Origin of the sequence: Allobacillus sp. SKP2-8, assembly GCF_007559355.1 — a bacterium.
GTDB lineage: Bacteria > Bacillota > Bacilli > Bacillales > Alkalibacillaceae > Allobacillus > Allobacillus halotolerans.
Map to the genome: position 1 here is coordinate 16,361 of NZ_VMHF01000001.1, position 57,671 is coordinate 74,031.

The following is a 57,671-nucleotide window of genomic DNA, read 5'->3' on the forward strand; positions in this document are numbered from 1 at the left end:
CATTAAATACTTAGGACCCTTAGCTCAGCTGGTTAGAGCTATCGGCTCATAACCGATCGGTCGCAGGTTCGAGTCCTGCAGGGTCCACCATTTACTCTTTGGAGGAGTACCCAAGTTCGGCTGAAGGGAGCGGTCTTGAAAACCGCCAGGGGCTTTGCGGCCCGCGGGGGTTCGAATCCCTCCTCCTCCGCCATACATAAAACAAAAACTCTAAAAGTCAGATGACTTTTAGAGTTTTTGTTTTTTAACATGAATATGAGCTATTATGCGAGGAAATTTTATAAATAATATTATTAATCATATCTATTTATTTCGGGTTACTAAGTTGTTATACTAATATTTAATTTGTGAAGATAGAAGGAAGGTCCACCATGACAGATGAAGAAAGAAGTAAAATAAAAAAAGTTCCTTTGATGATCGCATTATTATCTGGAGCTTTTGTAGCAATTTTAAATCAAACGTTACTAGGTACGGCGTTACCCTATATAATGAGGGACTTAGAGATTGAAGCGGATTTAGGTCAATGGCTTCAATCCATTTTCATGCTCGTTAATGGGATTATGATTCCTGTTACTGCTTTTTTGATTGAACGATTTACAACACGCGGACTCTTTTTGTCGGCAATGGGTCTTTTTGCGTTTGGGTCCTTATTATGTGCAATTGCACCGAGTTTTGAAATTCTCCTTGTCGGCCGAGTATTTCAGGCTTCGGGCGCTGGAATTATCATGCCGTTGATGCAAACCATACTCTTTTTAATTTTCCCGATTGATAAACGAGGAAAAGCGATGGGGTATTTTGGTCTAATCATTGCTTTTGCACCAGCAATTGGACCGACATTATCCGGTTACCTTGTTGAAAATCATCATTGGAGTATTTTGTTTTATATTGTCTTACCAATCGCGATCTTCGATATGATTGTTGCTTACTTTATTTTAAAAAACATAACAAAACAAACATACCCATCCGTTCATATACCATCAATTATTTTGTCTACACTTGGATTCGGCGGATTACTTTATGGCTTCAGTGTAGCAGGAGATGCTGGTTGGTTAGCGACAGAAACCATTATTTCAATAGTAGTGGGTTCAATCACTTTATTCTTTTTCATTCGTTTACAATTACGAATGGAAACGCCAATTTTACAGTTTCGAATTTTTAAATTTAAAACCTTTACGATTGCGACAGCGATTGGTATGGTTTCGTTTATGTCAATGATAGGCGGAGCGATCATACTACCAATCTTTATGCAAGATATGCTAGGCTTCTCACCGTTGGAATCAGGCCTCATGTTGATGCCTGGAGCAATTTTAATGGGACTCATGAATCCTGTGACAGGAACGTTATTCGACAAGTTTGGGCCGCGTTGGTTGTTAATCATTGGTTCGCTAGGCCTCTTTCTCACAACGTTGTTGTTTACAAATCTAGATGAGTCCACGTCGTTTTTATATTTAACTGTATCTAACACATTGCGGATGCTTTCCATCGCGATGATTATGATGCCTTCAACAACAGCTGGGCTGAATGTTTTACCTGAAAAATACTTGCCACATGGTACGGCAATGAATAATACGTTCCGCCAAATATCAGGCGCGGTTGGAACAGCTTTGCTCGTTTCTGTCATGACACACCAGATTACACCGAATGCTGGAGTCGCCGGTGAAATTAATGGTGTAGTTGTATCCTTCTACGTAGCAGCCATAATCTCTCTCATTGGTTTTGTTTTGTCGCTATTTATCAATAATCGTCCTGATCATGCAACATTGTAGATATCTAACAGGCCTCTATGAGTATTTCACTCTTAAGAGGTCTGTTTTTGTTTTGTTCATTCAACAAAGGTTTGTTTTAATGTTATTGAGGAAATGTCAAGAATATCAAGACAGTTTCCATCATTTTAATAGATTCAAAATACATAAAATGTAATTATTATTTGTTTCAGCAAAATGAGATTCATTCACAAATAGTACATAATAAAGCCATATAACCTTCATAGATATAAGCTTTAGTCAAGAACAGATAGGGTATAATAGTAATTGATACATGATATTACTTCATGGGGGGAGAAACATGTTATTTGATGATCCGGTATTTGGAAGTCGAATGCTTACCATGTTGACGCTAAGCTTTCATATTATCTTTGCGACGATTGGTGTTGGCGTACCTTTAATGATTATGATTGCACAGTGGATCGGCATAAAACGAAATGACCCTCATTATCTATTAATGGCAAGAAGATGGGCCAAAGGATTTGTTGTAACTGTAGCTGTAGGTGTAGTTACAGGAACGGCGATTGGCTTGCAATTAAGTCTTCTTTGGCCAAGGTTCATGGAATTAGCCGGGCATGTGATTGCCTTACCTTTATTCATGGAAGTATTCGCTTTTTTCTTCGAAGCAATATTCTTAGGTATATATCTATATACTTGGGATCGCTTTGAAAATCCTAAAAAACATTTATTATTACTCGTTCCAGTTGCTATAGGAGCTGCAATGTCGGCATTCTTTATAACAACGGTCAATGCGTTTATGAACATGCCAGAAGGGTTTGAAATTGTTAATGGACAGTTAACAAGCGTGAATCCATTGATGGCAATGTTCAACCTTGCAACTTGGACAAAAGTGACGCACGTTGTCGCTACGGCGTTCATGACTTCAGCATTTATTTTGGCTTCAATCGCTGCCTTTCACTTATTGCGTGGTTCGAAACAAACATATCATAAAAAAGGCTTGCACTTGACGATGAAAGTTGGTTTAGTATTTGCAATTGCATCAGCATTACTCGGAGACTTTTCTGGTAAGTACTTGGCAGAGCACCAACCAGAAAAGTTAGCTGCAGCAGAATGGCACTTTGAAACAGAAACAGAAGCACCACTCATATATATGGGCATATTGGATGACGATCAAAACGTCCGCTATGCGCTTGAAATACCATATGCGCTAAGTATTTTAGCGTTTAATAATCCATCTGCTGAAGTGATAGGGTTAAATGAATTCCCGGAAGAAGAGCAACCACCTTTGTTCATTCACTATTTCTTCGACATTATGATTACGATTGGCTCATTGATGATTTTCTTAGGGTTGATTTATGTAATAGGAACACGTTACAACTGGAATTGGATCCGACAAAAATGGTTTCGATTTTGTATTTTGCTAGGTGGCCCTTTATCTATGATAGCGATCGAATCAGGATGGTGGCTAGCTGAATTTGGAAGACAGCCATGGATCTTAAGAGGTTTTATGACGGTAGACCAAGCGGCAACACAAAGTGATCATGTCGGATTGATGTTCGTATTGTTTGCGATTCTGTACCTAGTACTAGGTATCGGTGTCGTCGTTGTGCTCACGCGTATGTTTAAACAAAACCCAGTAGAAAAAGATCTAGCATCATTACAAGGTGGTGAGGGTCGATGAGCTATGAGATTTTAGGAATGGCTGTTTTATGGACATTTTTATTTGGATATGTGATGATCGCCTCCATAGATTTCGGTGCAGGGTTCTTTAATGCTTACAGTAAATTAACCGGAAAAGAGCATATTTTAACAAAAGTTATTCAGCGATATCTCTCGCCTGTGTGGGAAATCACGAATGTTTTTCTAGTGTTTTTCTTCGTAGGCATTGTCGGGTTTTTCCCATCAACTGCCTATTATTATGGAAGTGTTTTGTTAGTTCCAGTCAGTATCGCATTGATCTTACTAGCAATACGCGGTTCTTATTATGCTTTTGAAACCTATGGACCGACAGGACATAATGGATATGCATTTATGTACGGCGTGTCAGGTTTACTTTTTCCGGCATCTCTTTCTGTCGTATTCGCTATTTCAGAAGGAGGATTTATTGAAATAACTGAATCTGGACCTGTCTTAGACTATTGGTCATTATTTACGAGTCCGTTGACGTGGAGTATCGTCGTTTTGGCCGTAGTTGCTGTATTGTATATTTCAGCCGTCTTCCTAACGTGGTATGCAGATAAAGCAGGAGACGCCAATGCAACCAACTTAATGCGAAAATACGCTTTAATTTGGGCTGTGCCTTTGATTGTTACTGCTGGTGGGATTATATACGAATTACGCTGGCATAATCCAGATCATTTAGAATTGATCATTGACTTATGGTGGATGTTTGCCATTTCGTTTATATTCTTTATAGGTTCTGTATATTTTCTTATCAAAAAGAAAAATTATGGCTGGTCAGTAACGCTGTTATTCGGACAGTTCGCGTTTGCTTTTTACGCATACGGCATCTCGAAGTATCCGTATTTGCTTTATCCTCATTTAACAGTAAATGACGGATTTACGAACGATACGATGGCGATCGCATTGATCACAGTATTCATTCTAGGCTTTGTAATGCTCGTGCCGTCATTGTATTTAGTTTTCAGGTTATTCTTATTCGACAAGAGATATGTTCAAGGCGATAAATAGTTGAGGTGAATGATATGGAAGAACTACTAATTATCTATGCACCACCAATTGTGTTGATCGGATCGATTTTCTTAGCCTTTTGGGTCGCATCAAAAGAGAGTCCTTCTTTATATGAGGATGAATAATGATCATATATAACAGATGAATAAGATAAAGGAAAATGCAAACACCCCAGTCAGGTTGGCAGCGCGACAATCCTAACTGGGGTGTTTGTCTATTCGGGGGTAGCATACTTTCTTCTTGCTCTACCCTCGATTTGAGTGCGTTTATTCGGGGGTAGCGCACTTTTTTTATGCTCTACCCCCGATTTGAGTGTGTCTATTCGGGGGTAGCGCACTTTTTTTATGGTCTATCCCGGATTTGAGTGCGTCTATTCGATGACGTACAATAGTTTGTGTAAAACTCTTGAAGACAAAAAAAGAGGTAGGGTATCCTCAGAGTAAACAACGAAATCAACTCATGAAAGGAGAGGCCCTACCTCATGTCTACAAGTATAGGACAAAACAACCTCGAAAATCAATTGGACGAATTAGTCCGCTCTTTCGTCCAGGAGAAGCTGGAAACAATCATGAAGGAAGAAATGAATCAATTCTTCGAAGAGAATCCAGAGCTAAAAAACTATAAGAACGGCAGTTACGGTCGTCAATTGGACACGAAATACGGGCGCATCGAAAATCTACAGGTACCGCGCGATCGAGAAAATGCATTTCAGACTGAAGTATTCCAACCCTATCAGCGTTATGAACGGTGGCTGGGAGAAACAATCATCACGATGTATCAGAAAGGCATGAGTACGCGTGAAATCGGAAATTTCCTCGAGCGTATTCTCGGTCACGCTTACGCCCCAGGCACCATCAGTAACATCACCGATGTGTTGATGGAAGATATCCGTGCCTGGCAGGAGCGTCCTCTTCAGAAAAGATATGCCGTTCTTTATCTCGATGGCACCTATCTGAAGTTGCGCCGGGATGATGTAGCGAACGAAGTCGTATACGTCGTCATTGGTGTCACGGAAGACGGCTATCGTGAGATTCTCGGCTTCTATGTCGGTGGCCAGGAAAGTTCCCTCGGCTGGGAGGAAGTTCTCTCCGATATCTACCGTCGTGGCTGTGAAGAAGTGCTTCTCGGTATTTTCGACGGTCTTCCAGGCCTGGAAGAAGCGATGAAAGCTATCTATCCGAAAGCTGATGTGCAACGTTGTGTCGTTCACAAAGTACGGAACACGCTGAACAAAGTTCGACAGAAGGATCGTTCAGCGATCAGTGAAGACATGAAAGCTATCTATCAATCTAAAAGTAATGAAGAAGCTGAAAAACAGCTTGGTGCCTTCTGTGAAAACTGGCAGAAGAAATATCCGAAGATCACCAAGTCCTGGAGGGAGGACTTCAACGTCCTGACGACGTTCCTGAACTACCCTTCCTCTATCCGTCCACTGATTTACACGACAAACATCATCGAGCGCACCATGAAGGAATTCAAGAAACGTCTAAAAACGATGAACAGCCTTCCTTCCGAAGAAGCAGTGGAAAAGGTGATTTATATGGTTTCAGATGAATGCAACACCAAATGGTCTACACGCAAACTCAGTGGGTTCAAAATCGCAGGTCCTGAACTGCGCGACATGTTTGAGGACCGTTATGGATCTCAGACCGAAAGTGAGGAGGGAAAATAACCCTCCAAAGGATCACCCTACTTTTTTACACAAACTTATTGACGGTACCGTCTATTCGGGGGTAGCATACTTTTTTCATGCTCTACTCCGGATTTGAGTGCGTCAATTCGGGGGTAGCGCACTTTTTTCATGCTCTACCCCCGATTTGAGCGCGTCTATTTGGGGGTAGAGCACCAAACCGTTTGGCTACCGATTGTACTTATAGCAAGACAGAGTCTTCAATCTGCTTCATTTGGTAAAACTCACCTTTACGCTTCATTAACTCTTCATATGTTCCTGATTCAACAATTTTACCTTCTTGTAAAACGATGATTTGGTCCATGTCTTCTAAGTTAGTTAATTCATGTGTAATCAATAGCATGGTTTTATCTTCTGTTTCATTCCACAGTTGTCGGTAGATATTATCTTTATTTTTCGTATCTAAACTTGAAGTCGGTTCATCTAGCAACCAAAGCTCAGCCTCTGGCTTCAATAGTGTTCTAGCAACTGCTAGTCGTTGTTTTTCTCCTCCGGATAAATTACTGCCCTTTTCTAATACAAGCGAATCGAGATCCAAATAAGATAGGTTCACTCGTTCGAGGACCTTAACCATATCGACATCTGTACGAGTTGAATCAGCAAATAGATTATCACGAACAGTCCCGTAAAAGAAATGGCTTTCTTGTAAGATTACATTTGAATGCTTCCATAATGAGCTAGGTTCAAGCTTGTCAATCGGTTCGTTATTCCATAGTATGCGTCCATCTTGTGTAGATTCGATACCGAGAACTAGATCAATAATCGTTGATTTACCTGAACCACTAGGCCCTACAATAGCTGTTTTACTGCCTCTATTTAAAATAAAGCTTACATCAAGTAGAGCAGGTGATAGGGCATTGGGATAACTGAAAGTCAGCTGTTCCATTTGTAATGAACCAAGAGAGGACACTGTTGTTTTCATATCTTCATGACCTGTTGGTTTCACTTCACTTAAACGTTCACTAACTTCCTGACTGTTTGCTAGATGAATCGGCAAGGCACTTAACACTTCACTGTTTTCAAACAGTGTGATCGATAGCAATAAAAATACAGCTAAATAAATCCCGTTCAAGTCACCATCTGATACAAAATAGGCACCTGCTGCCAACACAAGCCAAATGATAAAATAGCCGACCCATGTGTAAATGGTTTGATTAAGCCTTTCTTTCCTTTTTTGATTGAAAGATGATTGTTCATATTGATCGCTCGCTTTGATCAATGCGTTTTTCTGTGTTTTTTCGCGTTGAAAAATTTTCAACTCTTTGTATCCGAAAAAGTATTCGCCTGCATCGTTAGACAATGTAGTTCTATCCATACGCACCGTTGACTTGGTTTTCATCAGCCACCAATAAAAGAGGGTGGGCAAGACTAGAATTTGTAGTATAAACCCAATAAACAAAATCGCAGCAACCCAAAATGAAAAAAAGGATGCAAAGAAAATCGTCGTCAAGAAAATAAAAAAGAGTAATATCGGTGGATATAAGACCCGTAAGAAATAGGTTTGTAACGATTCAATATCACCCACCATGCGCGAGAGCAAGTCACCGGATTGATATTTTTGCATGAGGGTTGAGAATGACTGATCCAGCCTTCGATAAAATGTTTTGCGGATATGACCGAGAACAGTAAAACTTGCACGGTGTGAATAATAACGTTCGCCATAGCGACTAAACGCTCTTGTCACTCCGAGCAATTTGACAATTGCAATTACTACAGTTAATGCTGTAAGCGGTACGCCAATTGCGGCTTTGGATAGTAAATAACCACTCGCTGAAAACAAACCAATCGCTGCCATACCAGCAATGAATCCAAACAATACAGAAAGAAGAACATCTTTTTTTTCTTTCAAAATTTCGTTAATTACAACACGTAGATTTGTCATTCCATGTTCTCCTTTCTTATTGGTGTAATTAAGCTCTGATAGAACTCATTGGAATGTTCCAACTCTTTATGTGTACCATCTGCTGCAATTTTTCCTTCTTCCATAATCCAAATGCGGTCACTGGATTGGATTGTTTTTATTCGATGTGCGATTGTAATGACTGTCATTTTTTCAGTTAACTTCTCCAAGGTATTTTGGATGACTTTTTCCGTTTTCAGATCAAGTCCAGTTGTTGGTTCATCGAATAATAAAATCGAAGGTTGTTTAACTAAAATTCGCGCAAGTGCTAACCGTTGTTTTTCACCGCCCGATAGACCTCGTCCACCTTCACCGATCGTTGTATGGATGCCGTGTTCTAATGTAGATACGAGGGTATCGAGTTTCACTTGATTTAATACGCTCCATATTTCCTGGTCACTGACGAACTTGTCTGTTCCGAGAGAGATATTTTCTGCAATCGTTCCGGCAAATATATAAGGATTCTGCGATAGATATCCCAGTTGACGAAACCAAGAAGATGAATCGACATCAGACTTTGAATAGCCATCTAAATAGATCGTCCCTGACTGTGGTTCCATCAAACCAGCCAACAGATGGAATAAGGTCGTTTTTCCCGATCCACTTTCACCGATCAAAGCTATTTTTTCATACGGATCAATATGAAGATTGATTGGGCCAAGCATGAAACCGTCATTTGGATATTGCATGTCAACATTATTTAATTGGATGGAGGATGGAGAGCTTGTCTGCAACTTATGGGTTCCCCAGCTGACATCATTTGCATCGGTGGAAATCTCTTCATTTATTTTTTTAATAGCAGTTAAACTTTCCCGACCGGAATGGAAAGCGCTGCTTAACTCCTTCAAAAATACATAAAATTCTGGAGCCAACAAAAGAACGAAAAAGGCTGTATGGAATGTAATGGAATCGAATATAATCATACGGAAAGATACTTCCAAAGCAATAAGTCCCATGCTTAACATGGATATTAACTCCATCATAAACGCTGAGGCGAATGCGACTTTTAAAACATCCATCGTGGCATCGCGAAATCCCAACGTGCTCGTTTCGATCTTTGATTCGGATTGTTTAGCCTTACCGAATAACTTTAATGTTTTCAATCCTTGGAGCGTATCGAGAAATTGCGCTGAAAATGCATTCATTTGTTCAATTTGCTCTTCTGACTTATCCCTCGTTTTCATACCAATGATCGCCATAAATAAAGGAATAAAAGGCGCGGTAAATAAAATGATTAATCCAGATGGATAGTTAAAATAGAAAATGACCCCAAGGAGGATGATGGGAATGGTCGATGCTTGAATGACTTTAGGCAAGTATTCACTAAAATAAGGATCGATCTCATCCACTGTATCCAGCATCAGGCCAATTTTTTTGCCAGATTGGTCTTCGTTAGTTGGTGTTAGAGATTTGGTTGAAAAATGGTCCAATAATCGGTTCCTGATTTTTTTCTTAGCCTGAAATCCGAGCTTCAGACTGACTGAACCAATGAAATGAATAAAAAGTGCGCGACCAAGCAGGAGGATGAATAGGAGTGAAAGTAATGTCACGACAGATTCGAATGGTTGGTTTTCCAGAAAAATTGTATGAATGATTTCAACGATTAAATAAGCTTGGAAGACAATGATCGCACCTAGCAGAATACTGAATAATAAAATCCACATCAGTTTATTTTTTTGTTCGCGGATGATTTGTTTTACATTCATTACGGATCGAATCTCCCTAAACGTTTGTTTAATTCTATTTTATCATGAGATAAAGGCTGAATCGCTAATAAAGAATGACAAGGATTTAACATTTTAGGCAATGCATAAAACTTGCAGGAAGCTCTAAGCCTTGATACCCTTAATGGTGGAGGGAAATTCATTGTGATTTCCATGGATTAAATTATTTGAAGGAGGAATTTCATCATGGCTTTTGAATTACCAGAATTACCATACGCATATGATGCACTAGAGCCACACATCGACAAAGAAACAATGAACATTCACCACACGAAGCACCATAACACCTATGTGACGAAATTAAATGCTGCCTTAGAGGGGCATTCTGACCTTCAAGACAAATCATTGGATGAGTTATTAAAAGATCTTAACTCTCTACCAAGTGATATTCAAACAGCAGTAAGAAACAATGGTGGTGGACATGCGAACCACTCACTATTCTGGACAGTTCTATCCCCAAATGGTGGAGGAGAACCAAGTGGCGAATTAGCTGATAAGATCAACGAAAAATTCGGTAGCTTTTCAGCATTCCAAGATGAATTCGCAAATGCTGCAGCAGGTCGTTTCGGTTCTGGCTGGGCATGGTTAATTGTAAATAATGGAGAATTAGAAATTACTTCTACACCAAACCAAGATACACCAGTAATGGAAGGTAAAACACCGATCCTTGGCTTGGATGTTTGGGAGCATGCTTACTACTTGAATTATCAAAACCGTCGTCCAGATTACATTAAAGCATTCTGGAACGTTGTGAACTGGGATGAAGTAAGCAAGCGTTATGAAGACGCTAAATAAAATAAAAAAATGACCATGTTTCATAAGCTCTCTTCAAAGCACTTTGCTGCTTTGGAGAGAGCTTTTTTGATGGAGTAAATATGGTTATACAATTTAATTGTTAGCTTGATGTACCGAATTTTATACAGTTGTAGAACAATATTGAACGTGCATAACTGATTTCCTCTTGTTTAGACTAATGACTGAAAAGAGGGAGCTACATGAAACTTCGACATCGAGATGACGTAACTGAATACGAAAGAAAAAACTTATTTTATCTACTGACGATCTCAGCGTTATACACACTCGGTTTAAACATGTCCAATATCTTCGTAAATATTTTCCTGTGGAAACAATCCCATGACATTCAATTGCTTGCACTGTTTAATATATCCATTTATTTAACGCAACTGCTCATATTTATCATTGCAGGCAAATGGGTAAAACGTTTTGATCGGGTCATTATTCTACGTGTCGGAATAATACTTATCTCACTGTTTTTCATTGGTCTCTTATCCTTAGGAAGTCATGCTTTATCCGTTTATATGCTTCTCGGTGCCGTACTTGGGGCAGGCTATGGTTTTTATTTGTTGGCATTTAGTGTGTTGACATTTGAAGTAACCGAACCACATACACGCGATTATTTTAATAGCACCATGGGGACACTGCAATCAATCGCCTGGATGATCGGACCGTTATTTGCAGGCTATTTAATTACCGTATTGTCAGGTTACAAAGGCTATATAACGATATTCTTCTTATCATTTGTGCTGTTCATCTTGGCTGTAATTACTAGTATATTCCTTGAGCGTAGACGAACGAGTGGGCAATATATTATCAAAAGAGCGTTACAAGAACGGAAAGAAAACCCGGATTGGTATCGATTGATGAATGCACACTTTCTACAAGGTATGCGAGACGGTGTGTTTTTGTTTGCAGTCGGTCTATGGGTATTCATGATCACTGACCGAGAAATGACAATTGGAATCTATAATTTCATTTACGCAGGTGGATCGCTTTTGGTATATCAGTTATTGAATCGCTGGTTGAAACCGTCTAAACGGAAAACATTCATTCTAATTGGTTCTGTAGCGTTATACGGTGCTGTTGTTTGGATTATTTATGCAAATACAGCGGTAGATCTTTATCTGTACGGATTGATCATTGGTTTATCATTTCCGTTATTTTTCGCTCCGTTTATGTCCATTTCTTATGATGTGATCGGTAAGGCGAGGAATGCAAGAGACTACCGGGTTGAATATGTTGTTTTTAAAGAAATTGTTTTAAATTTTGGCAGGGTTATCTCTCTTGTTCTATTTTGGGTCGGACTACAATTTTTCCCTGAGACTCAATGGCTGCGTTATTCGTTGTTGATTTTTGGTTTGGGTTATCTATTTGCTATGCTTCAAATTAGAAAAATCGACTAAGTGTCAGAACTTCTTCATGAAAATGAGCAAATTTGATGATATAATGAAGCATGTCAAATTACTTCGTTTTAAGGGAGAGCTCAAACGATGGGGAAGAATAAGAAGCAAAAATCACATTTGCCTCTTCGATTAAATATATTGTTTTTTATCATTTTTCTATTGTTTTCCGGTTTGATTTTACAACTCGGGGTCGTACAAATCTTATTTGGCATGGATGCACAAGAAGAACTCGACCGAACAGAGCGAGTAACTTCTGCTACCCCAGTGCCTAGAGGGAAGATGTATGATCGTAACGGTGAACTCGTCGTTGACAACAAGGCGGAGTTCGCTATTACATACACTCCAAAAAAGCATGTTCAACCGGAAGACAATGTAGAAATTGCTGAAAAATTAACAGAATATATTCAAATGGATACGGATTCAGTAACCAAGCGAAACAAGCAAGATTACTGGATCATCAAAAATATACAAGAGGCCTATGAACGATTAACAGATGAAGAAAAAGAACTAAGTGATCAAGATCAATATTATGTGATGCTAGAAAATATCACGGATGATGAATTAGAAAGTTTTACTGAAAAAGAACTGGAAGTAATGGCCATTAAGCGTGAATTGGACAAAGCTTATGAGCTGACACCACATATTATTCAATACGATGACATTACTGTCGAAGAGTATATGGTGATTGGCGAAAACTTGCATAATTTACCAGGAATCAATGTCACCACGGATTGGGAACGTGATTATTTATTTGAAGGTACTTTTGCGAATTATCTGGGAAGAATTACGAGTCAACAACAAGGGATTCCGCAAACTGACGAACAATACTTCCTTGCAAGAAACTATAGTCGGAATGACCGTGTAGGCAGAAGTGGAATTGAAAAAGAGTATGAGCTTTATTTAAATGGTAATAAAGAAATCAAAGAACATATTACGGACTCAAGTGGTACTGTGATTGATTCAAATATAATTCGTGAAGGACAAAGAGGAAAAGACCTGATCCTTTCGGTTGATATGGAACTCCAACAGCGATTGGATAAAATTGTACAAGAAGAAGTCAAGACAGCCGTTCAGAAACATCCAGGAAAAAACAGATGGTTTAGACATGCTGTCGCTGTTTTGATGAATCCAAAAACGGGGGAAGTTTTGGCTACATCAGGACAACAATATAATCCTTCTGAAAAAGGAGAAGATGAGTTTACTGATGTATCTCATAAAGTTCTTTATGACACGTATTTACCTGGTTCCACGGTAAAGGGTGCTACAGTGTTGGCAGGTCTTGATTCAGGAGAGATCCGTCCGGGAGAAGTTATTGTTGACCGTCCGCTTGAGATAAAAGGTTCTGATAAGAAAAGTTCTTGGACAAGATTAGGACCTGTAAATGATATCGATGCGATCAAGCGTTCATCCAACGTCTATATGTTCTTCATAGCAATGCAAATGGGTGGGGAAAATAATTACCAACCAGGGAAAGCCATTAACTATAACTCGAAAGCTTATACGGAAATGAGAAATTATTTTCAGCAATTCGGCTTAGGTGCCAAAACAGGAATTGATTTTCCTTATGAAGAAAATATGGAAGCCTCCCCTCCAACCGGTTACGGTAGAGCTGCTCAATTTCTAGATATGGCAATAGGTCAGTATGAGAACTATACAGCTATACAGTTGGCGCAATATATTTCAACCATTGCGAACGACGGCTATCGGATGAAGCCATATCTCGTCAAACAGATTCATAATTCATCAAAAGGGGATCAACTCGGCCCACTTTATAAAGTTAACGAACCGACGATTCTGAATAAGATAGAAATGAAAGACACCTACTTAAACAGAGTCCAAGAAGGGATGCGACAAGCCTTTCAAGAAAGTGGAGGGACAGGGTACAGGTATTTCGCTGATGCTGAGTATAACCCAGCCGGTAAGACGGGAACTGCAGAAGCTTTTTACTGGGACAATGAAACCAAAACCTTGCATACGGATGTCAACAATTACAATCTTGTTGGTTATGCGCCTTTTGATGAACCAGAAGTAGCGTTTGCCGTCATGGCACCTTATTTAGGGACGGGTGATTATCCGGTTCATCATAGAATTGGAAGAAGAGCGTTAGACACTTATTTCGAGTTAAAAGAAGAACGTCTAAAAGGTTCAAGTGAAGACGAATCAGGAGAAGAGTCAGAAGAAGATCAATCTGAAGATGAGTAATAAAATATGTTTCTATGAATATCATCATCATTTAAAAAATCTAAAACGTTAAAAATACGTGCTACCTCTGTTGAACGTTTCAATCAACAGGTAGCACGTTTTTTAAATACGATCTCTCGGTTGTGTTCTTTCATTAAGCGATGATGACTTTTTCTAATGGCATATTCGAGTTTAAGAGCCTTTTTTACGTTCGATTTCGCAGTGAATCATCCGATCTTCAGTGATAATGAAATCAACCGGGATATCATATTCATCAAATGGAACGTACTGGACGAGTTGCTCTTCCATTGCTAAAGAAACAGTTATATTCGGATAATCAACTAAATAACGGTCGTAGTAACCGCCACCGTACCCGACACGATAGCCCTTTGGGTCAAATAGTAAACCAGGAACGATGATGAGATCAATAAAGTCTTTATCAATTAATTTTTCCCGATGATCTTTTGGCTCATATAAGTCCAGATATACATTTTCTAATTCATTTTTATTGGTGTATAAATAAAAATCCATGTGGTTTCCTTGTTTTGGAAAGCATTTTGGAATGGCCACTTGTTTTCCTGATTTCCAAGCTGCTTTAATGATTTCTTCGACATTCAGTTCGATATTTCGAGGTATGGTTAATGCGACTGTATCAGCTTCTTGCCACCAATTCGTTTCCAACAAATGTACCATCATGCTATTGAGACAATCGTCTTTATCTTGGCGAGGAATGTGGTGAAGCAATCGCTTACTGAGTGTACGATAGACATGTTTTGACATCTAGCACCGATCCTTTACTTTATTGTAGAATGTTTATGTTTAGCATATCACGGATAACGGTTGTTACGAATTTATTTTAAGTGTTCCTATAAAGAAAGGATTAAATACTCACAGCAATTTATTTTATATTCATGAATTGAGTGAGTCTATTCGGGGATAGCACACTTTTTTTATGCACTACCCCTGATTTGAGTGCGTCTATTAGGGGATAGCACACTTTTTTTCAGCTCTACCTCCGATTTGATTGCGTCTATTAGGGGATAGCACACTTTTTTTATGCACTACCCCTGATTTGAGTGCGTCTATTCGGGGGTAGCGCACTTTTTTTCAGCTCTACCCCTGATTTGAGCGCGTCTATTCAGGGGGAGCATGCTTTTTTTCAGCTCTACCCCCGATTTGAGCGTGTCTATTAGGGGATAGCACACTTTTTTTCAGCTCTACCCCCGATTTGAGCGCGTCTATTCAGGGATGGCGTACTTTTTTCATGCACTACCCCTGATTTGAGCGCGTCTATTCGGGGGTAGAGCGCTTTTTTTCAGCTCTATCGCCAATTTGAGCTCACATCATCGTAAGGGTGTTGCTTGTTTCTTACCGTATCTTATCTTTTGGTATAAAAAATTAGTCTATTGTTGTTCTTTTTATTAAAGATTTTATAATGAATGCTTTCTACAGTTCCTACAGGGAATTATTCAGGGGCTTGGTAATTCTGACCGATTTCAACGTTCGCGAAATCAATGTATTTCTTTTTTGGCATAATTAATCGCTTCAATAGGAAGTAGACAGAGGAGCCGATTATACATCAAGTATTGACGGGTTGATGAGATTTATTCAAGTAATAAAATATAAAAAAAACAGCAGGCAGGAACCTACTGTTTTACTTTGTTTCACGATGTAGCGTATGTTTTTTCAAACGCGGGCTATATTTTTTCAATTCAAGGCGCTCAGGGTTCGTACGCTTGTTTTTTGTCGTGATATAGTTACGATCACCTGTTTCTGTGCACGCTAGTGTAATTTGTTCACGCATCATGATTCCTCCATTCTGCACTTATCATTTTGACTTCATTATCATACCAAAGAACAATTCGAGTTTCAAGCATTGAAATAGAACTGTTACAATTTTAGTGCCTCGTTAAATGAATTTGTGATAAACTAGAGTTTAGGATTTTTTACAAATGGGGTGAATGTATTGATCATCGCATTAATCAGTGTGAGTACTATAGGAATCGTATTATTTATCTTATCTTTTTTCATGACCGATCAACTTAAAGAAATAGAATACCAAGTCGAACAAATACGAATTTCCTCTTTACAAGATCGTTATTTAATCAATAATAAAATGAAGGTTCTAGAAGAAGAGTTATTGTCAGAGCCGCTTGATGTACGTGATTATCAAAAAGATTCTAACACTAGTCATTGGAAAAGCTAAAGGGTGAAAGCAAATTGAAACGAATCGTAATGGCCTATTCTGTTGGTCTGTTGACTGCAACCTTCATCTTTGCAATTGTTTATTGGTTTCAAGAAGATTCAAGCCAGGCAACAGAGTCTTCGAATGTTCCGGAAGAAGCGATACAGACATATATTGAGGAGCAAGAACTCAAGTTAGTTCCTCAGGTTGAATATACTGAATTGGTGAATCAAAATCAGAAATTAACGGATCGACTGAATGAGTTACAAAAAGAGGATAGCCTAACAGATGAGTCGGCATCTTCAAATGATCAAGGTACTGTTGATTATATTTTGGAAATTGAACAAGGGATGAATTCATCTGACATTGCTGAACTTTTGGAAAAAAATGAAGTGATTGTTGGCACAGAGCCATTGATTGATTATTTGGCTGAGCACGATTTAAGTCAAACGATTCAATTAGGTTCTTATGAAGTTGATTCAACAATGAGCATTGAGGAAATTGCACATTTAATCACACGTTGATGCCTCTTGAGGAGCTGTTAAATTGTATATAACTGAGCGATATACACTTTTAAGAACAGTTGAATATTTAGTAAACCAGGAACAGTTCAATCTAATTCAAATCATGCCTAATCAAAAGGAATATTTGCTGGAAAAGACTGAAAAGGGTTCGACACATATTGTCACTATAAGTCACCAGACATTTGATTGGGCAAAGCAACTTGAGCGGGATATCCAAGGAAAGTCAGAATCATTTTTCAGGCAAAATCCACCACGTGGCCGAAATAAATACTATCTTCATTTCGTTTATATTAGCGACCTTTTACCTGTTGATCATTGGGAACATCTATTGGAAGATCGGAAGTTGAAAAAGAATAAACGATTTTCTTCATCTGTTTATTTATTTAGTGAGGAGTACAAACAACAGGAATTCAACCGATTATTAAGCCGGATGGGAAGAGATCCATCAACTTTGTTTGATAAGCTCCCGACAATCGAGGAACAAGAATCATACACGCACTATATCGAACAACAGCTCTATTCGACCTATAAGCAACAGCAGCGTGAAATTAAAGAAACATTCCACTATGGGAAGCCAAAATGGATATTTATACTAATTGCGCTTAATTTATTTATATTTATGTATATGGAATCCGTTGGAAGCTCCACCAATACAAAAGACCTAATTGACTTTGGAGCGAAATACAACCCCGCAATCGTTGAGGGAGAATGGTGGCGCATATTCACATCCATGTTCCTTCATATAGGTGCAATGCATCTGTTCATGAACATGATGGCTTTATATTTTTTGGGGGAAGCGGTTGAACGTATATTTGGAAGTAAACGATTTTTGTTTATTTATCTCTTTGCAGGACTATTTGGCGGAGTTGCAAGTTTCGCAACGAATGATGCAATAGCGGCAGGTGCCTCTGGTGCAATCTTTGGGTTGTTTGGTGCGTTATTATTTTTTGGTGTACATTATAAACGTTTATTCTTTCAGACGATGGGCTCCAGTTTGTTTATCGTGCTCGGGATAAACTTAGTTTTTGGATTTACGATTCCCCAAATAGATAATGGCGCACATTTGGGTGGTTTAATTGGTGGCTTCATTGCCTCACAAATTGTTCATTTACCGTACAAAAAAGCAATCGTAAAGCAATTCGCTGCAACTTTAATATATGTAGTAATTATTGCAGGTTTGGTTGTATACGGAGTAAACCGAGCAGATAGTCTTGACAATCCACATACATTTTCTGCAACCGCTCAAGAACTAATTTCTGAAGGTTCATATGATGAAACTATAGAGTTAGTGAATGATGAATTAGAACGAGGAAGAGAAGAGGCGTATCTATACTTTTACCGAGGTATCGCTTATTTCGAAAAAAGTGAAATAGATTTAGCAGAAGATGATTTTCATACGGCTGTTGAAATCGATCGAGATTTTGCGGAGGCTTTTTTTAATTTAGCGGTTGTTCACTTACGATTGATGGAGGCAGAGGAAGCACTGAAATACGCTGAGAAGGCCATTGAATTACAACCGGATAACAAAGAATTTGAAGAGTTTTATCAAAAATTAAAACAATAATATAATGTTAAGTTGAATAAAATTGTAGGTGGAAATATGGAGACATTTCTTGATGTACTTCAATTACTAAAAAAATATGGGGTTTTTATTTACATTGGTGATCGATTAGCTGAATTTAATTTGATGGAGCAAGAAATCAATGAATTGTATCAAAATAAACTGATCTCCAATGAGGAATATATGCGTGCGCTTTTGATTATCAAAAAGGAACGTAGGAAATATAGTTAAAAAGCCCCGTTTGTTTAAATCAGATAACGGAAACAATAAATACGATATGATTTGAAACTTTTAATCTAATAACTCGTCTTATTTATATAGGGAGTTATATCGAGATAAAAGTAAGGAGACTTCACATGAGTAAAATAAAACATATACCATTATTTATTATCGCAGCAATACTCTTAGGAGTAAAAACATATATCGTCTACCGCTTTTATTTTAATCTTTCAATTGAATCCATTTTTCAAGAAACTATTCTAATCATAAATGCATTGGCAATCAGTGCGTTCATCCTGTTTCTTGCTGTATGGATGAAACCTAAAAGCCAAAAGCGATACATTAAATATACTGTACTAATCATGAGTTTAATTGTTTTTGCGAATTTGCTGTATTACCGAAATTTCACTGATTTCGTAACGATTCCAACTTTGTTCCAAGTTAACAACGCGGGAGACTTGGGATCAAGTGTATTTTCTTTGTTTCATTTAACGGACATATTATTATTTCTAGATGTATTTCTCATTTTCTATTTTGCTAAACGGGATACCTTCCCTGTAAAGGAATATTCAGGTCTGTTCAAACGAAAGCTAATTGTCGTCTCATTGGCAGCTTTAGCACTTAATTTGACACTCGCTGAAATTGAAAGACCAATGTTATTCAAACGTGGCTTTGACCGAGAATATTTAGTGAAAAACGTAGGGGTCTTTGCTTTTCATGCGTATGATATGGTTCTAACGGCATCCACTCAATCAAAACGATTATTTGCTGATGGATCAGAAATGAACGACATTGAAGAATATGTCGATCAAGAAATCCGTTCAACAAACCAAGTAACCTCAACAGATATGAAAGGGATTGCTGAAGACAAAAATATTATCTACATTGCTGCAGAATCATTACAGTCTTTCGTGATTAATAAGGAATTGAACGGAGAGGAAATCACTCCATTCCTGAACGACTTAGTCGAAGACAGCTATTATTTTGATAATTTTTATCATCAAACATTATTAGGAAAGACATCTGATCATGAATTCATTTTAGATAACAGCTTATATCCTTTGCCAAACAGTGCTGTATATTTTACGCATGCACAAAACGAATTTCATTCCTTACCTAAAATAATCAAAGAAAAAGCATACTCATCTTACTCGATGCATGCGAATAACGGAAGCTTTTGGAATCGTAACACCATGTATGAAACAATGGGTTATGATAAATTTTTCGACCAAGAATCGTATGAAGTTAAAGATGAACATTCCTTCGGATGGGGATTGGAAGATAAAGAGTTCTTCAGACAGTCAGTTGATCTAATGAAAGATTTAGAAGAACCTTATTATTTGAAAATGATCTCATTAACAAATCATTTCCCGTTTGATCTACCTGAAGAAAAAGCAAGCATTGACAAATTTGATTCTAATTCAACGACACTAAACCAGTATTTTCAAACCGTTCGTTATTTCGATGAGTCTCTGGAAGTATTGTTCAATGAGCTTAAGGACGCCGGCATGTATGAAGATTCAATCATCGTTATTATGGGGGATCACTATGGAATCAGTTCATACCATAATAAAGCGATGGCTCAGTTTCTCGGAAAAGAAGAAATTACACCATATGACGAGGTTCAATTAGAGAGAGTACCTTTATTCATTCATATTCCCGGAAATGAAGATAATCAAATCATTTCAAAAGTCACCGGGCAAATCGACTTTAAACCGACTATTTTAAATATGTTGGACATCGAGAACCAAAATGACATTGTTTTTGGTAATGATTTATTTTCTGATGAACGAAAGGGCTTCATCGCTATGCGAGATGGTACAGTGGTCGGTGAAGAGTATATTTATACGAGTGATACATGTTATGAACGTTCTAGCGGTGATATAGCAGACGAAAGCGCATGTACAGATATACAAGAACAAGCCATGCAAGAATTAACGTATTCTGATGAGATTATTTATGGCGATTTATTCCGATTCTACAACTTTGATAAAGGTGAAATTATCGAAGAAGAAGAGGATTAGGTATAAAAGACACTGCAATTTATCGCAGATGTCACCTTATGCCCTGCAGGTTGCAAGCTGAAGTGTATCGTGAAGTACCATTGAAGCAGAAACCCGAGCGATTTATGAACAATTAAATCGCTCGGGTTTTTATTTCTTCTGTAAAACCTTTAATCTGTCTCCTTATGTTAATAATCTTGTTTTAACGCCATTGAATCTCAATCCATATAAAAAGGGACAAATCATTACGATTTGTCCCTTTTGACTTAGATATAAGTACTTGTTTGTCTCTTTAAGTAAAGAGTACCATAATCAACTGAAAATTGATTAGGACACTTTGGATGAGATCTCAGAAATGAGTGTCATAATTGAGAACCAACCAAATAAAAGAGTAGTTGCACCTGCAAAAAATACAGCTAAGAAATTGCGGTTTTTAATTGAGCGTAACGTACCAAAAATACATACAATTGCAACGAGTAGAAATATAATTGCCAATACCATTTTATAGTCCTCCTTGAATGCCATAGTTCCTATTGTTATGATAACATAGTCCATTAAGATAAAAATATACGTATTCACAAGCTAAAACCTATTTTATAAGAAAAAGACTATCCTGTCGAGTATTTTCACCAAAAATACATATATCAAGGAGGAGAAAATATGAATATCCATTTATTTCAACTGGGTTTATTGGGAACCAATTGTTATTTGTTACAAAAAGATGGTGAAGCATTAGTCATCGATCCGGGTGGGGATCCTCAAACAGTCCTACAGAAGATGCAGGAGAACAACTTAAAATTACAAGCCATTCTTTTGACTCATGCCCACTTTGACCATATCGGTGGGGTTGAAACATTACGCGAAAAAACAGAAGCTCCTGTGTACTTACACGAAAAGGAATCTTCATGGTTAACGGATCCCTCTTTGAATGGTTCTGAGTTTTTTCAAGTCGGTACAATTTCCACTTCGCAATCAGCTGACTATTCAATTAAACCAGGGCACCACAAAATTGGAAGCTTTACATTCGAGGTGTTTCATACACCAGGTCATTCACCTGGGAGTGTGTCTTTTTGGTTTGAAGAAAAGGATGTTTTATTTGCCGGAGATACGTTATTCCGACAAGGGATCGGGAGAACAGATTTGCCATTCGGTGATCATGAAACATTAATTCAATCAATCCAAGAACATATACTTTCACTACCGGAAGAAACAACTGTTTATCCGGGTCATGGACCTGCTACACAAGTAGGAGAGGAAAAAAGAACCAATTCATTTTTAATTTAAAGTTTAGTTGGACAAAAAAAGATGGCAAGCAATAAATTATTGCTTGCCATCTTTTTTCATTTAGCAGATTTAATCTGCTTTCGTCCAAGTTAGTCTCTGTTTTCTTTTGATTTAAGAAGCAAATCCAGGTTCTAAAAGGAAGGTTACATAGTATGTGAAACCTATCATAAAGACTGTTAAGTAAGCACCAAAGATATACATATAAAGACGCTCAGATAGGTTTAAGTAACCAATTCCCAAGAAGAAGACCGTTTGTGCTAAGAATAATAGAGACATGTTGATCATGTCACCAACATAGAACATGACGGCGAATATACCCGTCCAAAATGCTATTCCGCGAAAAACGCGATCCATGTCTATTCCTCCTTCTCATAGGAACTCGTCAGACATATTATATACGAAGCAATGTTTATTGTAAATGAATAAATTATGACGGAAAAACAAACTGGGCTGCCAGGATTCGAACCTGGGGGTGACGAGACCAAAACCCGTTGCCTTACCGCTTGGCTACAGCCCAATGGATACAACACTATTGTGACCGGATTCCGTCACTTTTATTCATCAACGTCGTATGTTTATATGTCGTTCCTCGTGATGTTTCTACAATCAATTGTACTTGATAAGTAGATGAAGATTCAAGTGTATAATGAGTAGTAACATGACCATCGTGATACTGAAAATATAAAGTTCCCTCGGATTCTGAAGTAAGATCGAGAATTTCTTGGAGATCATGTTGAGCTATTTGCATGAACTGTTGAATTTTGTGCTGTTCTTGAATCAGCAGTAAATTTTCTGTTTGTATATGCTGTAGACTAAGATGGTGTAAAAGAATGGTAGTAACGATTAACAGGATAGTTAATAAGTATACAAAAACAAATCCTTGTTCATTCTTGCTTAATGGTTTTAATAGGAAATGAATAATATTTCGTATACGCATGGCCACGATCCCTTTCACCTGTCAGTAAGAATAAGTGACTACCTACTCTTTTAGCCGAAAAATCCTTTACATCTTGTAGAATAACTTCATGCCCACTATTGTTCACTCTTCGACGAATGGTATTAAAATATAATTCGTAACGATTTACTGTATCGTCGGCTAAATGAAATTGTATAGCTTGGTCTTCAAGGGAAACGAACTGTGCCTGGCTGAATTCGTTCATCAAATAAAAATGGAATTGTCGCCATTCGTAATCCGTCTTATAAGACGGACTCTCGATCTGTTGCACGGCGATCAATAACGGAAGAATAAGAGATGTGATCAGCATAAGGATCGTCAAAGCAATTAAGGTGGACAGTAATGTGAAACCTTGATTATTCTTTATATATTGGCACATATAGACACATACTTTCTTCGTTGTTCTGTTGGTTCAACCATGTGAAGCATCCGAATTGTTTATTCTCAAGATGTTCCGTGCTCCAATTGAATTCGTACCCTTCGATTGTCACTATTTCTCCTGCGACTTCGCTACCGATTGATTGAGTAACGTACCTTGATAAATGCTCTTCAGCGACCATGGCTTGTTGTAACGATTGATTATGATTCATCGCATGGTATATAACTGGCAATAAAAAAATAATAAACATGACAAGACATCCAAAAGCTAACAAAAAGTCAATTAGAAGAAATCCTTTAGATGATTGAGTTAATTCGTTGCATGCTTGTTTTATTTTTCTCAATTTTAAACTGTCCTTTTCCAAAGCTGAATGTTATTTTGAATCTATAATCCTTAAAAATAATTTGAAAACTCCCGGGATTTGATAAGTTTCCTCGTGAAGTAAACGTAAGAGGATTTTTAAAGTTATTGAGCTTGACTTGAATGTCTTCTCGATATTTTCTCTCAATCAATGGTTGGGCAAAGGAAGCATGACGAATGGAATACATATGATTGGAAGGGTCGAAATACAATTGGGGCATAATTTGTTTGGTCATTGTATATTGTTGTAAATAAAAAAGGTCATTTTCAAATGTTTCCAGAAATTGATCCACTGTGTCTTCAGAAGGTTGTCGATTTTGAACCGAAAGATAGAAATGAGAGAGGATCAAAACAATCGATAATACAACCAGTATTTCAATAAGTGTGAAGCCCTCTTGGTTGGATGGTCGATTGGCTTTAATTTCCACTTGAAGGCTCACTTACTTCTGTTACTTCTCCCGTCGTTTTGTTGATGGATAATGGAGAACCATTCGGACAAGAAGATTGTTCAATGTAAGCACTGTCGACAAGTTGGTCAATCGTCGGAAATTCTTGATTTTCCAGTTTATATAATTGGACTTGTGAAGAAACAATTTTTTTATATGCTTCACACCCTTTCTCATCCACGGTATCATTATGTTTTGTTAAATTGGGTACCGTAATTAAAATCAAAACAGATATAATCAATAATACAATAAGCATTTCGATTAGCGTGAAACCTTTTTGGTTCATTATATTTTTCATCATCAAGCTCCTTATCCTCGTTATAGTTGGTTAATCATTTGAAACATGGGAAACAAAGTGAATGAATAAATCAGTACAATCATCAATCCTAAAACAATGTAGATTGCAGGCTGTATAACCATCATGGCGTTTTTTAATTTTTCTTCCATTGAGTCGATCGCAAGGTTTGTATAGTTTTGAAGGTCTTTTGCTAATGTACCTTGTTCAGTGGAACGTTTGATCATTAACTTAAACTCCGATTCCAGGATGGGGAGGTCTTTAAAAGCGTTATATAGAGACATGCCTGTTTTCAAATTGTCTGCAAGTAATGAAGCGAAGTATTGGATGGAGGGCATATAGTCTTGCTCTTGAATGATCAGGATAGCTTCTTTAATAGTTTTTCCGCTTTGTAACAGTGAGGCTAATTGATAGGAAAGTTGTGCGGTTACGAGCATTTTGAAAATACCATGAAAAAGGGGCGTTTTTTCATATAATGCAATCTTTTTTTCAACATTAGATTGACGATGGAACTTATAAAGCAGCAGAGAAGCAATGATGCCACCAATTAAAAGGCTCAAGAATAGCGTTTGAGTTATTTGCAGAATTAGCTGGTATGTCGGTAATGAACCAACTGCCCCCATGCTCCGAAATGACCTTTCAAACATGGGGAGTAAAAACATATTCAGTGCGAATAACAAAATAATACAAACAGTCAACAAAAAAAGAGGATATCTAAGTAATTTTTTGAGTTTTGTTTGAAATTCTAATCTCATGGTCAGCAATCGATTCAAGTGGATGAGATGCTCACTTAAATTTCCAGATTCATTGGAGAAAAATAAAAAAGATACAACGATTGGCTGGAAGTCATGTTGTTTGAAACAATCTTTTAATGATGTTCCTTTTTCTAATGAACGAACAAACTGTTTTGCTAGGTGGCCGAGTTGGGGATCATAGGTCAAAAATTCCAGCGCTTGCTTCATGGAGTGATCTCGTTCTAGTAATTTAGCCATCCGATTTAAAAATGTCACTTGTGTGCTGAGATTTAGCTTTTTTGTTTGAACTGTATTGAACAATCCCTTCCGCATGAGCTCTCCTCCTTATTCGATCGAGGGAAAGGAAATCTTCATGGTTGATAGGAGAAATTCCTTCGATTGCCCGCTCTAAGGCTTGGCCCGAAAGCAATTCGGCAATCGCTGACCTTGAAGTAAGACCGTTCCCTTTATGTGTTGGTGATAGCTCAACAAGCTGCTGTGCAACAATGCCAATAATTGATTCACGTAAATCACTTGGAGGAATGCCCATCTGTTTTAATCTTGATAATGTGCCAAACGTGTCTCTTGCATGTAATGTAGATAAAACAAGATGACCAGTAAGAGCTGCTCTTATCGCAAATTTCGCTGTTTTTTCATCACGGATCTCACCGACCATAATAATGTCTGGGTCATGACGCAAGGCTGCTTTTAGTCCTACATCGTAATCAAATCCGGACTTTTCATTCACTTGAACTTGTAAAATTTTATCAACGGATTGTTCGATTGGATCTTCTAACGTGATCGATTGAAAGCCATATTCCTTTGTAGCTTGTTTTAGGAGTGCATACATTGTTGAGGATTTACCGCTTCCTGTAGGGCCTGTAAATAAAATGATTCCAGAAGAGACTTTCAACCATTTCATTAGTTGTTTAGCCTGTGATGGAAAAACGAACAACTCTTCAATATTCGGTTCGTATTGCTCCGGCAAAACACGAATTGCAAGGCTTTCTGTATCCTTTAAAGGAAGGGTGGATAATCGCAAAAAGTAAGTGTTCTCTTCTACCTGTAAAGAAAGGGTTCCATCTTGAGGTAAGCGATTTTCAGCAATGTCCATACCTGAACGAAACTTATAGTAACTTAATAATGATTGATATTGATTTCGAGGGATTTTTTTATAGAACCAGCGATAGCCATTGATTCTAAAATAGATATGACATTCATTTGAACCTGGGGAGAAGTGAATGTCCGTTGCTAAATAAATAGTAGCGTCCGTTAATAAAGCATTCGATATTACTTCTGGTTGCTTCACTAATGATAACCTCCTTATGAAAGGATGATAAACATGAAGCCGATCGCACTCATTGGTTTTATGGGATCGGGTAAGACATCAATCGGTCAGCTTCTTGGAAAGAAATTAGCGTACCCGGTGATTGACTTAGATGAACAGATTGAGAAAAACACAAATATGACGATTGGAGCCATATTTGACACAAAAGGAGAAGAATGGTTTCGAAATAAAGAGGAAGAAGAGTTAAATAAATGGACTGGGAAGAATGTGATTGTTAGCACGGGAGGAGGAATTATAAGTAGAAAACAAAGCCGAATTCGATTAAAGCAACACTTCCATACATTTTGGTTACATGCAAGTTTTGAAGAAATCATGAAGCGGTTAGTTGAGGAAGATGGAACGAGACCACTTTGGCAAAAGTCTAAAGAAGAAAGAAAAGAGCTATATTTAAAACGAGAGAGCATGTACAAACAAGCTGCACATTATATGATTTCTACGGACGGACGCAAAAAACATGAAATTGCTGAAGAAATTATCCACCTAATGTAGTTATACGTAACCGGTCTTTAAAAGTCAAAAGGAGATAATTTATTTATCTCCTTTAGAACTTTTTATTATTAAGCTTACCAAAAAGTATTTCAACAACAAATTGAAAATAATGTCATATTCCCTATTAAGAAATTAATTCTTTCGACATTTGCTCGGATACATAAAAGCAACCTAAATTGATCCATTCCAAGTCTACTTGTGGATATAAACGCTCAAATATTTGGTCCTTTGCTCGTTGGTGATCTGCATCGTCTTTGTCATCATCGATAATCAACTTATTCAACATATTCATTTCACGCTCATAAAGTTTGTGAGATTTATTGACAAAGTCCGATGATTTTTGTTTAATTCGTTGTTTGAGCTCTTCGGTTACTCGCTCAACAGCTCGTTCGTCAGAAATGATTTTCGGCAAGGTGAAACAAAAATTCGGCACAGCTGAAACAAAGTTTTTGTGTTCCATTTCATCCATCATCTGAAAGCGCATTGTTCCATCAATTAAGCGAATGCCAACACTTACAAGCTCATCTTTTGACTGGTATCCACGATACTTCACACGTATATTGCACACTAACCAAGGGTGTAGGGCTGTTTTCATTGTTTCGTTAGACTGGCAATCCTCGTAAAGGACGGTATACGCACCCTCTTGTTGGATGATTTTGAAGATCTGATCCAGTCGAGGAGAACCGAAGTGAATCCACTCTCCTTTAACCTGTTCTCTTTTTTCTTCTGCTGTAATGAAAGTTACGCTCATCGTTTCGCCGACCTTACCTAGCTTCTTCACATACTGCCAATAAAAAGGCCTATTCATCAACTGTTCATCCAGTTGTTCAGTTAACTTAATCGTTAAAATACCATCGGATTTTTCCACGATGGATGCTTGTCTCGATTCAAAGAAGTCGATTAAGAATGGTTGTATTTCAACTTGTTTCATTAAAAGCCTTCCTTTCTGATTGGTGCGATTTAGCCACTTCTATTAAATTATCCAATTTGATGGATGCTTCCTTGTCACTAGCGGATTCAGAGAGTATTTCCTTCATTTCATCCTCAAATTTTCCGACACCGATATCACTTAGAATTTGATCGAGCTCACCGACGACACCTTCGAATAGATCGAGCTTTTCATATAGGAGATGAAGTATTTTCTCATCAACGGTATTTTTAAGGATCATATAAAAAATTCGAACATTGCGCGTTTGACCATATCGATGAATTCTACCGATTCGTTGTTCCAACTTCATCGGATTCCAAGGTAAGTCATAGTGAATCATGTTTCTACAATGCTGTAAGTTAAGGCCTTCTGCACCTGCGTCCGTTGTAATTAACACGTCTGCTTTAGTCTCAAATAGGTGAAGCATCCATTGTTTTTTGCTTTTTCGAAAATCTCCATTATAGGTTACAGCTAGCAATCCATGTTGATGAAGTAACCACTGTAAATAAATTTGAGTCGCTTTATATTCAGTGAAAATAATGCATTTCTCACCAAGTTCTTTAATAAAATTCATTGTTTGTATCGCCTTCGCATGGTGAGGAAGCTCTTTTAATTCATTGATTCGATCAATGGCATGCTCGGTTTGGTTTTTAGTCAACATTTGAAAACAAGCTTCTCTACTTGAACAGATTCCTCGTTTAAAGGTTAATTGTGTCAATGGATGGTTGTGCTGTTCGTCATTGATTGAATCGTAGAATGCCTGTTCTTCCTCGGAAAACTCAGCATAGATGGTTTCAATATTCCGTTCGGTCCACTGATTTTGAGTCTCTTTGCGTAAGTTTCTCACCATCGATGTTTGAATCAATTGCTTCATTGCTTCTTGTGTTTCTGGATCTTTTTTCAATTGTTGTTTAAAAGCCTTTTTCTCACCTAAAAGGCCAGGTCTTACAATTTGCACTAAATTATAGATTTCATCCAGCTTATTTTGAATCGGTGTAGCTGTAAGCAACAAACAATAGGTTGCTTTGATGTTTTTAACGAATTGGTAATTTTTCGTTTGACTATTTTTTAATCGATGTGCTTCATCAACAATCAGCATGTCGTACTCTTGTTGAAGAATCTCTTCCTGATGCGGTGACTTTTTCGCCAAATCAATAGAAGTCACCACAACTTCATATAACGTCCAATCATAGGAACGGTGCTTGGCTCTGGCAGGAATGAAAAATTTTTGGTTCAATTCTTGTTCCCATTGACGAATTAATGAGGAGGGAGTTAAGATCAATACTTTTTTGACAAGCCCTTTGATCATTAATTCTTTCAAGACCAACCCTGCTTCAATTGTTTTGCCAAGGCCGACTTCATCAGCTAAGATTGCACGTCCATGCATTTCGTGAAGCACTTTTTCAGCTGCTTCTTTTTGATGCGGCATTGGTTCTAGTTCAGGTAAAAAAGAAAGACATGCGAGTCGTTCACCCTGGGTGCTTTTCATTTTTGTAATATCATAGGCTTGCTTGAATGTTCGCCAATCACAATTTGTTTGTTTCTGTAGTTCTTGACACTCTGATACTAATTGTTGATTGATTTGAACGTTCATACCAGACAATTCCTCCTTTTCTGACGAGTTGTTAAAACCGCTTACAGTCGACTGATACTTATGGTATAATATAAATAAAGATTCATTAGAGTAGTATGTGCAAAAAATAGAATATCAACACGCGAATGATTACAAGGGGAGAGACTGGGGAACCAGCGCCGACGGAGCAAGTAGGAATACGAATCTCTCAGGCAAAAGAACCCTTGTAGGACGCACCTCTGGAGAGAGTCTAAATTTATAGACCACCAAAGATGTAAGCAGTGATTGATTTCTGTGAAACTTTCAGGTGACAGGACAGAGAGAATTCCGAATGTTTTTATTTGGTATTCTCTTTTTTTATGTTCAATGGAGGAGGGGACTTATGAGCGAGTTAAAGCAAACACCTCTATATCCGGTTTATAAGGAATATGGAGGGAAAACAATTGATTTTGGCGGTTGGGCATTACCCGTTCAATTCGCTGGAATTAAAGAAGAACATCACACAACTCGAGAGAAGGCAGGATTATTTGATGTTTCACACATGGGGGAGATCGCTGTAAAGGGAGAAAACAGCGAAGACTTCTTACAAAAGATGGTCACCAATAATGTGTCTAAGATCAAAATTGGTCAAGCACAATATACATTCATGTGCAATGAACAAGGTGGCGTCATTGATGACTTTCTCATTTATAAACTCGATGAGAATGACTACTTACTTGTAGTGAATGCTGCCAATACCGAAAAAGATTTTAATTGGTTAAAGCAGCACCAAATAAACGGAGTTGAAGTGGATAACGTCTCTCACGAATATGCACAGCTTGCACTCCAAGGACCAAAGGCTGAACAAATTTTACAAAAACTCACCGAAACAAATCTGAAAGAAATTAAATTTTTCCGGTTTGATGATTCCGTTGAATTCCACGGAATTGATGGCAAGACAATCGTTTCTAGAACCGGATATACCGGCGAAGATGGCTTTGAGATTTACTTGCCAACGACTTCTGTCATCGATCTTTGGAAAGCGATTCTCGAAGCTGGTCAGGAAGAAGGGATCCAACCTGTTGGATTGGGAGCTCGTGATACACTTCGTTTTGAAGCGGGGCTTGCGCTTTATGGACAGGATCTCTCAGAAGAAATTTCACCTATTGAAGCAGGTTTAGGCTTTGCTGTAAAGACAGACAAAGAGACCGATTTTATCGGGAAAGAAGCATTAACCGAACAAAAGAATAAAGGTGCTTCTCGAAAACTAGTCGGATTTGAAATGCTTGATAAAGGAATCCCTAGACACGGTTATGATGTTTTGAAAAACGAAGAAACCATCGGCCATGTGACATCGGGTACCCAGTCACCGACACTTGGTAAAAATTTAGGTACAGCACTCATTCCGAGCGAATTTGCGCACGAAGGTGAAGAGATTGACATTCAAGTCCGGAAAAAGACATTGAAGGCAAAAATTATCCCGACACCATTTTATAAACGAAAGTAAGAGGTGATTGTTCTATGCAACATCGATATATTCCGATGACAGAAACAGATAAAAAAGAAATGTTAGATACAATCGGTATTTCATCTACCGATGATTTATTCGCTGATATTCCTGAAAAGGTTCGATTTCAAGGGGAGCTGGATGTAAAACCAGCCAAAGATGAACATGAATTAACTAAGGAATTGACGCAGCTTGCGGCTAAAAACGTTCATACAAAATCCCATGTCTCGTTCTTGGGCGCAGGTGTATACGATCATTACATGCCGTCTGTTGTTGACCATATGATCTCTCGTTCTGAGTTTTATACAGCTTATACACCTTATCAGCCGGAAATTTCACAAGGTGAACTTCAGGCTATCTTTGAATTTCAGACGATGATCTGTGAATTGACTGGTATGGACGTAGCCAACTCATCCATGTATGACGGAGGAACAGCACTTGCTGAAGCGGTAAATTTGAGTGCGGCTCAAACAAAAAAGAGTAAAGTATTGGTCTCTAAAGCCATACATCCGGAATCCATGGACGTCATAAAAACATATACAGCAGGCCCGAACGTTGAAGTTGTCGAAATTGACATCAAAGATGGATTGACCGATTTGGACCATTTGAAAGCTGAATTGGATGAAAATACGGCGAGTGTTGTCGTTCAATATCCAAACTTTTACGGTCAAATGGAGCCGTTAAAAGACGTACAAGAAATAGTAGGACAACAAAAAAAGACGATGTCCATTGTATCAAGTAATCCACTAGCGTTAGGTTACTTAACGCCACCTGGTGAATTTGGGGTTGACATTGTCGTTGGCGATACGCAGGTCTTTGGAATTCCAGCACAGTTTGGTGGACCACATTGTGGATATTTTGCAACGAACAAAAAGTTAATGCGAAAAGTACCTGGTCGCCTAGTCGGTCAAACCGTTGATGAAGAGGGACGTCGTGGCTTTGTTTTGACATTACAAGCGCGAGAGCAACATATTCGCCGTGATAAAGCCACATCGAATATTTGCTCGAACCAGGCATTAAATGCACTGGCGACATCTGTCTTTCTCAGTGTGATCGGTAAACGTGGAATTAAAGAAATGGCGACAAAAAATATGAAAAAAGCACGTTATGCTAAAAAAGCATTGGAAAATGCAGGATTTGAAGTGTTATACAGTAATCGTTTCTTCAACGAATTTGTTGTGAAACTAGACCAAGACATAAAAAATGTGAACAATCAATTGAACGACAGAGGATTTATCGGAGGCTTTGATTTAGGAAAAGTAGATGAATCTTTTAAGAATCACATGTTGGTTGCTGTCACAGAGATTCGATCCAAAGAAGAGATTGATCAATTTGTTAAAGAATTGGGTGATATCCATGGCTAAAGAAAAAGACTTTCCATTGATTTTCGAAATGAGCAAAGAAGGAAGAAAAGGATATCAGTTACCTGAATTAGATGTTCCTGACATAGACTTAGATGCGGACTTTGAAGAAGATTACATCCGAAAAGAAGCACCAGAATTACCTGAAGTCAGTGAACTTCAAATCGTGCGACACTATACAGCATTATCTAAGCGAAACCACGGAATTGATTCAGGTTTTTATCCACTGGGTTCGTGTACGATGAAATACAATCCAAAGATCAATGAAGAAATTGTTCGCTTGCCTGGTTTCAGTTTTGTACATCCTTATCAAGATGAGGAAACAGTGCAAGGAGCAATGGAATTGATGTACGACTTGCAAACTTCCTTGGAAAATATTACAGGCATGCACAAATTCACACTCCAATCAGCAGCAGGTGCTCAAGGTGAATGGGCTGGGTTGATGATGATCCGTGCTTATCATGAGGCCAATGGGGACACAGAACGCACCGAAGTCATCGTACCCGACTCTGCACATGGTACAAATCCAGCATCTGCAGCGGTAGCCGGTTTTGATGCTGTCACAGTAAAAACGAATGATCGTGGTCTTGTTGACTTAGAAGATTTAAAACGTGTGGTCAGTGAAAAAACAGCTGCATTGATGCTGACGAATCCAAATACACTTGGCCTTTTTGAAGAAGAAATCCTTGAAATGGCTGAAGTTGTTCATGGAGCTGGCGGACGTTTATACTATGACGGAGCGAACTTGAATGCCATTATGGGGTATGCAAGACCTGGTGACATGGGCTTTGATGTTGTTCATTTAAACTTACACAAAACATTTACTGGTCCTCACGGCGGTGGTGGTCCTGGTTCAGGTCCTGTCGGTGTTAGCGAAGAAATGGCGAAATTTTTACCGAAACCTGTACTGACGAAAGAGGACGATCAATTTACGTTTGACTACGATCGACCAGACTCAATCGGTCGGATTAAGCCGTACTACGGAAACTTCGGCATTAACGTGCGTGCCTATACGTATATCCGTTCAATGGGACCAGACGGATTGAAGCAGGTCAGCGAAAATGCGGTCTTGAATGCGAATTATATGATGCGTCGTTTACAAGGAGAGTTTGAATTACCATTCGATCAACATTGTAAGCACGAATTCGTTATATCTGGAAAAAAACAAAAAAAGCTTGGTGTACGTACATTAGATATGGCGAAACGCCTGCTTGATTTCGGATTCCATCCACCAACCATCTACTTCCCGCTTAATGTGGAAGAAGCTATGATGGCCGAACCGACGGAAACGGAATCAAAAGAAACGTTGGATGAGTTCATCGATGCATTAATTTCGATTTCTAATGAAGCAAAAGAAGATCCTGAAATCGTCCAAGAAGCACCACATACGACGGTAGTTAGCCGAATGGATGAGACATTGGCAGCTAGAAAACCTGTTTTAAGATATGAAAAAGAATAACTATTTCTTGATAACCCGAACGAAGCAATTTTATTGCACGTTCGGGTTTTTTCTTGTCGATTATAGGCAGGTGATCCGGCTAGTGTCGTTCCACCATTCGTTTATGACCATGTGAAAAGGGAAGAAAGTTATAGAAGAAACGTAAAAAAGGAGGCTTTGCTATTAGCAAAACGATATTCATTACAGGTGCAGGAAGCGGACTAGGTAGAGGCACCGCAATTGGTTTAGCAAAAAAAGGCCACCATGTGATTGCAACGACAGAAACGACTTCACAAAAAACGGACCTAATGCGTGAAGCCAACGATAAAAATTTATCAATGGAAGTTTTCAAATTGGATATTACAAATGAAATTGATTTAGATCAGATAAATCGATATGATTTTGATGTTTTTCTTGCGAATGCAGCCATCAATGAGCGCGGTCCGTTGGCTGAAATACCCATGGAGCGCTTTCGTCAAATTTTTGAAATAAACGTCTTTGCAACATTAAAATCAGTCCAACACGCAGCAAAACAGTTTGCTGAGAAAAAAAGAGGTAAAATTTTGTTTATGAGTTCGATTGCCGGAATTCTCGGAGCTCCATATGGCGGCCCATATGCTGCGACAAAGCATGCGATTGAAGCAATGGCATCTAGCTTGGCAAAGGAATTAAAGCCTTTTAACGTACAAGTAGGCACGATTAACCCAGGCCCATTCAACACAGGGTTTAATGATCGAGCGGCAGAGGAACAGTGGAAATGGTTTGACCCAGATACCAATTTCAGTGATGCAGAGGATATGAAGGAAAAAGAAAAAGGTTTAAACAATCAATATGATCCTAAAGAAATGATTGATAAGATGATTGATGTTATCCCTCAGGATCATCATAACTACCGTACAGCTTTTCCACAGGAAACAGAAGACAAAATGAAAGAGATGCAACAAGAGAGATGGGAAGCGGAAATTTAATTAAAAAGATGTCAGCCAGGAAATCAATCCTAGCTGACATCTTTTTAATTAATATCCTTTTTTCTTTGCTTTTACCTTACCTGTCCACTTACTGAATCCGCCTTTTAGCTGATTCAAATCTTCATAGCCTCGTTTATGCAGTAAGCTTGCTGCACGATTTGAACGTGAACTTCTTTGACAATATAGATAGACTGGCTTATCCTTACGAATTTCATTCAATCGTTGTTTCATCTGTGTCATCGGAATATTACGAGCTCCCAGAATATGTCCTCTTTCAAATTCTTGTGGCTCACGGACATCAATCAGTTGTGCTTTACGATAACCCTCGATAAATTGATCTTCCGTTAACGTTTTCAAGTAACGTTGGCGCCGTATATTTTGAATGACAACGAATATAATCAAGACCGCTGCGATGACTAAAATTGTAAATAAAATATCCAATTGAATTCCCCTCTTTTCTTTTCTCTACTGTATATTATAAATAGATTTTATATAAGATTCAAAGGTATATCATGAATTTATTAAATTGCTTAAAAAATGATGGACGGCCAATTTTTGAATAAATCTAATTATAATGTTTCGGACACCATATATAGTGGTAGTATTGATAACAAAGAACTATATATGGAGAATTTTGTTGCTTTTTTGATGCTGATTTGGTATGGTGAAAACAATATTATAATAGCAGAAGTCGATGCGTTTTGTCGAATTCTTAGGACCAGCTAGAGCCACAAGATGCGATGAGACAAATTGATTTTTGGATGAAGGAGTGTAACGGATGCAGAGTTTGAAAGATAAAACCGCTACATTGGACATTGAACAATTAAATGAGGATATTAAACAGTTTACACAGGTACATCCAATTACATCAGATATGAAAACGACACATAAAGGTGTATCTCGCCTAGTTATGTTAGATCGGTATGCCTTTAAAGACACAGAGAAAAAAACATTAAAGGCTGGAGATTTTGTCGTCTTAACGATTAAAGAAGATCCGAAATTCCCTGCGCGAGGAACCGGATTCATTACAGAGATTAATAAAAATACCAACCAAGCTACCGTACAGGTTGAGAGTGAATTTTTACATGTGCTTGAAAAAGAAGAGGAGCGAGAAAGTGGTAAAATTGTTCGCCCATTAAGTACGATTGATAAGCCGCTTGAAGTTTATTATGAACAAATTGCATTGCGAAACGCAACGGGACTTTCTGAGGTAGAAACCGATCCTGAAAAAAGACAAGTTTGGTTTGAAAAATTCTATCATGAACTTTCAAATCTGAATTTTATACCTGCAGGCCGTGTTTTGTATGGAGCGGGTTCGAATACAGATGTAACTTACTTTAATTGTTACGTAATGCCATTTGTAAAAGACTCACGCGAAGGAATTAGCGACCACCGTAAACAAGTGATGGAGATTATGTCACGTGGTGGTGGTGTCGGAACAAATGGTTCTACACTCCGACCACGTAACGCACTAGCAAGAGGTGTTAATGGGAAATCTTCAGGTTCTGTTTCTTGGCTGGATGATATCGCCAAACTAACACATTTGGTTGAGCAAGGCGGTTCAAGACGCGGTGCACAAATGATTATGTTAAATGATTGGCATCCAGACATTATTGAATTCATCATCTCTAAAATGCAAAACCCGAGAATCTTAAGATATCTGATTGAAAATATTGAAGATGAGACAATTCAGCAAATGGCCAAAGACAAGCTCAAATTCACACCGCTGAATGAAACAGAAGCACAAATGTATCAAGGTGTAGTAAATTATAAGCATATTCCCGGCCAGGGAGGCTTTTCTGACCAAAACATAAGAGATGCCGAAGAAAAACTTCGTGATGGTGGAACGTACAGTGTACATCATCCTGAATTTTTGACTGGCGCCAATATCTCAGTTTGTATAACGGATGAATTTATGGAGGCCGTTGAGCAGGATAAGATGTATGAGTTAAGGTTCCCGGATGTTGAAAATTATACGGACGAAGAAATGGACTATTACAATGCTAATTGGCATGAGGTTGGAGATGTTCGCGAATGGGAAAAAGAAGGTTTCGGGATTCGCACATATAAGACCATTAAAGCAAAAGACTTATGGAATCTAATTAATATTTGTGCCACATACTCAGCCGAACCAGGGATCTTTTTCATCGATAATGCGAATAAAGAAACGAATGCTACTGCTTATGGTCAAAAAGTCGTCGCGACGAATCCGTGTTTCCATCCATCTACAAGAATATCAACAGAGTTCGGATTAATGACGATTGAAGAATTATACAAAAAAGTCGGCAACAAATCCTTCTTAACGGCAACTGATAACCGTTTGACTGAGCAAGCTAAGGTGGTCAACGGAAGAGATCAAGAAGTGCCTGGGATTACGCACCGTGAAGCGATTGTATTTCCAACAGGAGAAAAACAAACATTGGATATACAATTGAAAAACGGTATGAAGCTAAATGTTACACCAGACCATCGTGTTTATACGGATAAAGGTTGGAAAGAAGCACAAGAATTGACGAAAGAAGACCTCGTTTATATTCAATCCGGCGAAGGACAATTTGCTGATCACGACGAGATCGGAGAGAGAGCTGGATTGTTCCTAGGTTGGTTAACAGGCGATGGCTGGCTTTCAAAAGATCGCCGTGTTGGACTTGTGTTTGGTAAAGATGACCAAGAGATCATCCCTGAAATTCTCGAAATTGGCCATGAATTAAGTGGTATGACACCAAAAGTCATGGAAAGAGAAAATGGTACGTTCCAAGCAAGTTATAACCGTAAAGCATTTACGGAGCAGATGAATGCATGGGGCGTTACATCGTGTCGTGCGCATGAAAAGAGAGTTCCTGAATCTATTTTCACAGCTAAGAAGTCAACGGTAACCAATTTCTTGCGTGGCCTCTTCTGTGCTGATGGTACGGTATATACGAAAGATAAGAATCATCGTACGGTCCGTTTAACATCTGCATCTAAAGAGTTACTCCAGGACACACAGCTACTCTTATTGAACTATGGGATTCATGGAAAAATCTATCCACGCGAAAAGCGTAATCAAATGAATTTCCGTTATGTAACAAAAGAGGGTGAAGAAAGCGTTTATGAAAGTAAACCATTCTATGAACTAGTCATTTCAGGAAATAACTTGTCATTGTTTAAAACAGAAATTGGATTCAAGCACATTCAACGAAAAGAAGATTTGTTATCGGTCGTTCCAAAATCTTCCCGAAAAAATGAAAAGTTCGTCACGAAAGTTGAGCGTATTGATGAGGGAGAAGTTGTAACAGTATATGATATTACAGAGCCAGAAACGCACTCACTGATTGCTAATGGTGTCGTCGTTCATAACTGCGGCGAGCAGCCTCTAGCGCCTTATTCTGTTTGTAACTTGGCCGCAGTCAATCTAGCAGCCATTGCGGACAAGCAGCAAGCGAAACCTGATTTCGAGAAATTGAAAGAAACTGTAAAAGTCGGCGTGCGTATGCAAGATAACGTCATTGATTCAACGCCATATTTTCTTGAGGACAACAGAGTGCAAGCACTAGGAGAAAGAAGAATCGGTTTAGGTGTTATGGGATTACATGACCTCTTGATTTATTGTCAAACGGAATATGGATCCAATGAAGGCAATCAATTGGTTGATGAAATATTTGAAACGATTGCAACAACAGCCTACCGTGAATCCATTGAACTGGCTAAAGAAAAAGGTAGCTTCCCATTCTTGATCGGGGAGACGGAGGAAGAAACGCAAGAACTAAGACAGCGTTTCATTGAGACAGGGTATATGCAAAAGATGCCAGAAGATATTCGCGAAGGTGTTTTACAATATGGAATTAGAAACTCTCATTTGTTGACAGTTGCACCAACCGGCTCAACAGGAACAATGGTAGGTGTGTCAACAGGATTAGAGCCATATTTCTCCTTCACTTACTATCGTAGTGGAAGACTTGGTAAATTTATCGAAGTTAAAGCGGATATTGTAAACGAATATTTAGAACTTCATCCAGAGCAAGATCCAGATAACCTTCCGAAGTGGTTTGTTACGGCAATGAGTCTATCACCAGAGGCCCACGCAGATACACAATGTGTCATTCAGCGTTGGGTGGACAGCTCTATTTCAAAAACGGTCAATGCGCCTAAAGGGTACCGTGTCGATCAAGTGGAACAAGTGTACAGAAGATTATATAAAGGCGGTGCTAAAGGTGGTACGGTTTATGTAGACGGTAGTCGAGATAGCCAAGTATTAACCTTGAAAGCCGAAGAAAATGATTTCTCTGAGCAGACAGAATTGTTCGAGGAAGAAGAAAAGAAAGTTGTCCTTGTCGATACTGTTAAAGAGTTGGAAAAGACGAATATGAACATCGGTTCTGAAATCGGTGATACTTGCCCGGTTTGTCGCCAAGGGAGTATTGAAGACGTTGGTGGATGCAACACATGCACAAACTGTGGTGCTCAGTTGAAGTGTGGATTGTAGATATTGAATAGAATAAAGAGAAGCAGTCTTTATTCTATGAACAGTGTTCTAAATGAATGGTAGTTTTAAAAATTAACCAATTAATAAAAGATGATCTCGATCGAAATTCGGGATCATCTTTTTTAGTTCGTTTTCATAAGACTCAATTTCATAATTGCTCTTTTTTAAATGCTTTAGTTGAACTAGCTGTATTTCTCTGGATCTAGTCTTCGCTAGATAGACTAGCCAGCTACCTAATACTCGGTCTATTCGACTGAAATCAGAGTCACGCATTCGATTCGGTTGATTAGCCGCTATCTATTCGACTGAAATCAGAGTCACGCATTCGATTCGGTTGATTAGCCGCTGTCTATTCGACTGGAATCAGACTTTCGCATCCAATCGGGTTGATTAGCCGTCGTCTATTCGACTGAAATCAGAGTCACGCGTTCGATTCGGTTGATTAGCCGCTATTTATTCGATCGAAATCAGAATCTCGTTTCCGATTCGGGCATTGATACTCTCTGAACGACGTTTTACGCTTCCCTGACAACGATGAGCGCAAATTTTTGAAATTGATTCATTAAGGTGTTTTAAAAATCGGAAGCCAAATGACAAAATGAAACCCTAGCTTTGGACTTTTTTAATAGTCCACTGGCTAGGGTTATGGTTGCAATCATAGATGTTGTATTACAAGTAGCAAGCATATTATTATTTTTTATTACCTTCAATAACGCGCAACTCTGGTTGATTGCCTGATCTTTTTTTGATCCGCGGCATCCGTTGCAGTTTTGATTGGCCACCTGTCTTTGCTTTCATGTTTGGTTTTACTTTAGCTCCAGATTTTCCATACATCTGTTTTGACTGCTTCAGTGCCTTTTTATAACCACTACTCACATTGCTTCTTCTTCGTACTAAGAAGAAATAGAGTAGAAAACCAACAATGACTGCGACACCAATCATCATCAGCATATTTCGTAAAAAGCCTCCTGGATTGATAATCAGTTGGCCTACTAAACCAATTACAGCAAGAATCGCAATTCCATAAGCTATCCATTTACCCCACTTCATTATTAGGCACTCCTTTCTATCCGACCTTTATTTATCATCATTATACCACTTTTGGATATCTATATACCTATTCTTATTGTATGATTTTCCCTTAATCGTCCAAATTAAAACCGAGGTGATTTGATGAGTGAGGAAAGTTATCCGAGAAAAAATCAAAATTTACTGGTGAAAAGCTTGGTAACTGGTTTTGTCGGTGCGTTATTATGGGGGGCAATCAGTTCGCTTGGTTACTTCATGTCTTTTTCGACTGTTTCGCATGCGAGTTTTATCCTTCGTTCGTTTTTTACAGGAAGCTGGACAGAAGGGTGGTCTGGAGAACTGATCAGCCTTCTCATCCTTGGTTTATTAGGCACCATTCCGGCAATTATTTATTATTATTTCTTTAAAAAGTTCGCACGTGTCATTCATGGGGTAATCTATGGAGTGATCTTATGGGCAGTTTTTTTCATTTTGCTAAACCCATATTTCTCTTACGTTCCAAATTTTAATGAACTAGAAATGGATACGATTGCGGCAACGGTTTGCCAGTTCGTTATGTACGGAGTATTCGTCGCCTACACGATTGCTTTTGATGCGAATGGTGAGCGGATTACTTTTCAAGAATAAGATTACAATTATCGGATGAATAACATGCCTGTACATTTTATGATAAACTAAAATTATTGTAGGAAAAAAAGGGGAATAGGCATGGAGAAGATTCTACTTCTAAATGGACCGAATTTAAATATGCTTGGCAAACGAAATCCTCAAGTGTATGGAACGGTTAATTTGGAAACGATTGAGAAACGTGTGCGAAACTTCTTGGTTGAACACGATATTTCTTTAGAGAGTTTTCAATCGAATCATGAGGGGGAATTAATTGATGCTCTTCATGAAGCGGATGACAACTATTCAGGGATTATTTTTAATCCAGGAGCCTATTCGCATACAAGCATTGCATTAAGAGATGCAGTGGAAGCCATTTCGACACCTGTCGTAGAAGTGCATATTTCCAATATTTATGCTAGAGAATCTTTTCGACAGTATTCGTATCTAGCTCCTGTAGTTTCGGGGCAAATTACCGGATTTGGGATAGAAGGATACTTAATGGCAGCTTATTCATTTTTGAAAAAACAATCATAAAGGGGAGAAAAACATGGAGAAACTACATAAGCTCAGAGAAATCATTAGAGAAGAAAGTGTAGACGGCATGTTGATTACGAATGGACAGAACAGACGTTATATGACTGGATTCACAGGTACTGCCGGAGTCGTATTGGTTACTGAAGATGAAGCTGTTTTCATTACTGATTTTCGGTATACAGAACAAGCGAAGGATCAAGTAAAAGGATTTACGATTGTAGAACATAAAGGCCCGGTTCACGTCGAAGTGGCAACCCAAGTCGAACAACTGGGAATCAAGAAATTAGGATTCGAGAAACAAGATTTGACTTATGCCATATTTGAACTTTATAAAAATGCGCTAAAGAGTGAATTTGTTCCAATTAATGGATTAGTGGAGAAATTACGCATTGTAAAATCTGATGAAGAACTTGCAATCATGAAAGAAGCCGGCAAAATTGCAGATGCCGCTTATGAACATATCCAGGGATTCATTAAACCAGGCGTCAAAGAAATTGACGTTTCGAATGAATTAGAATTCTTTATGCGTAAGCAAGGTGCAACGTCATCATCCTTTGATATAATTGTTGCTTCTGGTTACCGAGGAGCTTTACCTCATGGAGTTGCCTCCGATAAGGAAATTCAATCGGGAGAGCTAGTCACCCTTGACTTTGGCGCATTATATAAAGGATATTGTTCAGATATTACCCGTACGTTAGCCGTTGGTGAAGTCAGTGACCAATTAAAAGAAATTTATGATACCGTTTTACAGGCACAGCTCAAGGGAATGGAAGGGACAAAAGCCGGCATGACAGGAAAAGAGGCTGATGCACTTACCCGTGATTATATTGAAGAAAAAGGATACGGCTCTTATTTTGGACACTCTACTGGTCACGGATTAGGGATGGATGTACATGAAGCGCCAAGCTTATCTTTGAAATCGGATACCGAGTTGAAACCAGGTATGGTTGTAACCATTGAACCAGGGATCTACATCCCGAATGTCGGCGGTTGCCGAATTGAAGATGATATTGTTATTACTGAAAATGGCAATGAACCACTGAACTTTTCAACAAAAGAATTAATTACTCTTTAAAAGAGAGTAGAGGAGGAATATGAATGATTTCAGTAAACGATTTTAAAACAGGACAAACAATCGAGCTTGATGGTTCCATTTGGCAAGTTCTCGAATTTCAGCACGTAAAACCGGGTAAAGGTGCAGCGTTTGTTCGGTCGAAATTAAAAAATCTTGAAAACGGGAATACCCAAGAAAAAACGTTCCGAGCTGGAGAGAAAGTGAACACGGCACATTTGGAACGTCGCCCAATGCAATATTTATACTCGGTAGATGAAGACCATACATTTATGGATACAGAAACATATGATCAACTTGATATTCCAGGAGATACGATTAAAGAAGAACTGAACTTCTTAAAAGAAAATAGCCAAGTGACCGTTATGATTTATGACGGAAAAACACTGGGCATTGAATTACCAAAGAACGTTGAACTTGAAGTAATCGAAACCGAACCCGGCATAAAAGGTGATACAGCCAGTGGTGGAACAAAACCTGCAAAACTAGAAACAGGATATTCTGTACAAGTACCTTTCTTTGTCAACCAAGGAGACCGGTTAGTCATAAGTACAAGCGATGGAAAATATGTTTCCAGAGCTCACTAAATTTTGAATGAAAATTAAACCTGTAGTTAACGCCAATTTAGACGTTAACTACAGGTTTTTTTATACCCGGAATAATGTCTTTCTACCACTTTTTAATTACCCTCTGTTTTACTCCTTCTTTAATTAAAATTAATCAGACAACGAAATATATCATGATTCTCGCGAAATTCTCTTAAGCGTTAACGAAATAAGAATCACTTAAGTAATAGATTTCAAACGCATAACTCGAACCTACGCCTCATAGAATGAGATAAGACAAGCAAGGGGGAAGTTTTTTGGAAGAAGTATTAAACGTGTTGCCACCATATATTGTAAGCAAAATAAAAGAATCTATAACAGCAAGTGAACTGAATGAATTAGAAGAAATTCGACTTCGGGTTCACCGACCGACTGAAGTGGTATTAACGTCAAGGTCGATCATGATTGATTCCATTCAACTGACCCAAGAAGAATCGAAAAGATTTTTAGCTCGAATTACTCAACATTCTGTATATCGGTTAGAAGAAGAACTCAAAAGAGGGTTCATTACTTTACCTGGAGGGCACCGGATAGGTTTGAGTGGATCAGTGAATATCCAAGATGGAATGGTTAAGGCAATTAGCCATGTTTCATCATTTAATATCCGGGTTGCTAGAGCAATTATTGGTTCTGCTCAGATGATTAGTCCAATGATCATGGACAACCATTCAAATGTGTTGAATACGTTGATTGTGGGTCCACCGAAAACAGGAAAAACAACTATTTTGCGAGATATCATCAGGCAAATAAGCGATGCAGAGAATGGTTTTCAGCACCATCGTGTTGGGTTAATTGATGAGCGAAATGAAATTGCAGCGACATTAAACGGTATCCCACAACAGCCTGTCGGAAATCGAACGGATGTAATGTCCGATTGTCCGAAGGCAGAAGGAATCATAATGATGATTCGATCAATGTCTCCAGAAGTGATTGTTGTAGATGAAATTGGCCATGAAAAAGACTCACAAGGGTTACTTGAGGCAGTCTATGCAGGAGTTAAGTTGATCTGTAGTGTTCACGGAGAATCGATAGAAGATATACAGAAAAGACCTTCAATTCAAGCGTTAATTCGTGAAAGAGCCATCGAGCGCTTTGTTTTCCTAGATCGACTGTCCCCACCTGGTACTGTCAAAAACGTATATAACCATCGGTTTGAAGAAATCAAAAGAGCCGAGAGGATAAGGAGTGTACAGCATGAAATGGATCGGCATGCTGCTCATCCTGTTCACGTGCACGTGGGTAGGAATCGATAAATCAAATAAGTTTAAAGGTAGAACCAATCAATTACGCGAATTCATTCAAGCACTGCAATTAATGGAAGCAGAAATGACATTTGGAAAGTTGCCGATTCAGTCATTGTTTGAATTACTTTCTGAACAATTAAGCGAGCCAGTTTCCCACTTTTTCGACGATCTCAATAAGCGACTCACACACGTTGATTATTCACTTCAAGAAGTTTGGCAGGAGACCATTCAAAATCACTTTCATCGGCTGGCACTGACTAAAAAAGATCTCCATGTATTGAAGCAATTTGGAGATACATTAGGATTGCACGATTTAGTGCAACAAAAGAAACAAATTGAGTTAGCATCGATTCATTTACATAAGCAGTTGAATGAATCTGTTGAAGAGGAGAAACGGTTTGCGAATATGAGCCGAACATTGGGATTACTGACAGGCGTTTTAATTGTATTGGTTTTGATTTAGGAGAGGGGGATGAATCGATGCAAGATATTTATATTTTGTTTCAAGTGGCAGGTGTCGGCATTATTGTCGCAATCATTCATACCGTTCTGAAACAAATGGGTAAGGAAGACATTGCTCATTGGGCAACTTTAATTGGCTTTATTATCGTCTTAGTGATTGTCATCGATTACTTATCCCGTTTATTCAACCAAATTAAATCCGTTTTTATCTTACAAATGATCATGTAAAGGAACGGTATACATGGGATCAATTTTACAGCTTTTCGTTATTATCATGGTAGCCGCAATGTTAGTCGTCATCGTCCGTGAACAAAATGAGTCTATTAGTTTTTTACTCGTTTTACTCCTTGGAATTTTTGTTTTTTTGTTTGTGTTAAACCAAGTCGAACAACTATTTAATTTATTTCAGTCCATTGTTTCTAAATTCGATGTATCACTGCTGCACCTAGATACGATGATCAAAGTAATTGGTGTTGCGTATCTGACAGAATTCATCTCACAGCTTTTAAAAGATGCTCAGTTGAACTCAGTTGCCGTCAAGGTCGAAATAGTCGGTAAACTTTTTATCCTATTATTAGCTTTACCGATTTTCATCTCAGTCCTTGAAACATTAATGTCATTTATTCCGCAATAAAAAGGAGATTAGATCGATGCGGTTTTTCGTCGCCTTCTCTGTCGTTGTCTTTATGATTTTAGCTTTTATTCCTGTACATGCAACTGCAGAGGAGCAACAAATGGACTTGGAAATGGATGAGCAATGGATCGACACCGAAGAAATACAAGTCTATTGGCAGGACGCACTCAGACAATATCGTGAATTTATACCACTATCTGCAGATGAACATTGGTTGGATGCTGTAAAAGATGGATCCATCTTTTCGATTAAAGATTGGTTCAATGGGTTCCTACTGTTTTTCTTGGAAGAATGGCGTACAAATGGCAAGTTAATCGGCATGCTATTTTTACTCTCCTTATTGAGTGTCTTTTTGAAAATTCTCGTCGGTTCATTTGAAAATAGCTCAGTCAGTAAGATCAGTTACTTAGTTATTTTTGGTGTTTTATTGACTGTGGCGATATCTAGTTTCTACCAAGCCGTTAATTATACAACAGAAACAATTGAGTCGCTAAGTCACTTTATGTTTGCCTTATTACCACTCATGTTAAGTTTGATGGCTTCATTTGGAAATGTTGCGACGGTTGCTTTTTTTCAACCATTAATACTTGTGTTTACCCAAGTTTCAGGAGTTCTGATCAGTAAGTTGGTTCTACCGTTACTATTCATTTCAGCAATTTTACATATTGCTAGTTTCGTTAACGAGGAGTTTAACGTTTCACGCCTGGCTGATCTATTTAAATATGTTGCTTTTGTCATTATGGGTGCATTTTTAACCTTATTTGTTTCACTCATGTCTTTGCAAGGTGTGAATGCTGCTGTGACAGATGGTGTCGCGATCAGAGCTGCCAAGTATGTGACAAGCAATTTTATTCCTGTCATAGGCCGGATGTTCACAGATGCTACGGATACAGTTCTCTCAGCTTCCATATTATTAAAAAATTCGATCGGGATTGCAGGTGTCATCATCATCTTGTTGATTACTTTATTTCCTGTCATTAAGGTACTTGTGATTGGATTGATTTTCAAAGTGACTTCTGCAGTACTTCAACCGATTGCCGATGGTCCAGTCGTGGATTTAATCGATGTAATGGGAAAATACATTCTATATATTTTAGTTGCTTTATTACTCATGTCACTCATGTTTTTCTTTGCGATTGTGATGTTAATTATTGTCAGTAACATGACGCTGATGATCCGCTAAGGAGGTGTCTCCAATGTCATTTTTAATGAACTGGGTTTCGCAAATCGTCTTATTTATTTTCTTGGCGACAATTGTCTCCTTATTGATTCCGAAAAATTCGCATGAAAAAGTAATTAAGCTCGTATTTGGATTAATTGTGTTTCTATTATTTCTTCATCCATTGAAAATGATTTTCCAAGTGGAACCTGATCAAATCATTTCGCAAATACAGTTGGAGGAATTCTTACAAGGAGAAAAAGATATAGAAAAAGAGATTTCTGATAAAAAAATAGAAATACAAGCCTCCACTGATGCATATATATTAGAACAGCTAGAAAAACAAGTAGAAAACACGGTAGGTGAGGAGTTGATGGCTACATATGGCGTAAGTGTTCAAGACATTACTATCCAGATGAAAGAAAACGCAACCGAAGAAGAACCTCAAATGGACGAAGTTACATTTAGACTTGCAGAAAACAAACAAGAATTAATCGAACCAATTGAAGATGTATCAATCCCTGCTAGTAACCATACAGACCGGAGAGATCGTGATATAGAAATCGCACAGTCGATTTCTTCATTATTAGATCTTCCTCTTCAGGCAGTTGAAATTGAATGGGAAGGAGGATGATCCGATGGGTCTTAAACAGTGGTTTCAAACAGAATCCGAGAAAGGTCAAAAACCTACTAAAAAATCATACGTTTTGCTAATTGGGCTAGTTGGAATCTTGTTCATTCTCGTTTCAAATATCTTTTCAGATTCTTCGAAAGAGGATGAACAACCAATGACAGAAAAGCAAGAAGTATTTCTGAAGAATGAAGCCAAAAAAGAAACAAATGAACGGAACATCACTCAAATTCAAGAGGAAACAGAAGATATGTTGACAGAAGCATTGAATGCTCTTGCAGGCGTATCCGATGTACAAGTTGTCGTTCAATTAAATGCTTCGGATTTAAAAATTTATGAAAAAAACCAAACAACTAGTTATCAAAAAACCGATGAAGATGATCAGAATGGCGGTACGCGCACAGTTGATGACGAAACCGTCGAAGATCAAACAGTGCTAATTCGAAAAAACAATAATGAAGAACCATTGTTGATTCAAACAAGAAACCCTGAGATTCGAGGGGTGTTAGTCATTGCAGAGGGGGTTGATCAAATTCAGGTCAAGCAAATGGTAATCGATTCAGTTTCAAGGTTGTTAGATGTATCTACGCACCGAATAGCAGTAATGCCAAAAAGTTAGGAGGAATATAATGGTTTTAAAGAAACAAACAGTCTGGTTAATTACAATGTTGAGTTTATTGATTGTATTGAGTGTGTACTATATGCTTCCGGGTGATGACCAAGCAGCGATGAGTGATTTAGAGGATGACCAAAAAGAAGAAGAACGTTCAGATGAAGAAGAAGGTGACGATGCTGAAAGTGAAAATTTCGTCGTATCTGAGCTACCAACAGGTGATTATTTCCAAACCATCCGACTCGAAACGGAAGATGCTAGAAGTGAAATGAAAGAAAAGCTCTCCGAAGTCATTTCTTCCACTACAGCGACTAGTGAAGAAAAAAATGACGCCATGGACCAAATCTATTCCATTGAAACCGTTTCTCAAAAAGAATCTTTGTTAGAAAAGATGATCATTCAGGAAAAAGACTATGAAGATGTCCTTGTTCGTAAAGACGATACAAATGTAAATGTTACTGTTATGGCCAATGAGTTGTCCAAAACAGATGCCAACCATATTATGCAAATGGCGCGTGATGAATTTGGTATGCTGGACGTTTCAGTAAAGTATCAAGGTGAGGTCAGTCAGCAAGAGGAATCCGGTGATGAACCAGACCAAGACGAATCTGGTGATAATGAACAGTCACAGCAAGACGAATCCGGTGATGATGAACAATCAGATGATACGCAAGAGGAAGAAGAACAAGAGCAAGAACAGGAAGATCAAGCTTAATTATGAATTTGATACATTCATTTATACACCAATCGGGATCATTAATCTTGGTTGGTGTTTTTGTTTTGTTAAGCCTTGATGGATGTAATGTCATCTTCTTAAAATGAATGAGTCTAAAGGCTGAATTGACTTACCTGCGAGCTTGATTTTGTTCGCTATTGGCAAATAGTTGTGAAAATTAAGTTGAACATTGATTGCCATTTATCGTACAATTAAACCATTAACGCATGATTAAATTGAAAAGGAGTGCCAATGATATGCTAAAGGTACAAGAGATTCGCGAACTGATCAAATTAATTGACGAGTCATCAATTACAGAATTTAAGTATGAAACAGATAATGCTGAGGTTCATTTAAAGAAAGGAACAGGAGAAGCGCCGGCTGCTCCAACCGCTCAACCTTCAGTAGTGCAACCAACTGAACAATCAGCTCCAGCATCAACATCTGAGAAACCTGAAGCGGCAAGCCAACCAGAAAAAACAGCTGAAAAACCAGCAGAAAAACAAGAAGAGGCAGTAGATACTCCTACAGATTATGATCATGAAATTACCTCACCGATGGTTGGTACATTTTATGCCTCCCCATCACCAGATGAGGATCCATATGTTAAAACAGGGGATCGAGTAGAAGGTAACTCTGTTGTATGCATTGTAGAAGCAATGAAGCTATTTAATGAAATCGAAGCCGAAGTAAACGGAGAAATTGTAGAAATATTAGTTGAAGACGGCGAGTTGGTTGAATACGGACAACCGTTGTTTAGAATTAAAAAAGCGTAAGGAGGGATTGTCCGTGATTGAACGAATTCTAGTTGCCAACCGCGGTGAAATTGCCGTGCGAATTATACGAGCTTGTAAAGAAATGGGCATTGAGAGTGTTGCTGTATATTCTGAAGCCGATAAAGAGTCATTGCATGTTCAACTGGCAGATGAAGCTTATTGTATCGGACCAACCTCTAGTAAAGACAGTTATTTGAACAAGACAAATATTATGAGTGTTGCGAAGTTAACGAATTGTGATGCCATTCATCCTGGATATGGTTTCTTAGCTGAAAATGCTGATTTCGCAGAGATGTGTGAGGAATGTAACGTCATCTTTATCGGTCCGAGTGCTGAAGCGATTTCTAAGATGGGGACAAAAGATGTTGCGCGAGAAACGATGCAAGACGCCGGCGTCCCAATTGTACCTGGATCAGAAGGTATTATCGCTGATGTGGAAGAGGGTAAAAAAGTAGCTAATGAAATCGGTTATCCTGTCATCATTAAAGCGACAGCTGGCGGTGGCGGAAAAGGGATCCGAGTCGCTAAAAATGAAGAAGAATTGATAAAAGGGATTCGACTTACCCAAAATGAAGCAGAAACAGCTTTCGGAAATCCGGGTGTTTATTTAGAAAAATACATTGAAAATTTCCGTCACGTCGAAATTCAAATCATGGCAGATGGTCATGGGAATGCTGTGCACTTAGGAGAGAGGGATTGTACGGTTCAAAGACGATTGCAGAAGTTGATTGAAGAAACTCCTTCTCCAGCAATTAATGAAAAAACAAGAGCCGATATGGGACAGGCAGCAGTACGTGCAGCTCAAGCAGTTGACTATATCGGCGCAGGAACAGTTGAGTTTATTTACGACTTGGAAGACCAAACATATTATTTCATGGAAATGAATACACGGATTCAAGTAGAGCATCCTGTCACAGAAATGGTTACTGGAATTGATTTAATTAAGGAAATGATTCGTGTATCCAGTGGTGAAGAATTATCGGTCAAGCAAGAGGATATTCAATTCGAAGGTTGGTCAATTGAATGTCGGATTAATGCCGAAGATCCATATAAAAACTTCATGCCTTCTGCAGGAAGAATTGAAATGTATCTGCCACCAGGAGGTTTTGGGGTTCGCGTGGATTCTGCTGCTTATTCCGGTTGGATGATACCGCCTTATTATGATTCCATGATTGCGAAATTAATTACACATGGTGCCACAAGACAAGAAGCTATTGATAAAATGAAGCGTGCTTTAGATGAATTCATGATTGAAGGTATTCACTCAACAATTCCTTTTCATCAACGTATGATGAATCACTCTGTATTCGTTTCAGGTGATTTCAATACGAAATTCCTTGAAAATTATAAAGTAATGGAAGAAGATGGAGAGTAGAAAGAGGTGAGCATTAATGGATGATAAACAACTGTTGAATGTCAGTGATGACGAATCGTTAGGACGTGTAGAAATCGCACCGGAAGTAATTGAAGTCATTGCAGGAATTGCTGCAAATGACGTCAGTGGCGTTGCGAATATGCGTGGAAATATCGCATCGAATGTTTCAGAAAAATTAGGTAAGAAAAGACACGGAAAAGGCGTTAAAGTGGAATTGAAGAATGAAGGGATCAAAATTGATATCTTCACCGTTCTTGATTATGGGATATCTGTTCCAACTGTCGCACAAAAAATACAAGATAATATCCGGACAACATTACGAAATATGACTGCATTAGAGATTCTAGAAATCAATGTTCACGTTGTCGGTATTCAGATTGAAGATAAGTCTGAAGAAAAAGCGTAAAAGTAAAAAGTCTAACAATGGAAAGAGTTCTTTCTGTTGTTAGGCTTTTTTATTGTCATCTGCTGCTAGATGAACTTGTTCAATATATTCTTTTTTATTTCTCATGTTTCATGGTAAACTAACGAAGGATATTATGTATATAATAATAAGTGAAAAGTGGTTAGTTAAGGAGTTTATATATGATTTCAAGAAAACACGCAAGAGAAAAAGCATTTCAAGCATTGTATCAATTGGATATCAACGAAACAGTGAATTATGAGGATTTATTCCGAGCAATTGAGGAAGAAGTGGATGCATACGCTCATGAACTGATCGAAGGGGTCTTTAAATATCGACAGAAAATCGACGCGGCAATCAGTGAAAAATTAGAAAAATGGTCTTTTAATCGTATAGGCACAGTGGAAAAAACAGTACTTCGAATTGCTGTGTATGAAATTTTGTATATAGATGATGTGCCTGTTAAGGTTTCAATCAATGAAGCTGTTGATATAGCGAAACGTTTTAATGAAGAGCAATCCGGAAAATTCATTAACGGTATTTTATCAAAATTCACTACAAAATAAGGGGGAACGCACAATGACCAAAATTATGTACGGAACTGAGTTAGCCAACAAAATGCGTTCCGACTTAAAGAATGAAGTAGAAGACTTGGCGAAAAAAAATATACAACCAGGCTTGGCTGTAATTATTGTTGGCGATGATTACGCTTCGAAAACGTATGTGCGAATAAAGCGAAATGCAGCAGAAAAAATCGGGATCTACTCGAAAATAGTTGAATTCACCGATGATCTACAAGAAGAAACACTCATCAAAAAAATTAATGAATTCAATGAAGATGAAAGTATCCATGGAATACTGGTCCAGCTTCCTCTTCCACCACAAATTGACGAGCGTAAAATCTTAGAAACGATCAAGCCAGAAAAAGACGTAGATGGATTCCATCCCATTAATGTAGGTCGATTATCAAATAATCAACCAGGGTTTATTCCCTGTACTCCACTAGGCATTGAAAAAATGCTTACTTATTATGGAGTGGAAGTAGCAGGTAAACATGCAGTCATTGTCGGACGAAGCAATATTGTCGGAAAGCCGATTGGGCAAATATTATTAAATAAAGATGCAACTGTTACTTTCTGTCATTCAAAAACGAAAAACTTGAAAGAAATCACAAAGCAAGCTGACCTTTTGATCGTTGCGGTTGGTCAAGCACATACCATCACCGAAGATATGATCAAAAAAGGAGCAGTCATTGTTGATGTTGGAAACACTTATTTGGAATCAGGCAAGGTGGTTGGAGATGTTGCTTTTGAAGAAGTAAAAGAAAAAGCGGATTTTATAACACCTGTTCCTAAAGGTGTCGGACCGATGACGATCACAATGCTTTTGTATAATACGGTTCTTTCAGCAAAGACACAAATAAGTCAAGACTAAAAATTATTGGCGTCAAAAGGTGGAGAGAAATGGATAAACGATATTTGACGGTTACTGCCTTAACAAAATATTTAAAGAGAAAGCTTGAAACAGACAAACATTTAAGGAATGTATGGCTACAAGCAGAGATCTCCAATTTCAACCACCACTCACGTGGTCATATGTATTTTACATTAAAAGACCAAAACTCAAGAATTTCTGCCGTCATGTTTTCATTTCAAAATAAGTTTATGAAATTTCGACCTGAGAATGGCATGAAAGTTTTGGTTAAGGGCGAAGTGAATCTCTATGAACCACAGGGACAGTACCAGCTTTATGTACAAGCGATGGAACCTGATGGGATTGGTTCACTTTATTTAGCGTATGAAGAATTAAAGAAAAAACTAACGCAAGAAGGTTTATTCCAAGAAGAACGCAAAAAACAAATACCTTCCTTTCCAAAGCATATCGGCATTATCACTTCGCCTACAGGGGCAGCTATTCGTGATATTTTAACAACAATCGAACGACGCTTTCCGTTTATCAAACGAACATTACTTCCCGTCAATGTCCAAGGACGAGATGCCGCTCCATCGATTGTAAAAGCAATTGAAAAAGCGAATGATGAGTCATTTGATGTGTTGATTATTGGTAGAGGTGGAGGCTCTATTGAAGAGCTTTGGGCTTTCAATGAGGAGCAAGTTGCACGCGCGATCGCAAAATCATCGATTCCGATCATCTCAGCTGTTGGTCATGAAACGGACTTTACGATAAGCGATTTTGTCTCAGATTTACGAGCACCTACACCGACAGCTGCAGCAGAACTCGCTGTACCATCCATGCTTGAATTACATAATCAATTAACCCATCTGGAAAACCGTTTGAATTATCACTTGAACGCAGAAATCAAACGAAAAAAAGAGCAACTCAGATCATTGGAAAACACCTACGCTTTTAAGTATCCGGTTCAACTAACACAACAGAAAGAACAGGATTTTGATCGACTCGTCGCCGGATTAGATCGGAATATGCGGATACTTCTAGATCGAAAAGAGCAACAATTTGAACGTCGGAAAGAACAGATGATCAGCCATTCACCTCGTCACCTTGTTGCGGAAAAGAAGAGCGAGCTACATTATTTATCGCAATCAATCGTGAAGTCTGCATCGAATCTTTTCGATCATAAAGCGACTAAGTTCTTTAATCAATTAGAAAAACTGACAATCTTAAGTCCGTTGGAAACGATGAAAAGAGGCTACGGGATCGTTTACCAATCTTCCGGAGAGCTTATAAAGACAACTGAAAAAGTAAACGTCGGCGACCAAGTTCGTGTATCTTTATCGGATGGAATGATGGATTGTAAAGTGGAACAATTAATCGAAAGGAATGATTCGGATGTCTGAAGAAACAAAGACGGCCAACGAGGAACTGAACTTTGAGCAGGCGATGGAACAATTGGAAGAAATCGTGCGTGCATTGGAAGAGGGTGACGTACCATTGGAAAAAGCGATTGAGCTGTATAAAAAAGGTATGGAACTTTCAAAAATCTGCAATCAAAAATTAACTTCTGTCGAAAAAGAAATGACGCAAATCATGAAAGATAATGGTGCAACGGAAGATTATACAATGGAGGAAGAACCAGGTGAAAATTGATCGTTTCATTTTGGATAAACAAAAATTCATTGATAGCAAGTTAATTGAATTGGTTGGAGATCTTCAAGCACCAGGTCATTTGAAAAAAGCGTTCGACTATGCAATAAAAGCAGGAGGAAAGCGATTACGCCCAATACTAATGATGTCGACGTATGAAGGCTTTTCGAATTCAATAGATAAAGTAACACATCCAGCTCTTGCTTTGGAATTCATTCATACCTACTCTTTAATTCATGATGATTTACCGGCGATGGATGATGACGATTTACGTCGGGGGCAACCTACCTTGCACCGAGAATTTGATGAAGCCACCGCAATATTAGTTGGAGATGGTCTACTGACGTATGCCTTTCAATTGATTTCCTCTTCACCGAACCTGGAAGCCGAGGAAAAAATATATGTCATTCAACAATTGAGCCAAGCAAGCGGCATTGACGGCATGATCGGTGGACAATATTTGGATTTAAAAGCTGAAAACGAAGAAATTGATGAGTATGAATTATCCACCATTCATAATAAGAAAACAGGAGCATTGATTCAAGCGGCGATTAAAGTTGGTGCCTATTTAGGTGGGGCCACACCACCACAAATTGAATCATTGCAATCTTTTGGGTACTATTTAGGTTTAATATTTCAAGTTCAAGATGATCTATTGGATGTTGAAGGCGATGCCACACAACTAGGAAAGCCAATCGGTAGTGATGTAGCTAAAAACAAGAGCACCTATCCGAAACTACTCGGCTTACAAGAGGCAAAAAAACGAAAAAGCCAATATATGGAAAAAGCAAAGGAAGCCTATATAGCTTCTAATGTTGATCAACCATATCTTCTACAGCTTATTGATGTGTTTGGCAACCGTTCAAATTAGGTTCAATAAATTGTATGAACATAACTTCTGTGATAAAATAAAATTAATTAGGGAGTGGAACAGTATTCTAGTCGACCCTCCATTTCTGAAGGCGGGCCTAAAAATCCGCCAAAGGGCACATCGATGAAGTTCCTTGTGTTGGCTTGAGGCGCCCAGCCTGGGGTCAATGCTGGGAGTTAAGGTTGTAGGGCGATCCACAAAGGCATGTGGGCGTAGACCCTGCTTCCGCGGAGGCCCACTATTGTGTTTCGATGATTGCGCTTATCGAGATATGAAGTGGGGTATGAACCTGCTGGATAGGGGGGAACTCTATCGGCAGCGTAGCCTGCCTTGAGTGGTAGTTAGGGGATTGCAATTTAACATGGTGAAACGATTGGCCGTCGTTACAGCGTGTGAGCACAATTGCATGAAATAATTACTGCAAAAGAGGCTAGGAAATGGTCAAAGGTTGTTGAGGAAATCTCCTAGACTGTCGTAACATGCACTTAAATGGGATTATGGTGTGGACTAAGTGGTAATCCAGTCTAGCTGGCGGTGACGCGGCTAAGGTTGCTTTAAAGGGAAACCGCCAATGTGGCAACACATGGTAGTGACTTGGGAAAACCTACTGGACCTAAGCCACAATTTTTACCATTTAAGTGTCCATTCCCTCGATACATATGCGTTATTTGGTTAGTATGCGCTTAGATGAGGGTACTTATGAAAAAAAGTTTGTTAAAACGTTCAATTAAATTTAGTATTGGAATTGCCGTTATCACTGCTGTGTTAGCGGCCATTTTTTCAGTTATATCAAATGCTTCGTTAGAAGGTACAAGCTGGTATTTAGGCTTACTTATTGTTTTATTTATTGTATTGATTGGTGTATTCTTTGATATGATGGGAGTAGCTGCTGCAGCTGCAAATGAAAAGCCATTTCATTCGATGGCTTCTGAAAAAGTGACAGGTGCACGAGAAGCGATTGTCATCGTGAGAAATGCAGATCGATTTGCTACATTTTGTAACGATGTAATCGGGGATATTTCAGGGATCATTAGTGGTGCAGCATCAACTTTAGTCGTCATTCAATTGGCGGCCGTATTTCAATCAAATGATCTAACCAACCTACAATTCATATTAAATATCACACTAACAAGCTTTGTAGCCGCGTTGACGGTTGGTGGAAAAGCAATAGCGAAGACATATGCCATTCACCGCTCAACAGAAATTATATTAGTTGTAGGGAAAATGTTTGCTTTTTTCGATAAAAAGTTGCATATTAAAATTTTACCCGATTTAAAGAAAAAGAAGCGAAAAGAAATAAAAACATAAGGTGAGGGATCCGGATTATGGATCTTAAAGATATTAAGACTCCATCTGATATCAAGCAATGCTCGATCGATGAGTTAAAAAAACTAAGTAAAGAAGTTCGTCATTTTCTAATTGAGGAGCTTTCTAAGACAGGTGGCCACTTAGGTCCCAATTTAGGCGTTGTCGAATTGACGATTGCTCTGCATCATGCTTTTGACAGCCCAAAGGATAAATTTATTTGGGATGTTGGACACCAGGCATACGTCCATAAAATGTTGACGGGACGTATGGAAGGATTCAATACACTAAGACAGTATAAAGGACTTTGCGGGTTTCCTAAGCGTTCGGAAAGTGACCACGATATTTGGGAAACTGGTCACAGTTCCACCTCTTTGTCGGCAGCAATGGGAATGGCAATTGCGAGAGACATTCGTGGCGAAGACCATGCTGTTGTTCCGATTATCGGTGATGGTGCGTTGACCGGTGGAATGGCACTTGAGGCATTAAATCATATCGGACATGAGAAGAAAAATATGATTGTCATTTTAAATGATAACGAAATGTCTATTGCCCCTAACGTAGGCGCTCTGCACAATGTGTTGGGCCGACTTCGGAGTGGACAAAGATACAATTATGTAAAAGACGAAATGGAATATCTTTTGAAAAAAGTTCCTGCAATCGGAGGCCGACTAGCATCAACAGCCGAGCGAATGAAAGACAGTATGAAGTATTTCGTTGTTCCGGGGATGTTCTTTGAAGAGCTTGGATTCACTTACTATGGTCCAATTGATGGACATAGTTATGAAGATTTATTCCGTTCAATTCGTTACGCGAAGAAAACGGAAGGACCAATAATCCTCCATGTGATCACGAAAAAAGGTAAAGGTTATCGTCCAGCGGAATCGGATACGATCGGTACATGGCATGGTGTTGGACCCTATAAAATCGATTCAGGTGAATCATTGAAAAAAAGCAGTTCAGGCCCTGCTTGGAGTAAGGTGATCAGCGATTCCTTGATGAAAATCGCAAAAGACGATGAAGAAGTAGTCGCTATTACTCCAGCAATGACAGTCGGATCAAAGTTAGAAGATTTCAAGAAAGAATTTCCAGATCGTTTATTTGATGTCGGAATTGCTGAACAGCATGCAACAACAGTATCTGGTGGACTGGCAGCTGTTGGAATGAAACCATTCTTATCGATTTATTCGACGTTTTTGCAACGAGGATTTGACCAAGTGGTTCATGATATCGCCAGACAAAACTTACCTGTGACCTTTGGTATTGACCGGGCTGGTCTTGTGGGAGCAGACGGAGAAACACATCAAGGTGTTTTCGACATTTCCTTCTTGCGGCATTTGCCAAATATGAGAATTATGATGCCGAAGGATGCGACTGAGGCACAGAATATGGTTTATACAGCATTGAACCAAACAGATGGTCCAATGGCAATTCGGTATCCTCGTGGGAATGCAAAAGA

The 57,671-nt window shown here is 38.5% G+C and carries 59 protein-coding genes, 3 tRNA genes, 1 pseudogene and 2 riboswitches (1 of these 65 cut by a window edge); of the genes and pseudogenes, 44 read left to right on the plus strand and 19 right to left on the minus strand.

What is annotated here, in order from left to right:
- Nucleotides 1-13: 13 nt before the first annotated feature.
- The 7 genes from FPQ10_RS00095 to FPQ10_RS00120 all read left to right on the plus strand — a co-directional run bounded on the left by FPQ10_RS00095 (nt 14) and on the right by FPQ10_RS00120 (nt 6,087).
- Nucleotides 14-90 (plus strand) — tRNA-Ile (locus FPQ10_RS00095).
- Nucleotides 91-100: 10 nt separating this feature from the next.
- Nucleotides 101-193 (plus strand) — tRNA-Ser (locus tag FPQ10_RS00100).
- 178 nt (nt 194-371) lie between these two features.
- Nucleotides 372-1,766, plus strand: a complete 1,395-nt coding sequence (locus tag FPQ10_RS00105; RefSeq protein ID WP_144158374.1) for a DHA2 family efflux MFS transporter permease subunit — start codon at nt 372-374, stop codon at nt 1,764-1,766.
- Between the two features lie 298 nt (nt 1,767-2,064).
- Nucleotides 2,065-3,405: a cytochrome ubiquinol oxidase subunit I gene (locus FPQ10_RS00110; RefSeq protein WP_144158396.1), complete on the plus strand. Its 1,341-nt coding sequence runs from the start codon at nt 2,065-2,067 to the stop codon at nt 3,403-3,405.
- Nucleotides 3,402-4,415 (plus strand): cytochrome d ubiquinol oxidase subunit II, encoded by a 1,014-nt coding sequence (locus FPQ10_RS00115; RefSeq protein WP_144158399.1) that lies wholly within the window; start codon nt 3,402-3,404, stop codon nt 4,413-4,415. The genes FPQ10_RS00110 and FPQ10_RS00115 overlap by 4 nt, the downstream gene beginning before the upstream one ends.
- 14 nt (nt 4,416-4,429) lie before the next feature.
- The gene (cydS, locus tag FPQ10_RS13555) at nt 4,430-4,540 is read left to right on the plus strand and encodes a cytochrome bd oxidase small subunit CydS family protein (protein WP_377849089.1); all 111 of its coding nucleotides are present in this window, start codon (nt 4,430-4,432) and stop codon (nt 4,538-4,540) included.
- A gap of 356 nt (nt 4,541-4,896) precedes the next feature.
- Nucleotides 4,897-6,087: an IS256 family transposase gene (locus FPQ10_RS00120; protein WP_144158402.1), complete on the plus strand. Its 1,191-nt coding sequence runs from the start codon at nt 4,897-4,899 to the stop codon at nt 6,085-6,087.
- Nucleotides 6,088-6,286: 199 nt separating this feature from the next.
- Here FPQ10_RS00120 and cydC read toward each other — a convergent pair whose 3' ends face one another.
- Nucleotides 6,287-7,987 (minus strand): thiol reductant ABC exporter subunit CydC, encoded by a 1,701-nt coding sequence (cydC, locus tag FPQ10_RS00125; protein ID WP_144158405.1) that lies wholly within the window; start codon nt 7,985-7,987, stop codon nt 6,287-6,289.
- Nucleotides 7,984-9,711, minus strand: coding sequence for a thiol reductant ABC exporter subunit CydD (gene cydD, locus FPQ10_RS00130; protein ID WP_144158408.1), 1,728 nt, complete (start codon nt 9,709-9,711; stop codon nt 7,984-7,986). The genes cydC and cydD overlap by 4 nt, the downstream gene beginning before the upstream one ends.
- 204 nt (nt 9,712-9,915) lie before the next feature.
- Here cydD and FPQ10_RS00135 point away from each other — a divergent pair, with 204 nt between their 5' ends.
- The 3 genes from FPQ10_RS00135 (at nt 9,916) to FPQ10_RS00145 (ending at nt 14,132) form a co-directional block, all read left to right on the plus strand.
- Nucleotides 9,916-10,524, plus strand: a complete 609-nt coding sequence (locus tag FPQ10_RS00135; protein ID WP_144158411.1) for a superoxide dismutase — start codon at nt 9,916-9,918, stop codon at nt 10,522-10,524.
- Nucleotides 10,525-10,724: 200 nt separating this feature from the next.
- Nucleotides 10,725-11,930, plus strand: coding sequence for an MFS transporter (locus tag FPQ10_RS00140; protein ID WP_144158414.1), 1,206 nt, complete (start codon nt 10,725-10,727; stop codon nt 11,928-11,930).
- Nucleotides 11,931-12,017: 87 nt separating this feature from the next.
- A complete protein-coding gene (locus tag FPQ10_RS00145) occupies nt 12,018-14,132 on the plus strand; it encodes a peptidoglycan D,D-transpeptidase FtsI family protein (protein WP_144158417.1) in 2,115 nt (704 codons plus the stop codon).
- Between the two features lie 171 nt (nt 14,133-14,303).
- Here FPQ10_RS00145 and FPQ10_RS00150 read toward each other — a convergent pair whose 3' ends face one another.
- Together FPQ10_RS00150 and rpmG are read right to left on the minus strand one after the other, a co-directional pair.
- Nucleotides 14,304-14,891 carry a 5-formyltetrahydrofolate cyclo-ligase gene (locus FPQ10_RS00150; RefSeq protein WP_144158420.1) on the minus strand — a complete coding sequence of 196 codons (588 nt, stop codon included), beginning with the start codon at nt 14,889-14,891 and terminating at the stop codon, nt 14,304-14,306.
- A gap of 874 nt (nt 14,892-15,765) precedes the next feature.
- Nucleotides 15,766-15,915, minus strand: a complete 150-nt coding sequence (gene rpmG, locus FPQ10_RS00155; RefSeq protein WP_144087458.1) for a 50S ribosomal protein L33 — start codon at nt 15,913-15,915, stop codon at nt 15,766-15,768.
- A 162-nt stretch (nt 15,916-16,077) separates the two neighbouring features.
- On the opposite strand from rpmG, the gene FPQ10_RS00160 reads away from it, so the two are divergent.
- The 5 genes from FPQ10_RS00160 (at nt 16,078) to FPQ10_RS00180 (ending at nt 20,624) form a co-directional block, all read left to right on the plus strand.
- Nucleotides 16,078-16,317: a hypothetical protein gene (locus FPQ10_RS00160; RefSeq protein ID WP_144158423.1), complete on the plus strand. Its 240-nt coding sequence runs from the start codon at nt 16,078-16,080 to the stop codon at nt 16,315-16,317.
- A 14-nt stretch (nt 16,318-16,331) separates the two neighbouring features.
- Nucleotides 16,332-16,820 carry a hypothetical protein gene (locus FPQ10_RS13245; RefSeq protein WP_246569045.1) on the plus strand — a complete coding sequence of 163 codons (489 nt, stop codon included), beginning with the start codon at nt 16,332-16,334 and terminating at the stop codon, nt 16,818-16,820.
- Nucleotides 16,821-16,842: 22 nt separating this feature from the next.
- Nucleotides 16,843-18,384, plus strand: coding sequence for a rhomboid family protein (locus FPQ10_RS00170; RefSeq protein ID WP_144158426.1), 1,542 nt, complete (start codon nt 16,843-16,845; stop codon nt 18,382-18,384).
- Nucleotides 18,385-18,420: 36 nt separating this feature from the next.
- Complete coding sequence (locus tag FPQ10_RS00175) at nt 18,421-18,612, plus strand: YqgQ family protein (RefSeq protein ID WP_144158429.1); 192 nt, start codon at nt 18,421-18,423, stop codon at nt 18,610-18,612.
- 125 nt (nt 18,613-18,737) lie between these two features.
- Nucleotides 18,738-20,624: an LTA synthase family protein gene (locus FPQ10_RS00180; protein ID WP_144158432.1), complete on the plus strand. Its 1,887-nt coding sequence runs from the start codon at nt 18,738-18,740 to the stop codon at nt 20,622-20,624.
- A gap of 306 nt (nt 20,625-20,930) precedes the next feature.
- On the opposite strand, the gene FPQ10_RS00185 is transcribed toward FPQ10_RS00180, so the two are convergent.
- Complete coding sequence (locus FPQ10_RS00185) at nt 20,931-21,104, minus strand: DUF2759 domain-containing protein (RefSeq protein WP_144158435.1); 174 nt, start codon at nt 21,102-21,104, stop codon at nt 20,931-20,933.
- A gap of 159 nt (nt 21,105-21,263) precedes the next feature.
- On the opposite strand from FPQ10_RS00185, the gene FPQ10_RS00190 reads away from it, so the two are divergent.
- Entirely contained in the window at nt 21,264-21,887 is a 624-nt protein-coding gene (locus FPQ10_RS00190) for an MBL fold metallo-hydrolase (RefSeq protein ID WP_144158438.1), read from the plus strand.
- Between the two features lie 111 nt (nt 21,888-21,998).
- Here the strand turns inward: FPQ10_RS00190 and FPQ10_RS00195 are convergent, their stop codons facing one another.
- The 10 genes and pseudogenes from FPQ10_RS00195 to comGA form a co-directional block, all read right to left on the minus strand.
- Complete coding sequence (locus FPQ10_RS00195; protein ID WP_144158441.1) at nt 21,999-22,241, minus strand: DUF2626 domain-containing protein; 243 nt, start codon at nt 22,239-22,241, stop codon at nt 21,999-22,001.
- A gap of 91 nt (nt 22,242-22,332) precedes the next feature.
- Nucleotides 22,333-22,404: transfer RNA gene (locus FPQ10_RS00200), tRNA-Gln, on the minus strand.
- 12 nt (nt 22,405-22,416) lie between these two features.
- Complete coding sequence (locus FPQ10_RS00205) at nt 22,417-22,824, minus strand: hypothetical protein (protein ID WP_144158444.1); 408 nt, start codon at nt 22,822-22,824, stop codon at nt 22,417-22,419.
- Nucleotides 22,772-23,152 carry a ComGF family competence protein gene (locus FPQ10_RS00210; protein ID WP_186278519.1) on the minus strand — a complete coding sequence of 127 codons (381 nt, stop codon included), beginning with the start codon at nt 23,150-23,152 and terminating at the stop codon, nt 22,772-22,774. The genes FPQ10_RS00205 and FPQ10_RS00210 overlap by 53 nt, the downstream gene beginning before the upstream one ends.
- 12 nt (nt 23,153-23,164) lie before the next feature.
- Nucleotides 23,165-23,221 (minus strand): annotated as a pseudogene (locus tag FPQ10_RS13460) (hypothetical protein); the annotation flags it as partial.
- Complete coding sequence (locus tag FPQ10_RS00215) at nt 23,199-23,471, minus strand: hypothetical protein (RefSeq protein ID WP_144158449.1); 273 nt, start codon at nt 23,469-23,471, stop codon at nt 23,199-23,201. The pseudogene FPQ10_RS13460 and the gene FPQ10_RS00215, both read right to left, overlap by 23 nt.
- A 46-nt stretch (nt 23,472-23,517) precedes the next feature.
- Nucleotides 23,518-24,009 carry a competence type IV pilus minor pilin ComGD gene (comGD, locus tag FPQ10_RS00220; protein WP_216686552.1) on the minus strand — a complete coding sequence of 164 codons (492 nt, stop codon included), beginning with the start codon at nt 24,007-24,009 and terminating at the stop codon, nt 23,518-23,520.
- Nucleotides 23,999-24,325, minus strand: coding sequence for a competence type IV pilus major pilin ComGC (gene comGC, locus FPQ10_RS00225; RefSeq protein ID WP_144158455.1), 327 nt, complete (start codon nt 24,323-24,325; stop codon nt 23,999-24,001). Before comGC ends, comGD begins: the two co-directional genes overlap by 11 nt.
- A 20-nt stretch (nt 24,326-24,345) precedes the next feature.
- Nucleotides 24,346-25,389 carry a type II secretion system F family protein gene (locus FPQ10_RS00230; protein ID WP_144158458.1) on the minus strand — a complete coding sequence of 348 codons (1,044 nt, stop codon included), beginning with the start codon at nt 25,387-25,389 and terminating at the stop codon, nt 24,346-24,348.
- Nucleotides 25,307-26,365, minus strand: coding sequence for a competence type IV pilus ATPase ComGA (comGA, locus tag FPQ10_RS00235; protein ID WP_144158461.1), 1,059 nt, complete (start codon nt 26,363-26,365; stop codon nt 25,307-25,309). Before comGA ends, FPQ10_RS00230 begins: the two co-directional genes overlap by 83 nt.
- Before the next feature lie 33 nt (nt 26,366-26,398).
- Between comGA and FPQ10_RS00240 the strand changes: the two genes are divergently transcribed.
- Nucleotides 26,399-26,893: a shikimate kinase gene (locus FPQ10_RS00240; RefSeq protein WP_186278477.1), complete on the plus strand. Its 495-nt coding sequence runs from the start codon at nt 26,399-26,401 to the stop codon at nt 26,891-26,893.
- Between the two features lie 124 nt (nt 26,894-27,017).
- On the opposite strand, the gene FPQ10_RS00245 is transcribed toward FPQ10_RS00240, so the two are convergent.
- Both FPQ10_RS00245 and FPQ10_RS00250 read right to left on the minus strand, forming a co-directional pair.
- Complete coding sequence (locus FPQ10_RS00245) at nt 27,018-27,824, minus strand: YqhG family protein (protein ID WP_144158467.1); 807 nt, start codon at nt 27,822-27,824, stop codon at nt 27,018-27,020.
- Nucleotides 27,811-29,415, minus strand: coding sequence for a DEAD/DEAH box helicase (locus FPQ10_RS00250; RefSeq protein ID WP_144158470.1), 1,605 nt, complete (start codon nt 29,413-29,415; stop codon nt 27,811-27,813). The genes FPQ10_RS00245 and FPQ10_RS00250 overlap by 14 nt, the downstream gene beginning before the upstream one ends.
- A gap of 125 nt (nt 29,416-29,540) precedes the next feature.
- Nucleotides 29,541-29,628, plus strand: a riboswitch (glycine riboswitch).
- Nucleotides 29,629-29,631: 3 nt separating this feature from the next.
- Nucleotides 29,632-29,715: riboswitch (glycine riboswitch) on the plus strand.
- 61 nt (nt 29,716-29,776) lie between these two features.
- On the opposite strand from FPQ10_RS00250, the gene gcvT reads away from it, so the two are divergent.
- The 4 genes from gcvT to FPQ10_RS00270 all read left to right on the plus strand — a co-directional run bounded on the left by gcvT (nt 29,777) and on the right by FPQ10_RS00270 (nt 34,647).
- Nucleotides 29,777-30,880 (plus strand): glycine cleavage system aminomethyltransferase GcvT, encoded by a 1,104-nt coding sequence (gene gcvT, locus FPQ10_RS00255; RefSeq protein ID WP_144158473.1) that lies wholly within the window; start codon nt 29,777-29,779, stop codon nt 30,878-30,880.
- Nucleotides 30,881-30,894: 14 nt separating this feature from the next.
- Nucleotides 30,895-32,244 (plus strand): aminomethyl-transferring glycine dehydrogenase subunit GcvPA, encoded by a 1,350-nt coding sequence (gene gcvPA, locus FPQ10_RS00260; RefSeq protein WP_144158476.1) that lies wholly within the window; start codon nt 30,895-30,897, stop codon nt 32,242-32,244.
- Nucleotides 32,237-33,700 carry an aminomethyl-transferring glycine dehydrogenase subunit GcvPB gene (gene gcvPB / locus FPQ10_RS00265; protein WP_144158479.1) on the plus strand — a complete coding sequence of 488 codons (1,464 nt, stop codon included), beginning with the start codon at nt 32,237-32,239 and terminating at the stop codon, nt 33,698-33,700. Before gcvPA ends, gcvPB begins: the two co-directional genes overlap by 8 nt.
- Nucleotides 33,701-33,861: 161 nt before the next feature.
- The gene (locus tag FPQ10_RS00270) at nt 33,862-34,647 is read left to right on the plus strand and encodes an SDR family oxidoreductase (RefSeq protein WP_144158482.1); all 786 of its coding nucleotides are present in this window, start codon (nt 33,862-33,864) and stop codon (nt 34,645-34,647) included.
- A gap of 48 nt (nt 34,648-34,695) precedes the next feature.
- Here FPQ10_RS00270 and FPQ10_RS00275 read toward each other — a convergent pair whose 3' ends face one another.
- Nucleotides 34,696-35,088 (minus strand): rhodanese-like domain-containing protein, encoded by a 393-nt coding sequence (locus FPQ10_RS00275; protein WP_144158485.1) that lies wholly within the window; start codon nt 35,086-35,088, stop codon nt 34,696-34,698.
- Between the two features lie 337 nt (nt 35,089-35,425).
- On the opposite strand from FPQ10_RS00275, the gene FPQ10_RS00280 reads away from it, so the two are divergent.
- Nucleotides 35,426-39,112 (plus strand): vitamin B12-dependent ribonucleotide reductase, encoded by a 3,687-nt coding sequence (locus FPQ10_RS00280; protein ID WP_144158488.1) that lies wholly within the window; start codon nt 35,426-35,428, stop codon nt 39,110-39,112.
- Nucleotides 39,113-39,802: 690 nt separating this feature from the next.
- Here the strand turns inward: FPQ10_RS00280 and FPQ10_RS00285 are convergent.
- On the minus strand, nt 39,803-40,162 hold the full coding sequence (locus FPQ10_RS00285; RefSeq protein ID WP_144158490.1) for an SA1362 family protein: 360 nt from the start codon (nt 40,160-40,162) through the stop codon (nt 39,803-39,805).
- Nucleotides 40,163-40,285: 123 nt separating this feature from the next.
- Between FPQ10_RS00285 and FPQ10_RS00290 the strand changes: the two genes are divergently transcribed.
- The 22 genes from FPQ10_RS00290 to dxs form a co-directional block, all read left to right on the plus strand.
- Entirely contained in the window at nt 40,286-40,768 is a 483-nt protein-coding gene (locus tag FPQ10_RS00290) for a YqhR family membrane protein (RefSeq protein WP_144158493.1), read from the plus strand.
- 81 nt (nt 40,769-40,849) lie between these two features.
- Entirely contained in the window at nt 40,850-41,284 is a 435-nt protein-coding gene (gene aroQ, locus FPQ10_RS00295; RefSeq protein WP_144158496.1) for a type II 3-dehydroquinate dehydratase, read from the plus strand.
- A gap of 13 nt (nt 41,285-41,297) precedes the next feature.
- Nucleotides 41,298-42,359 (plus strand): M24 family metallopeptidase, encoded by a 1,062-nt coding sequence (locus FPQ10_RS00300; RefSeq protein WP_144158499.1) that lies wholly within the window; start codon nt 41,298-41,300, stop codon nt 42,357-42,359.
- 23 nt (nt 42,360-42,382) lie between these two features.
- Nucleotides 42,383-42,943 (plus strand): elongation factor P, encoded by a 561-nt coding sequence (gene efp, locus FPQ10_RS00305; RefSeq protein ID WP_144158502.1) that lies wholly within the window; start codon nt 42,383-42,385, stop codon nt 42,941-42,943.
- A 275-nt stretch (nt 42,944-43,218) separates the two neighbouring features.
- Entirely contained in the window at nt 43,219-44,214 is a 996-nt protein-coding gene (spoIIIAA, locus tag FPQ10_RS00310) for a stage III sporulation protein AA (RefSeq protein ID WP_144158505.1), read from the plus strand.
- Entirely contained in the window at nt 44,156-44,668 is a 513-nt protein-coding gene (gene spoIIIAB, locus FPQ10_RS00315) for a stage III sporulation protein SpoIIIAB (RefSeq protein ID WP_144158508.1), read from the plus strand. Before spoIIIAA ends, spoIIIAB begins: the two co-directional genes overlap by 59 nt.
- 17 nt (nt 44,669-44,685) lie before the next feature.
- Complete coding sequence (gene spoIIIAC, locus FPQ10_RS00320; protein ID WP_144158511.1) at nt 44,686-44,895, plus strand: stage III sporulation protein AC; 210 nt, start codon at nt 44,686-44,688, stop codon at nt 44,893-44,895.
- A 13-nt stretch (nt 44,896-44,908) separates the two neighbouring features.
- On the plus strand, nt 44,909-45,301 hold the full coding sequence (gene spoIIIAD / locus FPQ10_RS00325; protein ID WP_144158514.1) for a stage III sporulation protein AD: 393 nt from the start codon (nt 44,909-44,911) through the stop codon (nt 45,299-45,301).
- Nucleotides 45,302-45,317: 16 nt separating this feature from the next.
- Entirely contained in the window at nt 45,318-46,484 is a 1,167-nt protein-coding gene (gene spoIIIAE, locus FPQ10_RS00330; protein ID WP_144158517.1) for a stage III sporulation protein AE, read from the plus strand.
- Between the two features lie 13 nt (nt 46,485-46,497).
- Nucleotides 46,498-47,094, plus strand: a complete 597-nt coding sequence (gene spoIIIAF / locus FPQ10_RS00335) for a stage III sporulation protein AF (protein ID WP_144158520.1) — start codon at nt 46,498-46,500, stop codon at nt 47,092-47,094.
- A gap of 4 nt (nt 47,095-47,098) precedes the next feature.
- Nucleotides 47,099-47,710 carry a stage III sporulation protein AG gene (gene spoIIIAG, locus FPQ10_RS00340; protein WP_144158523.1) on the plus strand — a complete coding sequence of 204 codons (612 nt, stop codon included), beginning with the start codon at nt 47,099-47,101 and terminating at the stop codon, nt 47,708-47,710.
- Nucleotides 47,711-47,720: 10 nt separating this feature from the next.
- On the plus strand, nt 47,721-48,419 hold the full coding sequence (locus FPQ10_RS00345) for a SpoIIIAH-like family protein (protein WP_144158526.1): 699 nt from the start codon (nt 47,721-47,723) through the stop codon (nt 48,417-48,419).
- A 257-nt stretch (nt 48,420-48,676) separates the two neighbouring features.
- Nucleotides 48,677-49,195 (plus strand): acetyl-CoA carboxylase biotin carboxyl carrier protein, encoded by a 519-nt coding sequence (gene accB, locus FPQ10_RS00350; RefSeq protein ID WP_144158529.1) that lies wholly within the window; start codon nt 48,677-48,679, stop codon nt 49,193-49,195.
- A gap of 13 nt (nt 49,196-49,208) precedes the next feature.
- Nucleotides 49,209-50,570 (plus strand): acetyl-CoA carboxylase biotin carboxylase subunit, encoded by a 1,362-nt coding sequence (gene accC / locus FPQ10_RS00355; RefSeq protein WP_144158532.1) that lies wholly within the window; start codon nt 49,209-49,211, stop codon nt 50,568-50,570.
- 16 nt (nt 50,571-50,586) lie between these two features.
- Nucleotides 50,587-50,976 (plus strand): Asp23/Gls24 family envelope stress response protein, encoded by a 390-nt coding sequence (locus tag FPQ10_RS00360; protein WP_144158535.1) that lies wholly within the window; start codon nt 50,587-50,589, stop codon nt 50,974-50,976.
- 182 nt (nt 50,977-51,158) lie between these two features.
- Nucleotides 51,159-51,539 carry a transcription antitermination factor NusB gene (nusB, locus tag FPQ10_RS00365; protein WP_144160108.1) on the plus strand — a complete coding sequence of 127 codons (381 nt, stop codon included), beginning with the start codon at nt 51,159-51,161 and terminating at the stop codon, nt 51,537-51,539.
- Between the two features lie 13 nt (nt 51,540-51,552).
- Nucleotides 51,553-52,407, plus strand: coding sequence for a bifunctional 5,10-methylenetetrahydrofolate dehydrogenase/5,10-methenyltetrahydrofolate cyclohydrolase (locus FPQ10_RS00370; protein ID WP_144158538.1), 855 nt, complete (start codon nt 51,553-51,555; stop codon nt 52,405-52,407).
- A gap of 29 nt (nt 52,408-52,436) precedes the next feature.
- The gene (xseA, locus tag FPQ10_RS00375; protein ID WP_144158541.1) at nt 52,437-53,789 is read left to right on the plus strand and encodes an exodeoxyribonuclease VII large subunit; all 1,353 of its coding nucleotides are present in this window, start codon (nt 52,437-52,439) and stop codon (nt 53,787-53,789) included.
- Nucleotides 53,782-54,039: an exodeoxyribonuclease VII small subunit gene (gene xseB, locus FPQ10_RS00380; RefSeq protein ID WP_144158544.1), complete on the plus strand. Its 258-nt coding sequence runs from the start codon at nt 53,782-53,784 to the stop codon at nt 54,037-54,039. The genes xseA and xseB overlap by 8 nt, the downstream gene beginning before the upstream one ends.
- The gene (locus tag FPQ10_RS00385; protein WP_255439594.1) at nt 54,029-54,907 is read left to right on the plus strand and encodes a polyprenyl synthetase family protein; all 879 of its coding nucleotides are present in this window, start codon (nt 54,029-54,031) and stop codon (nt 54,905-54,907) included. The genes xseB and FPQ10_RS00385 overlap by 11 nt, the downstream gene beginning before the upstream one ends.
- Before the next feature lie 699 nt (nt 54,908-55,606).
- Nucleotides 55,607-56,215: a CNNM metal transporter family protein gene (locus tag FPQ10_RS00390; RefSeq protein ID WP_144158550.1), complete on the plus strand. Its 609-nt coding sequence runs from the start codon at nt 55,607-55,609 to the stop codon at nt 56,213-56,215.
- A 17-nt stretch (nt 56,216-56,232) separates the two neighbouring features.
- Nucleotides 56,233-57,671, plus strand: partial view of a 1-deoxy-D-xylulose-5-phosphate synthase gene (gene dxs / locus FPQ10_RS00395; RefSeq protein WP_144158553.1) — the 5' portion only. It continues 454 nt past the right edge of the window; the window shows 1,439 of its 1,893 coding nt (coding positions 1-1,439); its start codon is at nt 56,233-56,235; the stop codon falls past the right edge of the window.

What these genes read in the sequence shown, in the direction of transcription:
- FPQ10_RS00105 (WP_144158374.1), top strand. Translation starts at nt 372, where the DNA reads ATGACAGATGAAGAAAGAAGTAAAATAAAAAAAGTTCCTTTGATGATC.
- FPQ10_RS00110 (WP_144158396.1), top strand. Translation starts at nt 2,065, where the DNA reads ATGTTATTTGATGATCCGGTATTTGGAAGTCGAATGCTTACCATGTTG.
- FPQ10_RS00115 (WP_144158399.1), top strand. Translation starts at nt 3,402, where the DNA reads ATGAGCTATGAGATTTTAGGAATGGCTGTTTTATGGACATTTTTATTT.
- cydS (WP_377849089.1), top strand. Translation starts at nt 4,430, where the DNA reads ATGGAAGAACTACTAATTATCTATGCACCACCAATTGTGTTGATCGGA.
- FPQ10_RS00120 (WP_144158402.1), top strand. Translation starts at nt 4,897, where the DNA reads ATGTCTACAAGTATAGGACAAAACAACCTCGAAAATCAATTGGACGAA.
- cydC (WP_144158405.1), bottom strand. Translation starts at nt 7,987, where the DNA reads ATGACAAATCTACGTGTTGTAATTAACGAAATTTTGAAAGAAAAAAAA.
- cydD (WP_144158408.1), bottom strand. Translation starts at nt 9,711, where the DNA reads ATGAATGTAAAACAAATCATCCGCGAACAAAAAAATAAACTGATGTGG.
- FPQ10_RS00135 (WP_144158411.1), top strand. Translation starts at nt 9,916, where the DNA reads ATGGCTTTTGAATTACCAGAATTACCATACGCATATGATGCACTAGAG.
- FPQ10_RS00140 (WP_144158414.1), top strand. Translation starts at nt 10,725, where the DNA reads ATGAAACTTCGACATCGAGATGACGTAACTGAATACGAAAGAAAAAAC.
- FPQ10_RS00145 (WP_144158417.1), top strand. Translation starts at nt 12,018, where the DNA reads ATGGGGAAGAATAAGAAGCAAAAATCACATTTGCCTCTTCGATTAAAT.
- FPQ10_RS00150 (WP_144158420.1), bottom strand. Translation starts at nt 14,891, where the DNA reads ATGTCAAAACATGTCTATCGTACACTCAGTAAGCGATTGCTTCACCAC.
- rpmG (WP_144087458.1), bottom strand. Translation starts at nt 15,915, where the DNA reads ATGCGTGAACAAATTACACTAGCGTGCACAGAAACAGGTGATCGTAAC.
- FPQ10_RS00175 (WP_144158429.1), top strand. Translation starts at nt 18,421, where the DNA reads ATGGAGACATTTCTTGATGTACTTCAATTACTAAAAAAATATGGGGTT.
- FPQ10_RS00180 (WP_144158432.1), top strand. Translation starts at nt 18,738, where the DNA reads ATGAGTAAAATAAAACATATACCATTATTTATTATCGCAGCAATACTC.
- FPQ10_RS00185 (WP_144158435.1), bottom strand. Translation starts at nt 21,104, where the DNA reads ATGGTATTGGCAATTATATTTCTACTCGTTGCAATTGTATGTATTTTT.
- FPQ10_RS00190 (WP_144158438.1), top strand. Translation starts at nt 21,264, where the DNA reads ATGAATATCCATTTATTTCAACTGGGTTTATTGGGAACCAATTGTTAT.
- FPQ10_RS00195 (WP_144158441.1), bottom strand. Translation starts at nt 22,241, where the DNA reads ATGGATCGCGTTTTTCGCGGAATAGCATTTTGGACGGGTATATTCGCC.
- FPQ10_RS00205 (WP_144158444.1), bottom strand. Translation starts at nt 22,824, where the DNA reads ATGCGTATACGAAATATTATTCATTTCCTATTAAAACCATTAAGCAAG.
- FPQ10_RS00210 (WP_186278519.1), bottom strand. Translation starts at nt 23,152, where the DNA reads ATGCTGATCACATCTCTTATTCTTCCGTTATTGATCGCCGTGCAACAG.
- FPQ10_RS00215 (WP_144158449.1), bottom strand. Translation starts at nt 23,471, where the DNA reads ATGTTTATTATTTTTTTATTGCCAGTTATATACCATGCGATGAATCAT.
- comGC (WP_144158455.1), bottom strand. Translation starts at nt 24,325, where the DNA reads ATGAAAAATATAATGAACCAAAAAGGTTTCACGCTAATCGAAATGCTT.
- FPQ10_RS00230 (WP_144158458.1), bottom strand. Translation starts at nt 25,389, where the DNA reads ATGCGGAAGGGATTGTTCAATACAGTTCAAACAAAAAAGCTAAATCTC.
- FPQ10_RS00240 (WP_186278477.1), top strand. Translation starts at nt 26,399, where the DNA reads ATGAAGCCGATCGCACTCATTGGTTTTATGGGATCGGGTAAGACATCA.
- FPQ10_RS00245 (WP_144158467.1), bottom strand. Translation starts at nt 27,824, where the DNA reads ATGAAACAAGTTGAAATACAACCATTCTTAATCGACTTCTTTGAATCG.
- FPQ10_RS00250 (WP_144158470.1), bottom strand. Translation starts at nt 29,415, where the DNA reads ATGAACGTTCAAATCAATCAACAATTAGTATCAGAGTGTCAAGAACTA.
- gcvT (WP_144158473.1), top strand. Translation starts at nt 29,777, where the DNA reads ATGAGCGAGTTAAAGCAAACACCTCTATATCCGGTTTATAAGGAATAT.
- gcvPA (WP_144158476.1), top strand. Translation starts at nt 30,895, where the DNA reads ATGCAACATCGATATATTCCGATGACAGAAACAGATAAAAAAGAAATG.
- gcvPB (WP_144158479.1), top strand. Translation starts at nt 32,237, where the DNA reads ATGGCTAAAGAAAAAGACTTTCCATTGATTTTCGAAATGAGCAAAGAA.
- FPQ10_RS00280 (WP_144158488.1), top strand. Translation starts at nt 35,426, where the DNA reads ATGCAGAGTTTGAAAGATAAAACCGCTACATTGGACATTGAACAATTA.
- FPQ10_RS00285 (WP_144158490.1), bottom strand. Translation starts at nt 40,162, where the DNA reads ATGAAGTGGGGTAAATGGATAGCTTATGGAATTGCGATTCTTGCTGTA.
- FPQ10_RS00290 (WP_144158493.1), top strand. Translation starts at nt 40,286, where the DNA reads ATGAGTGAGGAAAGTTATCCGAGAAAAAATCAAAATTTACTGGTGAAA.
- aroQ (WP_144158496.1), top strand. Translation starts at nt 40,850, where the DNA reads ATGGAGAAGATTCTACTTCTAAATGGACCGAATTTAAATATGCTTGGC.
- FPQ10_RS00300 (WP_144158499.1), top strand. Translation starts at nt 41,298, where the DNA reads ATGGAGAAACTACATAAGCTCAGAGAAATCATTAGAGAAGAAAGTGTA.
- efp (WP_144158502.1), top strand. Translation starts at nt 42,383, where the DNA reads ATGATTTCAGTAAACGATTTTAAAACAGGACAAACAATCGAGCTTGAT.
- spoIIIAB (WP_144158508.1), top strand. Translation starts at nt 44,156, where the DNA reads ATGAAATGGATCGGCATGCTGCTCATCCTGTTCACGTGCACGTGGGTA.
- spoIIIAC (WP_144158511.1), top strand. Translation starts at nt 44,686, where the DNA reads ATGCAAGATATTTATATTTTGTTTCAAGTGGCAGGTGTCGGCATTATT.
- spoIIIAD (WP_144158514.1), top strand. Translation starts at nt 44,909, where the DNA reads ATGGGATCAATTTTACAGCTTTTCGTTATTATCATGGTAGCCGCAATG.
- spoIIIAE (WP_144158517.1), top strand. Translation starts at nt 45,318, where the DNA reads ATGCGGTTTTTCGTCGCCTTCTCTGTCGTTGTCTTTATGATTTTAGCT.
- spoIIIAF (WP_144158520.1), top strand. Translation starts at nt 46,498, where the DNA reads ATGTCATTTTTAATGAACTGGGTTTCGCAAATCGTCTTATTTATTTTC.
- spoIIIAG (WP_144158523.1), top strand. Translation starts at nt 47,099, where the DNA reads ATGGGTCTTAAACAGTGGTTTCAAACAGAATCCGAGAAAGGTCAAAAA.
- FPQ10_RS00345 (WP_144158526.1), top strand. Translation starts at nt 47,721, where the DNA reads ATGGTTTTAAAGAAACAAACAGTCTGGTTAATTACAATGTTGAGTTTA.
- accB (WP_144158529.1), top strand. Translation starts at nt 48,677, where the DNA reads ATGCTAAAGGTACAAGAGATTCGCGAACTGATCAAATTAATTGACGAG.
- FPQ10_RS00360 (WP_144158535.1), top strand. Translation starts at nt 50,587, where the DNA reads ATGGATGATAAACAACTGTTGAATGTCAGTGATGACGAATCGTTAGGA.
- FPQ10_RS00370 (WP_144158538.1), top strand. Translation starts at nt 51,553, where the DNA reads ATGACCAAAATTATGTACGGAACTGAGTTAGCCAACAAAATGCGTTCC.
- xseA (WP_144158541.1), top strand. Translation starts at nt 52,437, where the DNA reads ATGGATAAACGATATTTGACGGTTACTGCCTTAACAAAATATTTAAAG.
- xseB (WP_144158544.1), top strand. Translation starts at nt 53,782, where the DNA reads ATGTCTGAAGAAACAAAGACGGCCAACGAGGAACTGAACTTTGAGCAG.
- FPQ10_RS00390 (WP_144158550.1), top strand. Translation starts at nt 55,607, where the DNA reads ATGAAAAAAAGTTTGTTAAAACGTTCAATTAAATTTAGTATTGGAATT.